Source organism: Acinetobacter sp. GSS19, assembly GCF_028621895.1.
Lineage (GTDB): Bacteria > Pseudomonadota > Gammaproteobacteria > Pseudomonadales > Moraxellaceae > Acinetobacter.
On the sequence record NZ_CP117520.1, the window covers coordinates 2,363,590 to 2,421,260 of the forward strand.

Below are 57,671 nucleotides of genomic sequence, written 5' to 3' on the forward strand. Positions count from 1 at the left end.
ATTGCCAGTACAGAAAACTCTTTTACCAATCGACTGCTCCACGGCAATGATGACCGTACCGATTACCAGCCAGAATATGTGCGCTTTGAAGAAGGTTCGAGAAAATTTGATATCCGTCAGTTTGAGGTCCCAGCAGCCTATATTAACCAGAATCTGTTGCTCAAGATCAAAGACCATCAATTTACCTTGCTCCATCCTGTAACTGAGCAAGTCCTGCTGCAAGGTGCACTCAACCAGACCGTAAATAGCTCAACAGCACAAGGTCAGTGGAAAATTGCCATCTTTAGCCCAGACCCGTTAAATGGCAGCTACCAGATTCAAAAATTGTCGTTACCAGCAGCCGTCAATCTCATCGCCAGCAATTTTTCAGTCGAAGAAAAAGGGAAAATGACCGGTATCTTGGGATTGAACTATCAAGGTGAGGATAAGGCACATATTACCCAGGTATTGAATGCCATTCTGCTGTCATATAGCCAGCAGAATATCGAACGCCGATCTGCGGAAACGGCGCAAACCCTGAAATTCCTGGATTCTCAATTACCGGATCTGAAAAAACAGCTGGATGATGCTGAACGCGCCTTTAACCAGTTCCGTCAGCAATACAATACCGTTGATGTCGCCAAAGAGTCGGAACTGTATTTGGGGCAAAGTATCGAATGGGAAATGAAACGGGCTGAACTGCAACAGAAACAGGCTGAAATGGCAGCCAAATATACCGGCAGCCATCCGGTAATGCGTGAAATTAATGCACAGCTCGGTACCATCAACAAGAAAATTAACGACCTGAATGGCACCTTAAAACGCTTGCCAGAAGTTCAGCGCCAATACCTGCAGCTATACCGTGAAGTTGAAGTGAAACAGCAACTGTATACGGCTTTACTCAATTCCTACCAGCAATTACGTGTTGCCAAAGCCGGTGAAATTGGCAATGTGCGTATTGTAGATACTGCGGTTGAACCTCTTGCTCCCATCAAACCGAAAAAACTCCAGATTCTGGCACTAGCACTCCTTGCAGGCCTTTTCCTTGGCAGTTTGCTGGCTGCATTACGCAACCTGTTGCGCTCAGGCATCAAGGATGTCAACCAAATTGAAGAGCAACTTGATCTGCCGGTTTACGCAACAATTCCGCATTCCCCGGTGCAACATACCGGGATGACACTAAAAAATAAAAAGACACTGCCTTTACTGGCACTAAAACATAATGACGATATTGCGATTGAGAGCCTGCGCAGTATGCGTACCGCGATTCATTTTGCCCTGACCCAGGCACGTAATAATATCATCATGATTTCCGGTCCAGCGCCTGAAGTCGGTAAGTCCTTCATTTCCTGTAACCTTGCCGCCATCATGGCGCAAAACAACAAGCGTGTACTGATTATCGATGCTGACCTACGTCGCGGCTATCTGCACAAATATTTCAACCGTCAGCCTCAACCTGGTTTGGTCGAGTATCTGAACAAACAAAATACTCTGGATCAGATTATTCAACCGACGGATGTGCCGAACCTGAAGGTGATTACCCGTGGCAAGAGCCCAGCCAATCCATCCGAATTGCTGAACTCGGCAGAATTTGCAGAATTTTTAGAACTGCTGATCCCTCAGTACGACCATATCCTGATTGATACACCACCTGTCTTAGCAGTAACTGATGGGATTATTGTGTCGCAATATGCCGGCGTTAACCTGATTGTGGCACGTTATGTGAAAACCTCCATGAAAGAACTCGCCTTAACGGTGAACCGCTTTGAACAGGCAGGTGCCCAAGTCAATGGCTTTATCCTGAATGATATTCAGCGTGCACCTGGTCGATATGGTTATGGCTATGGTTACAACTATGCCTACAACTATAAGACCCGAGAAAAAGAATAAACTCAGAATTGTTCATGAGCCAGCGCAAGCGCTGGCTTTTTACTTAAGAGTAGAAAAATAAATATCCAATTTTTATTTTTCTATCAATAAAGAACGATATATGTTTGAATATTGCTCAACCATCTGTTCAGCTGTAAATAATTTTTGATAACGCTTTTGTGCATTTTCTCCATAACTTGCAGCCAACTCAGAATTTTGCCATAAAATAAGCATGGCGTTACGTAAAGTTATAGGATCTGAAGGAGGAACAACCAGTCCTGTTTCTTGATGGATATTAATGTATGTTGTACCGGTCCCTATTTCACTTGAGATGAGCGGTTTTCCATACATAGCTCCTTCTAATAAAGAAATACCAAATGCTTCTGAACGTAAATGTGAAGGGAAAACAACTGCGTAAGACAATTCCAGCAATGCAAATTTGTCTTCATTGGACAATGCACCAACAAAATGAATGTTATGCAAATTTAACTGATTAGCCTGTTGCCGCAACTCTTTTTCTATAGGGCCAGCACCCAAAATAACTATTGGCAAATCCACCCCACGCATTGCTTCTAATAAAATATGCAGTCCTTTATAGTAACGTAATGCACCAATAAATAAGAAGAACTTCCCACCTAAACGCTGTCGCCAATAATCTTGTCGTTGTAAATTATTAAAAGAATAATGTGCAGAATCTAAACCTATAGGAATAACACTAGTTTTATATTTATACTTCGAAAGCACAGAACTGGTTTTTAAATAATTAGGTGAAGTTGCAACAATATGATCAATATTACTTAAAAACCTATACATTAGGGGTTTATAAATCTGCAATAAGTTTTTCTGCTTTACAATATCAGAATGATAGGTCACAACTGTAGGTTTTTTTATATCACTAAAAAAATGCACGATATCCATGAATGGCCATGGAAAATGGTAATGGATCACATCAGCTTGCGCAGCTAGCTCGCGAAAATCTTTAAATACAGATAATGAAATACCTGTTGATGCTAGATATAAATCCAATTTTGCTGCATGAGTAATGTGATGCGCATATGGCTGGTTACGGAATGGCCCTCGCTTACTTAATGATAATACTTCGGATGTCACACCATGAGCTCGACCACCTTCCGCTAACTGGCAAATGACCTGCTCTACACCTCCCACTGAATCGGGATAATAGCATTTGAAAAAATGCAGAACTTTCATGTCCTAGTCATCCATACACTACGATAAACTTCAGCCGTCTGTTCCGCACAACGCGCCCAAGAAAAACTTTTCGCTCGCTCTAATCCTCGCTCTCGAGCCTGAGTTCTCCATATATCGTCTTGCAAACCCTGCTCTAAAAGTTGTGATAAACGATCAACATTCTGCGCCTCAATCATCAATGCAACATCCCCAACCACCTCTGGCAGTGATGAACTATCCGAACATACAACGGGTATGCCCGATGCCATAGCCTCTAGTACTGGCAAGCCAAAACCTTCGTACAATGAAGGAAAGGCAAATAGCCGAGCTCCAGAAAAAAGTAGTGGTAATTGTTCAGCAGGCAAGAAGCCTAAATATTTCGCCCAACCTTCATCTTCTGCTTTTCGGATTCGTCCATGAATCTCTTCACTACGCCAACCTTGATAACCTGTCAGCACCAAAGGCCAACGCTGACGGATGGCGAATGGCAATTTGCTATAGGCATCAAGCAACGCTAAAATATTCTTACGCGGTTCAATGGTGCCAACAAACAATGTATAAGCACCCATCTTCAGCCCGTATTGCTGCAAAAGCGGCCCCAATTCCTCTGCTGATCGAGGATGAAACTCCTCGCTGCAAGCCAATGGCACAGCATGAATCTTCTCGATAGGCAAAGAAAAGTAGTTTGCTAATTCTTCACGCGTATATTCAGAGTCTGTAATCAGTGCATCTGCTGTATGAATTGTTTTTTGCAGCTCTTTTTGCATATAGCGAATGCGCTGTGGTGTATTACACTGTGTCCAAGTAAATGGTGATAAATCGTGAAATGTCGCTACCTTCGGACCAGCAAAAGGTGGAAGAAAGAAATTAGGCCCATGATAAATATAATTCTCATGACCACGCAATGCCTGAGCCTTGAGTTGAGGCATCAGCAATCTGTAGGCTTCACTAGCTAGATAACTGCCTTGGACTAACCGTTTAAGTTTATGCTGTCTTCCCGCCTGTTCTTCTACTTGAGGCAATGCAGGTAAAAACTTTCTTCCAGCAAAAAGACGGAGATCACTGATCTCCGCAGATTGTTGTAAATGTCTCGCTAGTTCGTATGTATAACGGCCAATTCCTGTGAGAGGAAACCGTACTGGTTCTACAGACAATATAACCTTCATTTAGCTTCCAACATCCAGCATAGAGTTTCTTTTAATGGCGGAGTCTGCCAATTTCCAATCAGACTATGTAATAAACTAGCATCACCACAAAGTGTTTTGACTTCTCCAGCCCTTACAAATGCAGGGTTAACCCGAATGTCTATATGATGCCCGCTCATTTCTTCAATCATTGCCACGATTTCACGTAACGAATAGACATTGCCAGAACAAACATTGACAGTGTGACCGAAAGCTTTCGCTTCAATCAAGCGGCGATAGGCATTCACAACTGATCTTACATCACTAAAGTCTCGCCACACATCAAGATTACCTAGCTCGATTTTGCTTTCCTGACGATGGAAATGAGCGACAATTTTCGGCAAAAGGAAATTTTCTGTTTGCCCTACCCCTGTGTAATTAAAAGGTCGGGTGATGATAATGGGCAACCGATCTTGCCACAGTCGCGCCATATACTCCATGGCTAACTTACTAACAGCATATTCGTTGGCAGGAGCTGGCAGCGTGGATTCAGACAGCACCCCTTCCGAGGTATTACCGTAAACATTGGCACTGCTTGCTAATAATACAGCCTCTGGAGTTTTATCTAATGCAGCCAATGCAGCCAACAAATTGCGCGTGCCTTGTAGATTCACCTGGTAAAATGCGTTCGCATCACCATGCCCAACAAATGCAATTGCAGCCAAATGTATAACAATATCTGGTTGTACTTGATTAAGTACTGCAGTAATTTCTGCAATACTTAATAAGTCAGCCTGATAATAATCAACAGCTGTAGAAGATTTAGTCCCTAAACCAACCACATGATATCCGGCAGATCGCATTTCTGCTGCCATATATTTCCCAGTGAAACCTTCACTACCTGTAATCAATACTGTTTTGGCTGCATTTGTCATCAGAATGAAAAACCTTGTGTATTACGGCGTAAGTCTTCGTCGACCATCATCTGACAAAGTTCTTCTAGTGTCGTTTTTGGTTCCCAGCCCAATTTTTCTTTTGCTTTTAATGGATTACCAATAAGTAATTCGACTTCAGCAGGACGATAGAATTTAGGATTGACGCGAACCAGCACTTTACCGCTCGCAGTATCAAGTCCAACTTCGTTCTCGTCTTTACCTTCAAAACGTAGGGTATAGCCAGCAGCTTTAAATGCCATAGAGACAAAATCACGCACTGTTTCAGTACGATTAGTTGCTAACACATATGTATCTGGCTCATCTGCTTGTAGCATACGCCACATGCCTTCAACATACTCTTTAGCAAAGCCCCAATCACGTTTGGCATCCAGATTACCCAATTCCAAGACATCTAACTTGCCAAGTTTGATCTTTGCAACTGAATCAGTAATTTTACGGGTTACAAACTCGCGACCACGGAGTGGAGACTCATGGTTGAATAAAATACCGCTGCAACCAAAAATGTTGTAACTTTCACGATAGTTAATTGTCATCCAGTGTGCATATAACTTTGCAACACCATATGGACTACGTGGATAGAATGGGGTGTCTTCTACCTGAGGAATAGCCTGCACCTTGCCAAACATTTCAGAAGTGGAAGCTTGATAGAAGCGAATTTTAGGATTCACAATTCGGATTGCTTCTAGCAAATTAAGCGGGCCGATCCCGGTAATTTCTGCAGTCGTCACTGGTTGATCAAATGACACCCCTACAAAACTTTGTGCTGCCAGATTATATACTTCAGTCGCACCCGTGGTTTGTAAAAGACGAATACTGGAAGACAAATCTGTCAGATCATATTCAACAAGATGAAGCTGCGGATGTTTATCGATGCCTAATTCTTCAATACGCCAGAAATTCACTGAACTCGTACGACGGTATGTACCATAAACTGTATAGCCTTTTTCAAGTAATAGCTGTGCTAAATAAGCACCATCTTGACCCGTAATTCCGGTAATAATTGCAATTTTCATGTTAGAACGTCCGAATTATCTAGATTAACAATTTAACTTTTTATTAATTGATCGATTTGACTTTTTACAGACAAAGCAGCATGAGACCAAGTTCTAGGTCGATATCCCAACTTAACTTTTTGTTCCCATTGTTCGCGCCATGCTTCGTCTGTTGCCATGCGATAAATTTCCTCAGCCCATGTTTTAGAATCCCATGGATCCACATAAAGTACTAGATCATCTCCAACTTCGGGCAATGATCCACGATCTGAGCAAATTACTACCTTGCCCATCGATAAAGCTTCCCCGACAGGTAAACCCCATCCTTCATACAAGGAAGGGAATACACAAAAAGATGCTGCGTCATACAGTACTCTTAATTCTGCATCACTAACGTGATTCAAACGAACAATTAAATCTTGTGTTAGGGGATCTAAATCTATATCTTTCAAAAAATCGTTAACGCCCCATCCAGGCATTCCGACAAAAACAAGTTTAGGTAATCCTGCACGCTTACCTTCTGAACATAACTTATGATAAGCTCTATAAAGAACTTCATGATTCTTACGACGTTCTATTGTTGATACAAACAAAATAAAAGGTTCTTGTATTATTGTTTTGATGGAAGAGGAAATGCCATTATTACTGCCAAATACAACATTATCTCCTAAGTAAAATACATGAGTAGCTGGTTTGGCTCCTCCCGTACGTTCTAGCATCTCATTCAAATCTCTTTCGCTTTGTCTAGAGATACACAAAATCAAATCAGATCCATCTGCAATATCAAGAAAATAAGAAGTAAATATAGAAGCAACTCTATCGATACAGTATTGAGGATAAAGAATTGGTATTAAATCATAACAACAAGTAATTACTTTCACTCCTTTATATTTACGTAAAAAATAATACTGATTATAATAAGAATAATTCCAATCTGCCCCAAATGAGATTAAAACGTCTCCAGGCGAAAATAATGTATCTTGATCATTCAGTAATTGTTCTGAATTTTCTTTAATCTTAGATATACTTTGGGCTCTTAACCTAGCTGAGAAATTTTTAAACCAATTTCCAGCTAATAAACGTATAATACGTGGTCGCAAGGAATACAATAATCGATTAAAATATACCTGCAACTTACTTGGCATTAAAGACAATATTCCCTGCGCTAACGCAATTAAGGCATTTCGTTTTGACAGTATTGGAAACATAGGCTGTAATATCAGCTGATTCTTCTGTTCCGGAAACAATCTTTCTCGTTTTTGTACTGAATTGTCATCTTGCGTCCACTCAACAAAACGACCTTCCTGCCAAATACAATATCTGAAGCATGTACTATCATATAGTTTAGCTAACTCTTCAGAAAGAGATTGTTCCACACGGATAATTCCAACCGGAGGACGCTGCCAATTTACACTAGTTGTAAGGTTTATCCAAATACTAGGAGAACACCTTTTCATATCACACCATTATCCAAATCTAGGTTATCCATTAATTTCACCAAGGGTGCAAGACAACTTTCCCAAAGCACAGTTCTTCGTTCATCAATTTGTTCATTAGTTAATATTAAAGGTTCTAAACTCATTGAATTACGCAATGCCCGTTTGAAAGTAATTGGATCATCTGCTAGAGATAAACCACTAGAATTAATGTATTGTTCAAAACCTCTCATCGCAGTATTAGTTGCAACAATACGCTTACCAGCCCATAATGCTTCTGCTGTTTTAAGATTAGTACCCCCGCCTTGTGTAAGTGGCAATACTATACATTTTGCCCCTTCCAATAGACCTTCAAGACAGCTTTGGGAAACCACCCCAGCTACTAAAACCTTTTCAGCAAGTTTAGGAGATTGATGCACCCTTACATCACTAGAAATCGCCCAACCAGCTCCTCCTGCAATAACTAATTTTTCATCGGGCTTCAAACAGCCGAACCCCCCACCAAACATATCGAAAAAGCCTTTCATATTCGGTGGGTGTGCACTAGCGCAATAGAGTGCATAATCGTAACCTCGTGTAATTTTGACTGCTTGTTTACGCCCCTCCTCTGTTACCAACCAAGACTTGACACCGTTTGGGGCCACTACAACCGGTCTTTTTGTCCTTGGGCGGATCCATTCTGCATCACTCTCCGAAACACAGATAATCGCATCGGCATACGTTATTGCTTCTAACTCTAGGTTTTTAATTGATTCAATATTTTTAGATACAGTTTCGAGATCATTAGAAGATGAAAGAATTTGTTGTTTTAATTGCCATTCAATATTTTGTGAACCATAAATAATTTTAATATTTTTTTTACTATCACTTATATAACGACGTGCAAAACCATATAACCAAGGTTGCTCCACATGTATTACATCAGGTTCTTTCTTTATTAATGCCACAAGTTTTTTATAATATTTTAAATCCTCAGAAAAAAGCTGTCCTAAAGCATAATCTTCCATATATAAAATATTAGGAATAATTAAATTTAAAGCCTGAACACCCGGAAATGGTAAAAAATCTTTTTCTTTCTCATAGCCATCACTACCCAAAACACCTATAACTTCAACATTATAACCAGCTGAGCGATAGGTATCCACAATATTACGCGCACGCAACTGACCACCATGTCTCGGTCTTTCTATTGGATAGGTACATAAGAAGAGAATATTCATAAAAGATACCAAAATATCAGATGTTCGAATATATGTCAGCTATTCGCTTACATATGGAAGTATAAGGATAATATTTTTAACAACATACTAAATGTTTTATACTAGAAAAAATTTTGCATAATGTAATAATAAAAATATTTAGGATTTAAAAAATCTCCTCATCCTAAATATTTTACTTAACTCCTACTCATAATACTATTAATCACAAAAATAATTTTATAGTTGATGAATGCTAACATCTGGATCAAGCCAAGCCAAACCTGCAAAATAAGGTTTATCTATATTTAATACATTGAAAACCAAAGCCAGATCACGCCACTCATAATTATGAGCCAAATGCGTATCGGTACTAGTAAGAGCAGTTTGTATAGAATAAGCACCTACCCCTAAATTAACATCAAACTCACACTCAAATCTGATTTTTTGACCAGCTGTAAGATTTTCTAACACTTGCTTTTTTAAATCGGTATTGGTGCCATAAATCACTTGACCTAAGCGATCTTTGATTCCGTAGCCTAATACAAAACGAGGGATATCTGCATATATCTCGACTTCAATCTGCAACGATACTCGCTGTCCAACATTAACGTATTCTATAGGTCGGTTATTTTCATCAATCAAAGCTATGCCAGTAACAGCCGCTTCACCAGTACCAGAAATAGTTTGAACCCTACCGTTATCCAATTCAATCTGCTTAATTTGTTGATTTTGGTGATCAGCCAACAAAGCATTGTAATAATCCATCACAACTTCTGGTTCACCTTCCATAGCTAATTTACCAGCATTTAAAAGAATGGCACGATCACAGATGCTCTGAATTGCCTGTTTATCATGACTAACCAAAAGCAAGGTAGTACCTTCTTTACGGAACGTACGGATACGTTCAAAACTTTTGTGCTGAAAATAGGTATCCCCGACAGAAAGTGCTTCATCGACAATCAAAATATCAGGACGAATAGCAGTAGCAACACTAAATGCCAGACGCACCTGCATTCCACTAGAATAAACTCTTACCGGATGATCGATATAATCACCAATTTCCGCAAAAGCTTCAATTTCTGGCATAAGACGAGAAATTTCATCAACACTATAACCAAGCAACTGACCAGCCATATATGCATTTTGACGACCAGTAAAATCAGGATGAAACCCCATACCCAACTCAAGTAAAGCTGCAACTCGACCATTCATTTGAACAGTTCCAGTTGTTGGTTGTGTAGTACCGGTGATCATTTTTAATAATGTGCTTTTACCCGCACCGTTTATACCAATGATACCCACAGCCTCACCAGGCTGAATAGTAAAGTTAATATCTTGCAACACCCATTTTAAAGTATGTCGTAAGCGGCTTCCCGGTATGATCCACTCTAATAAGCGAGACCATCGTGTAGGATATTGTTTATACGCTTTACCCAAATTATGAACAATAATACTTCCCATTAGAGTTCATCCACCATCTCGCCAGCATGACGGCGGTAAAGAGTCATTGCCGTACAACAAAAAGTTATTGATAACAGTGAGGTTAACCATAATGACTTCCATTCAGGCCACTGATGATGAACAAAAATATCCTGAAAAGCCACTACAAGTGGAGCCATAGGATTGAGCATTATAATTTCTCTAAAACTTTCGGGTAGAATACCGATTGGATAAACTATTGGGGTGAGCCAAAACCAAAATGTCAAAAAAATGCCAAAAAAATGCCCAACATCCCTGAAGAACACATTAAGAATACCAAGCGTTGTACCCAACCCTATAGCAAAAGCGATCAGCAAGACAACTAATGGGAAAATTGAAAAAAAAGTCAACCCAGGAAAATTCCCTGAGATGATCAGAAATAAAGTGAATAGCCCAAATATAATCAGAAAATTTGACAATGCACTTCCGACGACCACAGCTGGTAAACACAACCTAGGAAAATTAATTTTTTTTAATAAATTAGCATTATCTATAAACATATTTAATGTGCGATTTATCAGCTCTGACAACAAGCCCCAAACTAAAATTCCAGCACAAAGATATATACTATAGGAAAACCCCCCCTCGACTCCAGGAAGTTTAGCTTTCATTACTTGTGAGAAAATTACAGTATATACCAAAATCATTGCAAGAGGATTTAATATATTCCAAACCACCCCCAATAATGAATTTCTATATTTAGTTTGAAACTCACGTTTAATTGAACCAAAAATAAAACTTTTATAATTCAAGATATCTTTTAAAAAAGATGATATTAAACCTAGCACCATCTACAAACCTTACTCTATTCTACATAAATGATTTATACTGGAAATAACATCAACTAAAGATTAAAGTTACTTCATCTTTAAATTTAAAATAATCTATTTTAAATAGTTAGTGTGTATTACCTAACAACGGCCATATACATCCTCAAATCGGACAATATCATCCTCACCTAAATATTCGCCACTTTGCACTTCGATAAGCACTAAATCAATTACACCTGGATTAATTAAACGGTGTTTATGACCAGCGGGAATATAAGTAGACTCATTAGTCGATACAAATACTTCTTTTTCGCCATTAACAATTTGTGCAGCACCTTGAACAACAATCCAATGTTCACTACGATGATGATGCATTTGCAGACTTAGACTAGCACCTGGTTTCACTACGATTCGTTTTATTTTAAATCGCTCACCCTCCTCTAACACAGTATAGGTACCCCATGGACGAACAACTGAACGATGCAGCTTAAAAGCGTCATGATCTTTCTTCTTAAGAGAATTAAAGATTATTTTCACATCTTGAACACAAGACTTATCTGCAACTAATAAAGCATCAGGAGTATCTACAATTACCAAGTTATCCACTCCAACAGCACCAACCAATTTATTACTATCAGAATGAATATAAGTATTGTGAACATTATGCAAAACTGCTTCACCTATTACAGTATTACCAGCTTCATCTAGCTCTCCTAATGCACCTATAGATGACCAAGAACCAACATCATCCCAACCAATATCACATGGAACTACGGCAACATTATTTGAATGTTCCATTACTGCATAATCAATTGAAAGATCAGGTACATTTTCAAATGCTTTTCGATCCAGATCAGTATATTCGACACCTGCAACTTGGGAATAGTTAGAAACTCGCAAGCATTCACTTACCATCTGAATAATTTCAGGACAGTATTTCATCATTTCTTGCACAAGCACTCCCGCTTTAAAACAGAATATCCCGGAATTCCAATAGAATCTTCCAGAGGCGATATATTCCTTAGCGACTTCCAAGGATGGTTTTTCAACAAACTTCTTAACCTCATAACCATTTGCTTCAATATAACCATAACCAGTTTCAGGTTTATCAGGAGTAATACCAAATGTAACTAGTTTATTCTGCTTCGCTAAATTAATAGCCTTATTCACTGCATCTTCAAACGCAGCCGGCTTAGAGATTAAATGGTCTGCAGCAAGAATTAAAAGAAGGGTATCTTCACTATACCGCTCTATAGCATAAAGTGCAGCTGCAGCTGTAGCTGCAGCTGTATTTCGAGCAAAAGGCTCTAAAATAAAATGAGTCATAACTCCAAGGTTATTAACTTCTTTATAGTCATCCTCTGTTTTAAATTTCAAACTGGAGTTTGTGACCGTTAATATCTCAGATACCCCGGGCAAGCCCACCCCTCTCAAAAATGCTTTTTGCAGCAAGCTCTCATTATCAGCTAAACGAATAAATGGCTTTGGATGCTGTTCACGAGATACAGGCCAAAGGCGAGAACCAGCGCCCCCACATAGAATTGTTGGTATCAGTTTCATAACGAATAAATTATGCTAATTTTTAAAAATGCGACAATAATACACTCAAATATATAAATAAAAAACCTAAATCTTATAGTTTATAGCAAGTGGATAATTATTAAAGTGACTTCTTATAAACCATTATTATCACCAATATCGATTTTATTTCCCTTAAATAAAGATGGCCCCACATGGCCTGGTGCATTTATACCTTCACGCTTTGCCATAACAATTATCGTTTTAAACATAATTCTAAAATCAAGCAAAATATTATGGTGATCCACATACCAAACATCGCACTTAAAACGCTCCTCATAATTAAGTTCATTACGTCCACTTACTTGAGCTAAACCAGTCATACCTGGACGCAATTCTAAACGACGAGCCTGTTCTGGAGAATACAATTCCACAAACTCTTTAAGCATAGGCCGTGGACCAACTATGCTCATATCTCCCTTTAAAACATTGATCAGTTGAGGCATCTCATCAAGACTGGTAGCACGTAATTTTTGTCCAAAAGGAGTAATACGCTGCTCATCTGGTAAAAGATTACCATTTTCATCAACAGCATCCTTCATAGAACGGAATTTAATCATTTTAAATAACTTTCCATTTTTACCCGGACGTTCTTGGTAAAAGAAAACTGGAGCACCTAAATTTTTACGCACTTTATAGATAATAAGGCAGAAAAGTGGGCAAAGTAATAATAATGCTATAGAAGCAATTACAATATCAGTTAACCTTTTCATCTAACCTCTCATAAATTCAAAAAAATGTTGTTAAGTATTTCCTGACAATTTAAGAATTTTTTAATAACATTTCGTTACTAGTATATCTGAGAGAAAGTAAAATTGGTATTTTTGAAAATACAGAATTCTTATCATACCTTCATGCACTCCCCATACAAAGCCTTAAAAGGCTACAATTTTTTCATCTAACTTAAATCACCCCATTAAAACAAGAACACCAATAAGAACAATCCAATCAAAATCTTAAATAATAAAATTCAAAAATAAATTGTACTAAAAGACTCTTAATTTTTTAGCCTTCCCCCCTTTCATACATTTTTTTGATCCTTAAAAATTACCAACAGAAAAATCCTATGTTTTCTGTTATAGAAGGATATGCTTGAGGGCAGTTTCTGCTAAGATCAAAAGCAAATTTTTACCATAATACGAATTTGGGAAAACCTATGAGTAAAGCTTTACCCGTTGCAGTTGCAGTGATTTTGGGCGGTGTGGCCCTAATCCCGGTGTATTATGCAACGCAACACCCTGCTACTCCAACCAGCAGCAAAATGAGCAAAGATGCTGCTCCAGTGGCGAAAATCAGTTATGCACTTGGCTATGAAGTGGCACAGCAAACCCCACCAGAACTGGATATCAACAGCTTTGTGACAGGTGTCCGTGAAGGCCATGCCAAACAAAAACCGGCCTATACTGAAGAAGAACTCCAAGCAGCGTACGCCCAGTTCCAGAAAGACATGCAGCAAAAACAAGTACAGCAAGCACAGCAGGCCAAATCAAGCAGCGCAACCTTCCTGACTGAAAATGCCAAACAACCCGGAGTTAAAACGACCGCTTCTGGCTTACAGTACAAAATCATTCGAGAAGGGACGGGTAAACAGCCAAGCGCGACCTCTACAGTCAAAGTGCATTACAAAGGTCAGCTCACTGACGGTAAGGTTTTCGACAGCTCGTATGACCGTGGCCAACCAATCGAATTCCCGTTAAATCAGGTGATTCCGGGTTGGACTGAAGGTTTGCAGTTAATGAAAGAAGGCAGTAAGGCGACACTTTATATTCCAGCCAAACTCGGTTATGGTGAACAAGGGGTTCCGGGAATGATCCCGCCAAACAGTACCTTGATCTTTGATGTCGAATTGATTCAAGTCAAATAACAACGAAATTCAAGGAGAGCGCAAGCTCTCCTTTTTTGAGAATGCTTATGAAAAAAAGCCTGATTTTTCTTGCTGTTCTGGGGACTATGCCAAGTGCTTTTGCAGCAAATGTAACCAATAAAAGCTCTCAAGCCGAACAAGCTGGCTACAGCTATGGCTATGTGATGGGGCGCAATAATGCCGACACCTTAAAAAACCTGAATCTGGATGCCTTTTTAGAAGGCTTAAAAGATGGGGTACAAGGCAAAGCTTCGCGTTTAAGCGATGAGGAAATGGGCAAGGCGCTGAGTGAATACAAACGCCAGACTGAAGCCAAACAACTGGTCGAATTCCAGCAGCGTGCCGATGAAAATGCCAAACAAGGCACTGCTTTTTTGGCAGAAAATGCGAAAAAATCAGGTGTCATCACCACAAAATCTGGTCTGCAGTATCAGGTGTTACAGGCAGGACAAGGTAAGTCACCACGTGCCAAATCCACGGTCAAAGTTCATTATGAAGGCCGTTTGCTCAATGGCACCGTGTTTGACAGCTCGATTGCGCGCCAACAACCGGTGGAATTCCAGTTGAGTCAAGTCATTGAGGGCTGGACTGAAGGTCTGCAAACCATGAAAGAAGGTGGCAAATCCCGCTTCTTTATCCCGGCCCGTCTCGCCTACGGCGAAATCGGATCAGGGGATGCCATTGAACCGAATAGCACACTGATTTTTGATGTGGAACTGCTTAAAATCGTACAACAGTAAAACCGGATCAGAACACCTAAAGCAAAAACACCGCAATGCGGTGTTTTTTTTTACATCTTGAATTGCTTAGTGTTTTAAATGGCGAGGTCTGAACCCTGTGGCCAACAAACCAACCAGATAAGCCACAACACCTAAGACACAAAGCCCGGTCACTTCAGCCACACGCAGCCATTCCGATACTTCACCATTATACCAGCTCAAGCCATACCACAAGGCAACGATCATCGTCACATTGGCTACACCATATTGCAGCATCAGCTTTTTCCAGTGGCCGCCAAAACGGAAAATATGCCGTTTATGCAGATAGTAATAGAGTAATCCGGCATTCACTAAGGCTGAACCAGAAGAAGCCAACGCCAATGCCATGTGCTCGGCATGCCAGTCGATCAGTTTAAAGAAACCGAGAAACACCACGTTTAAAATCGCATTCGCCGCAACCGACATCAAACCAACGCGTACCGGTGTTTTGGTATCCTGCTGGGCATAGAAGCCTGGAGCAAACACCTTGATCAGCATGAAAGAAATCACCCCGGCACTCATACATTGCAGTGCCAGTGCAGTCATTTCAGTATCCTGAAGGGTAAACTGGCCACGCTGGAACAAGGCCTGAATAATCGGGGTCGACAGCATAAACAGTGCGATACTGGCCGGGATGCCGACCAAAATAATCACCCGCGCAGCCCAATCCAGCATGGCTCTGAACTTGACCTGATCGTGCTCGGCATGACGTGCAGACAGCGACGGTAAAATCACGGTACCAATCGCCACACCAATCAAACCAAGTGGCAACTCCGTCATCCGCTCGGCACTGTATAACCAGGATACGGAACCATCCTGCATGAAAGATGCCCAAATGGTATTCAGCAACAAATTGATTTGGGTCACTGATACGCCGAATAGAGCAGGCAACATCAGTTTTAAAATGCGCTCGACCCCTTCATGTTTAAAATCAATTTTTGGTGGAATCAGCAGATTTTTGCGCCATAACTCCGGAATCTGTAATGCCAGTTGCAGCACACCCGCCGCGACCACTGACCAGCCCAATGCCATAATAGGTTCAGCCATATACGGCGTCAGCCACCAAGCACCGGCAATCATCGCAATATTCAGCAACACTGGGGAAAATGCCGGTGTGGTAAAGGAACCATAGCTATTCAGAATACTGCTGGCAAATGCCGTCAGCGACATAAACATCAGATAAGGAATGGTCAGGCGGAACATCTCCACCGCCTGATCAAACTTCTCGGCATCGCCATGGAAACCGGGGGCATAAATATAGACAATCGCCGGTGCAATAATCATCGCCACCAACGTCAGCGTTGACATGACCATAAGCAGGCAACCAAATACTCGGCTAATCAGGATCTGGACTTCAGCATGCGCACGGCTGGTCTTATATTCGGTGAGTACAGGAATAAAAGCCTGGGAAAAGGCGCCTTCAGCAAACAGACGCCGAAAAAAGTTGGGAATGCGGAAAGCGACCACGAAAATATCGAACTCTTTGCCTGCACCAAATACATTCAGCAAGACCACATCGCGGACCAGCCCCATAATTCGGGACAGCATGGTCATTGCACTGACTACCATAGTCGATCGCCACAGCGCCATCGCACCCACCTAAGTTTAAAAATAAGCGCTTATTGTAAAGAAAACTCAGGCGGAATTTCGTTGCTAATTCATTTATGCGTGCTTTTTTTTTGCTGCAACAGCTCACGGAAATAATGCCAGTCGAAATACGGTCCTGGATCGGTTTTGCGTCCCGGGGCGATGTCGGAATGTCCAGCCAGATGCTGCTGAATTTTAGGATAAGCCTGTTGCAAACTCGCCACCACCTGAGCCAGAACCGCGTACTGCACCGATTGAAATGGCTGGTCGTCACTGCCTTCGAGTTCAATGCCAATCGAATAGTCATTACATTCTTTTTTGCCCAGATAACTGGAACGACCGGCATGCCAGGCACGGTCATTGAAATTGACAAACTGCAGCACTTCCCCGCTACGTAAAATCAACAGGTGAGCCGAAACCTGCATGCCTTCAATAGTCTGAAAATACGGATGCGCCTGCCAGTCCAGCTGATTCTGAAAAAATTGCTCAATATAGCCGCCGCCAAATTGCGACGGCGGCAAGCTGATATTATGAATGACCACCAGCTGGATCTCGGTGTGTGCAGGGCGGTCATTAAAATTGGGCGAAGGCACAAAGCGGGCACCCAGCAGTTGTCCATTCTTCACCTGAAAATGTGCTGCGCTGTGTTGCATGCGTTCCCCTATTGTGCGATAGCCTGACCGCTGAGATCGGTAAAAGCCGTGTTTGATATGCCGCCAAGTGTAACGCGACAAAAAGCAAATTGAAAATCATCCCTTTTTGGCAGCACAGTGCTAATATATTGCACACTTTTTATAGGCTAGAAACAACACGGAAATCCTATGAGCATACCTCAATCTTTGCTTGAGCAATCCATTCAGATCAACATTCAACAAGCATTACAAGAAGATATCGGGGATGGGGATATTACCGCGTTGCTCACGCCTGAAGATGAACAGGCCACCGCCACCATCATTACCCGTGAAGACATGGTGTTAGCCGGTCAGCCTTGGGTCAATGCACTCATTCAAGCCTATGATCCAAACGTGAAAATCGAATGGTTAAAACAGGAAGGTGAGCCGGTTCAGGCCAACGAAGCCTTTTTGAAACTGGCCGGTTCAGCACGCAGCCTATTAACCGTAGAACGTCCAGCACTGAATTTTGTGCAAACCTTGTCTGCCGTGGCGACCAAAGTCGCACACTATGTGAAAGAGCTAGAAGGCTTACAGACCAAACTGCTCGATACCCGCAAAACCATTCCAGGTCTGCGCATTGCGCAAAAATATGCAGTAACGGTCGGTGGCGGACAAAATCACCGTTTGGGTCTGTTTGATGCCTTCCTGATCAAAGAAAACCATATCATGGCAGCAGGCGGCATCCCACAAGCGATCGCCAAAGCCCATGAAATTGCACCGGGTAAACCTGTCGAAGTCGAAGTAGAAACCTGGGATGAACTCAATCAGGCGCTTGAAGCGGGTGCCGACATTGTCATGCTGGATAATTTCAGCCAGCAGCAAATGATCGATGCCGTGAAACATGTTGCGGGCCGTTGTAAGCTTGAAGCTTCGGGTAACATCACCCTGGCCAGTCTACGCGAAGTGGCTTCGACCGGTGTGGATTATATTTCCATGGGTGCATTGACCAAAGATGTCAAAGCGGTGGATTTATCCATGCGTTTTAATGCATAAAATACCCAAAATAAAAAAACCCGCGATTGCGGGTTTTTTTATGGGCGATTAAATGCTCGTGATTACCAACCCAAAGCTTCTTGCTGTTTTTGCACCAGGGTTTGAATGCCCTGTTCAGCCAAAGCTAGCATCTGGTCGGCCTGTTGACGCGTGAATGGCTTGTCTTCTGCAGTACCCTGAATTTCAATAAACTCGCCAGACTGGGTCATCACCACATTCAAGTCGGTTTCACAGTTAGAATCTTCTTCATAACAGAGGTCAAGCAAGACATCGCCCTGATACATCCCTACCGACACTGCAGCAACCAGACCAGTTAATGGGTCATGCTTGATTTTTTTCTGGCTCAGCAACACATTCATGGCATCCACCAAAGCCACGGCGCCACCGGTAATCGCGGCAGTACGGGTGCCACCATCGGCCTGAATCACGTCACAGTCAATGGTAATGGTATTTTCACCGAGTTTTTTCAAATCCACCATGGCACGCAGGCTACGGCCAATCAAACGCTGGATTTCTTGAGTACGGCCACTTTGTTTGCCACGTGCCGCTTCGCGGTCACTGCGGGTATGGGTTGAACGTGGCAACATGCCGTATTCAGCAGTCACCCAACCTTGTCCCTTCCCTTTCAAGAAACGCGGTACGGAGTTATCAATACTGGCGGTACACAACACTTTGGTATGACCGAATTCAACCAGCACGGAACCTTCAGCATAACGGGTATAACTACGCGTGATCTTAATCTCACGAAGTTGGTCTAGTGCTCGTTGGTCAATACGCATAAGGTTTCCTTTATCGCTACAGTTGATTGGAAGGCGCTCTAGTATAACAGATGCATCACTGAATCAGGAGCAAGCCATCATTTTAAAAAATGTGAAATATTTCACATTATTAACTCTGGAATTACGCTCTTTTTTTTACTTTTTGCTACACTGTGAACATTTCTGATTCAGGGTGTCCTTATGTCGATTCGTGACGCACGCAAGCAACAGAGTCATCAGGCCTTGCTCGATACTGTCCTGCAATTGTGTACCCAGGGACGCTCGTTCAGCAGCCTGAGTTTACGTGAAGTCGCACGTGAAGTTGGTCTGGCACCCACGGCATTTTATCGTCATTTTCAGGATATGGATCACCTTGGGCTAGAGCTAGTTGATCAAGCCTCCTTACAGCTCAAGAAAGTACTGTATCAGCTCAGCCTGGCTGCCCTGCAGCAACCGCAACATCCTCCTGAACATACCCTCGAGCTATTTTTTCAGGCCGTGGAAGCCTATCCTCAACCGTGGATTTTTATGATTGCGGAACGTTGGGGGGGCTGTACGCCGGTGCGTGAAGCCATCGAACGGGAAATCAATTTTCTGATTGACGATTGTAGCTATAATCTTGCTCAACATGCCTCGATTCAGGCGCTACAACCTGCCGAACAGCAGGCTTTGGGCCATCTGCTGATCAATCTGGCGCAAAGCTGGGCCATGTCCTGGATCAAATTATTACAGCAGAATGATGCGGCAAACTTGCCAGCGCAACGTGAGGTTTTATTACAACGTAGCCAGACCCAGCTGCATTTGCTGTTCTGTGGCATTTTGCACTGTGCTGATTCAGCTGCTGAACCAGCCTGATCACATGAGCATAAAAAAACCCGCCGTAGCGGGTTTGATACACCAACCATAGATTATTTGGCTTTACGTTCTTTCTCGATCAGGTAATTCACCACTTGGGTGACTTTGGCGTCTTCACCTTGCACCACATATTTACCATTCACCACCACTGCAGGCACACCAGTTAACTGATATTGCTGGGCAAGACGGTTGGACTGAGCCACTTTGGCTGTAATCGCGAAGGAGTTAAATAAGCTGTTAAATTTCGCTTCTGGTACGCCATAACGGGTAAAGAATTTTGCCTGTGATGCTTGGTCAAAAATTTGCTGCTTATTGACATGAATCGCATGGAATAATGGCAAGTGACTGCGCTTGCGTACACCCAAAGCTTCTGACACGTAATAACCACGAGCACCCTGCTCCCACACTGGATTCATCGCAGCGGGAGTACGCACAAAACGCACATCTTTTGGCAGTTTTTTCAACCAGGTCTGCATATGCGGTTCAAGCACGAAACAGTGCGGACAGCCATACCAGAAAAACTCACGGACTTCGATTTTACCCGGTACTTCCACTTTGACCGGATTCGCGACCACGCGATAGTCCGTGCCCGCCACAAAATTTGCCGCCATGGTTGTCCCCGAAAAGGCCATCACCGCAGCAGACACTGCACCCAAAATAAACTTTTTCATTTGCTTTATTTTTCCTCATCAATTGTTATGCGTAGCATATGCCGCCAATATAAAACAAATATGCGGAAATGGTTTTGCTTGTGTGAACTTTTTTACGCGATTTATCGCTTTTTCCAGAATTGACGCTACACTAGCAGCACAGAAGATTTCTCAAATAACCAGGTAAATTGAGGTGCCTCCATGTCGCAACCGAATGTTGATCCACAAGAAATTGCTAAATTCGAAGCACTTGCTGCCAAATGGTGGGACCAGCATTCTGAATTCCGTCCACTGCATCAGATCAACCCTTTACGTCTGAATTGGATTGACGAACATGCAGGAGGTCTGACCGGTAAAAAAGTCTTGGACGTGGGTTGTGGCGGTGGCATTCTCGCGGAAAGCATGGCGCGTCGCGGTGCCAATGTCCTCGGCATTGATATGGGCGAAGCCCCTTTGGCTGTAGGTCGTTTACATGCCGAACAGGAAGGGATTCAAAATATTGAATATCGCCAGATTCCAGTCGAAGAACTCGCCAAAGAACAGGCCGGCCAATATGATGTTGTGACCTGTATGGAAATGCTGGAACATGTCCCTAACCCGGCCTCGATTATCCAAGCCTGCCAGACTTTGGTCAAACCGGGCGGCCAAGTCTTCTTCTCGACCATTAACCGTAATCCAAAATCCTACCTGTTTGCGATTATCGGTGCGGAATATGTGCTGCGTATGTTGCCAAAAGGTACGCATGACTATCACAAATTTATCCGTCCATCCGAATTGGCACACGATATCCGTAATGCGGGCCTGCAACTGAAAGAAATGACCGGTTTACATTACAATCCGATCAGCAAACGTTACTGGCTAGCGCCGAATGTAGATGTCAATTACATGGTTTACACGGTCAATGCAGAGGGTTAAATGAAAGCGGTTTTATTTGATCTCGACGGCACGTTAATTGATACAGCAGCCGACTTTGTGCGCATTATTCAGGACATGTGTCGCCATGAAGGTCGCGAGATTGTGGCGGCTGACCTGATCCGCACCCAAGTATCCGAAGGCGCACGTGCCATGGTAAAACTGGTCTATCCGGAACTGGACGTGACCGATCCAGTTTTCTTGGGCCACCGCCAACGCTTCCTGGATCTCTACGGTGAAGATATTGCCGTCGAGACCGACCTGTTTGACGGCATGTATCCCTTACTTGAACAGCTGGAAAACCAGCAGATTCCGTGGGGAATTGTCACCAACAAACCTCGTGGCTTGAGCGAAGCGCTGCTCGAGGCGCTGAATCTCACCCAACGCTGTGCCGTACTGGTTTGCCCGGAAGATGTCACGAAAACCAAGCCGGATCCTGAACCGATGTATCTGGCGGCACAACAGCTGGCGATTGACCCGGAACAGATCATTTATGTGGGTGACCATCCCCGTGATATTGATGCCGGACGCAATGCCAACATGTATACCATTCTGGCCGCCTATGGCTATTTGCCTTTACAACACAAAGATGACTTAACAGCCTGGCAAGCCGACTGTATAGTGGAGAATGTCACTCAACTGCATCAGACCCTACAGCAATTATTGACTTTACAACAAACGGGATCTGACAAGCTGGCCATAACATAACAATAGATAGGAGGTCTCTCATGAAATATTCCGAATACCAGCCCCGTCCGGACTTGCTGAAAGACCGCATTATTCTGATCACTGGCGCGGGAGACGGTATTGGTCGTGCCGCCGCGATCAGTTATGCCCTGCACGGTGCAACCGTGGTGTTGCATGGTCGTACGCTGAACAAGCTCGAAGTCATTTATGACGAGATTGAAAGCCTGGGTGCGCCACAACCGGCGATTTTGCCTTTGCAGCTGTCCAGCGCTTCGACACGCGATTATGAACTGCTGGTTGACACCCTTTCACAGCAGTTTGGTCGTCTCGATGGTATCCTGCATAACGCCGGCATTCTGGGAGAACGGACTGAACTGGCTCATTATCCAGTCGATGTCTGGGATGATGTCATGGCCGTGAACTTGCGTGCACCATTTGTCATGACCCAGGCCTTATTGCCGTTATTGCAGCAGTCTGAGCATGCCTCTGTGGTCTTTGCCAGTTCGGGCGTAGGCCGTGAAGCACGTGCCCTCTGGGGCGCCTATTCGGTTTCGAAAATTGCCATCGAAGCGGTCAGCAAAATTTTTGCAGCAGAAAACACCTATCCGAATGTGCGTTTTAACTGTATCAATCCCGGTGCCACCCGTACCGCAATGCGTGCCAAGGCCTATCCGGATGAGGATCCAAAGACCCTCCCTTTACCGGAAGCCATTATGCCGGCCTATCTGTATCTCATGGGTGAAGATAGCCTGCATCTGAATGGAAGCAGTATTGATGCACAGGGTTAAACGACTAGGCGATTCAGTAAGCACCCGATCAGGGTGCTTTTTTATAATAGCCAGAAATTAAAATCGGATTATTAAATTAATTTTATAAAATTATTCGGTTTTTAAGATTTAAAAATTCCCGATATAGTCCTCCCTAAGTAATCCATTACACAGAGGAAACCTCATGGCTGACCCAATCCGTAAGGCAGCAATTTTGCGTTCGATTGAAACCTGGCAATTACCTGAAAATTTCATTTCGGCTCTGGAAAATGCCGAACAAGCACATGGGATCGCGGAAACCATTCAACAGCTTGAAGCCTTATACCAACAGTGGAATTAAGAATCGCATCGACAGCAAAATGGGCAAAACCGATTTTCTTGTTACAGCCCATCGAACTACGAAATGGAAGTTAAACACCCGCAACGAGAGCTCAGGCTGCTGCAGAGATTGCTCATTTGTGCAATACGAGCGGATGATCTGACATGCTATGCTTGCCGCGCAATATTTTTAAAAAAACTCTGCGTTGATCTTCATAGTTTCTCTGCATTTGATGCGTAAATTAGCTATAAGGAATCCATGCAGTTGTGAATGAGGGTGCAACATGAAAAAGATTTTGACAGTTCTGGCATTATCTTGTGTCACTGTGCTGGCGAGCACAACATCATTCGCAGCACCACCTTTTGCCAAACAGCAACATTTTGAAGCACGGGGTGAGTATTCCGATGCACGTGACTGGCGTGAAGAGCGTGATGATCTGTTTGAACAGCGTCGTTTACGTGAAGAACGTGGGGTTAAGCGCCTGAAACAGCACAAATGGCAAACCGGTTATGTAATGCCCCAGCATTATCGCGGTGAGGGTTATAAGGTGGAATATAAAGACCACAATTTGCCCAAGCCTAGCCGTCATCAGCAATGGTATAAGATCAACAACGACTATATTTTAGTAGATTCAGATAGCAACGGGATCCTGCGTATTGTCAGCGATTAAACCTTTTGATCTAACTAAAGCCCAAGACCTATCCGTTTTGGGCTTTTTTTTCGTGCACATTAAAAGCTCAAATTTAGCGTTACACCGTCTGCCGGATTCCTCCATAACTTTCACAATACACTTAGAAATCTTCACGATTTCTCGCCAATTGTTGATTAATTTATTTCTTATACAACGAAGGAAATAAAGAGGTCTACATGAAAACTTTAGCAACCGTACTCGGCTTATCTTTGTCAGCCTTGCTGACAAGCACTGCAATGGCGGGCACCTATGAACAGCACCGCGATCATGCAACACGCTATCAATACGATGAACGCCACTGGCAGGATCGCGATCATGATCGATATCAGGATCACCGCCATTATGATGAACAGCGCCGCTTACATCGTGTTGACCCAAGCCGTGACTGGCGTGTAGGTCAGGTACTGCCCCGTTACTGGGATCAGTCACGCAATGAAGTGAATTATCGTCATTATAAAGGCTTGAACAAACCTGGTCGTTATCAGCAGTGGTATAAGATCAATGGCGACTTTGTGCTGGTCAATGAGCGTAATAACCGCATTGTGCGCATTATTAATTAATCCCGTACAGCCTTGGGAGTTCCTCCTCCACACCCAAACCCCGGTTTGGGTGTTTTTTTGCCTGTTATATGCCAGCGCTATTTTTTTGTTTAGAATCAGCAGAGATGAATACGCATTCACATTGAGACCGCTATGCCAGCAGAATTTTTCGACCATCACAGCCGTAACACACAACAATATGTGCATTGGTTTCGTCATTCTGCACCGTATATCAACGCCCACCGTAATAAAACCTTTGTGCTGATGTTTGATGGCGAAGCCGTACAGCATCCTAACTTTCAGCACATCATCCATGATATTGCCCTGCTGCACTCGCTCGGCATCCGGCTGGTACTGGTGCATGGTGCCCGTCCTCAAATCAATGAGAACCTGCAACAGCGCCAGATTGTCACGCCTTTTCATGGCGACCGCCGCGTCACCACACGTGAATCACTCAGTTGTGTGATGCATGCAGTGGGTTCGATCCGTCTGGAAATTGAAGCACTGCTGTCGATGGGACTGGCCAACTCCCCCATGTATGGGGCACGCATTGAAGTAATCTCCGGCAATTTTGTCACGGCCAAACCCTATGGCATCCGTGAGGGTGTAGATTTTCAACTCACCGGTGAGGTGCGCTCGATTGATAGCGCAGCAATTCACCGGCATTTGGATAACCACAATATTGTGGTGCTTGGCCCAACTGGTTACTCCACCACGGGCGAAGTGTTCAATTTACTAGCCGAAGAAGTGGGTACCAAAACCGCGATTGCCCTGAAAGCAGAGAAATTGATCTTTCTCGGGGAGCGACAAGGTCTCGAAGATGATCAGGGTAAATTGCTACGGGAAATCACGCCAAATCAGTTGGATCAGCACATTGAGCATTATCAGCAGAAGCAACCGGAAATTGCCCTACATCTGCAAGGGGCGAAATATGCCTCACAACACGGCGTACGTCGCGTACACCTGCTGTCCTATAGCTATGATGGTGCCTTGATCGAAGAGCTGTTCACCCGCGATGGGATCGGCACTATGGTCACCGAGGCACATTATGAAGAAGTGCGTATGGCCAATATTGGTGATGTAGGCGGTCTGATTAATTTACTACGTCCGTTGGAAGAAGAAGGGATTTTGGTCTATCGCTCACGGGAACGTCTGGAAAATGAAATTGGCCAGTTTGCGGTGATTGAGCGCGATGGTACGGTTCTGGCCTGTGCAGCGCTTTATCCAATACCAACCAGCGCAGATGAAATCCGCTCGGCAGAAATTGCCTGCGTCGCGGTACATCCAGCCTATCGTAAGTCGAATCGGGGCAGCCAGATTCTGCATTTTCTGGAAGACAAAGCCAAAGCGAACGGAATTCAGCAACTCTTTGTACTCACTACCCGAACTGCGCACTGGTTTCTCGAACATGGTTTCGCCCCTGCCAGCGTCGACGATCTCCCCAATACCCGTCAGGCGCTATATAACTATCAGCGCAACTCCATGGTGTTTAAAAAATTGATTTGATGCTGTTTTTACGACAGCTGATATAGCTGTATTTTCGATATCGTTATCAATGCGGATGACGATATCTCATGGCTATGTTGAGCTAAAAAATAATGACCCATATGGCTCCATCTGCTATTTAAAATAAAAAACAATAAAATCAATTGATTAAGAAAAATCAAAAACCTCTTATGGGAACTCGTTACAGCATCTTTTCCCATAAGCTTTGCAGCATTTTGGTTATCTCAATTTCGTATGAGTAATGCCTTAATTTTTATTTTTTCCTGCTCACTAATCGCTTTAGTTTGTGTGCATTCACTGAACTGAACCATGATTCGGAGCACACATCATCATGAACAACCCTTATAAAACCTCCTGGACCAAGTACGCTGTTCTTGCTGCAAGTATTGCGGGCGTCATGATGCTGTCTGCTTGCAGTAAACCGGCTGCAACGCAAAATACCACCTTACAGATCGGCTACCAGAAATATGGTGTACTACCGATCTTGAAAGCGCGCGGGACGTTGGAAAGTGCACTGAAAGATCAGGGTATGCAGGTGAAATGGGTGGAGTTCCCGGCTGGTCCTCAGTTACTGGAAGGCCTAAATGTCGGCAGCGTGGTGTTTGGTGAAGTAGGCGAAGCCCCACCTATTTTCGCTCAGGCCAGCAATCCTAACTTGGTCTATGTGGCCAATCAGCCCGGCGCGCCCACTGCAGAAGCGTTGCTGGTTCCAAAAGATTCCAGCATCCAGCGCATCGAGCAACTCAAAGGCAAACGCGTGGTCTTGAATAAAGGCTCGAATGTGCATTATCTGCTGTTAAAACTACTCGAAGCGCATCAACTCACCTTAAAAGATATTGAAGTGGTGTACCTGCCACCGGCCGATGCACGGGCTGCCTTTGAACGCGGTGCGGTGGATGCCTGGGTCATCTGGGATCCATTCTTTGCAGCAGCAGAACAACAGATCGGTGCGCGAGTCTTGGCAACCGGCCAGAATCTGGTGAGCAACTATCAGTTTTATCTCGCCGACCGCAAGTTCGCGCAGCAAAACCCGCAGGTTTTGAAAACCGTGGTGAATGAACTGAACAGCACCACGCAATGGGTGTCACAACATCAAGATGAAGCCGCCAAACTACTAGAAAAGCCAACCGGACTGGACGCCAACATCCTGAAAAGCTCGATTTCCCGCATGAGTTTTGGCGTGCAGCCCATCTCGGCACAGGTCGTCCAGCAGCAGCAAGCTGTGGCCGATGCGTTCTATCAGCAAAAGCTGATTCCAAAACAAATCAAGATTCAAGATGCCATCTTAAACAACGACATTAAATAAGAGCATACCCATGGCCACCTTAAAACTATTCTCTCTCAGTGCTTTGCTCGGACTGGCATTCAGCCTGAGTGGCTGCCAGAAAAGTGAAACGGCGACCACCGCTGCAGAGCATCCACCTGCCCAATCGGAAGTCAAAACCCTGACCGTTGGCTTTCAGAAAAGTGCCCTGAATTTACTGGTCGCCAATCAACAGGGTTATTTGGCACAACAGTTTCCACAGAGCAAAATTGCCTGGAAAGAGTTTCCAGCCGGCCCGCAAATGCTGGAAGCCATTGCGATTGGCGCAGTCGATTTTGGCTATGTCGGCAATACTCCACCTATTTTTGCGCAGGCAGCCAATAAGGAGATTCGTTATCTTGGCTTTGAACCGGTGTCCACCACCGGTAACGCGCTGGTCGTGCCAAACAAATCCAAGATTCAGCAATTGAGTGAACTGAAAGGCAAACGTATCGCGGTACAAAAAGGTTCCAGTGCGCATGAACTGTTGGCCAAAGTGCTACAAAAAGCCGGGCTGTCCTGGTCAGACATCCAGCCGATCTGGTTGCCGCCTGCCGATGCCCGTGCGGCATTTAGCAAAGGCTCAGTCGATGCCTGGGTGGTTTGGGATCCCTATCTGAGCGCAGCTGAACTGGATGGCAGCGCCAAAGTACTGGTCGATGGTCAGGCGTTCCCGGCAACCTATTCTTTTTATGTCGCGAGCCCTGCTTTCTTAAAACAGCATCCGCAAAGTGCAGCAAAGTTTCTGCACAGTGTCAATCAGGCGGATCAATGGGTGGTCCAGCATCCTCAGCAGGCAGTTGACGTCTTGGCACAAAGTACCGGCATTGACCCAAAAATTGCTGCAGTAGTGGTGCAGAAGCGACCTAAACCCGCTCCCGTACAGCCGCTCAATCCAGCCGTAATTGCCGAACAGCAACGTATTGCCGACATGTTTGTACAGGTCGGACTGATTCCGCAAAAAATCCAGGTTCAGCATAACGTCTGGACTGGCCAATAACTCAATTTTTCTGAATTTACCTAAATCAATTTTAAAGGAACACATAATGAAAATTTTCTGGTTCATTCCTACCCATGGTGACAGCCGTTATGTCGGTACCAGCAAAGGTGCGCGTCAGGTCGATCATGCCTACATGAAGCAGATTGCGGTTGCTGCAGACAACCTCGGTTATGAAGGTGTCCTCATCCCGACAGGCCGTTCCTGTGAAGATCCATGGATTACTGCAGCTAGCCTGATCGACGCAACGAAACATTTAAAATTTTTGGTGGCACTACGCCCGGGCGTCACCACACCAGCGCTGGCTGCACGCATGGCAGCGACCTTTGACCGGTTATCTGGCGGGCGTGTTTTGCTGAATCTGGTGACTGGAGGCGACGAGCAGGAATTGAAAGGTGATGGACTGTATGAAGACCATGCGACACGCTATCAGACCGCAGCAGAATACACCAAAATCTGGCGTGAAATCCTTACCCGTTCACATACAGGAGAATCCTTTACCTTCCACGGCGATCACTTAAAAGTTGATGACGCCAAACTGCTGTATCCACCTGTGCAGCATCCTCACCCACCTTTATGGTTTGGTGGTTCATCGGAAGCAGCACATGAGCTGGCAGCGGAACAGGTCGATACCTATTTGACTTGGGGGGAACCACCGGCAGCGGTCAAAGAAAAAATCGAAAATATGCGTGCCCGTGCAGCGGCCAAAGGCCGTCGTTTAAATTATGGCATCCGTCTGCATGTGATTGTCCGTGAAACCAATGAAGAAGCCTGGGCGGCTGCAAATGACCTGATCCAGTATCTGGATGATGACACCATTGCAGCAGCACAGAAAAAATTTGCCCAGATGGATTCTGTGGGCCAGCAACGCATGGCTGCCCTGCATAATGGCGACCGCAATAAGCTGGAAGTAGCTCCTAACCTCTGGGCCGGTGTTGGCTTGGTACGTGGTGGCTGTGGCACAGCTCTAGTGGGTGATCCGGAAACTGTGGCGGCACGCATTCAGGAATATGCAGATCTGGGCATTGGCACATTTATCTTCTCTGGCTATCCACATCTGGAAGAAGCTTACCGTTTTGCCGAACTGGTCTTTCCATTATTGCCGATCGAAACCCGTAAAAAACTGGCACAGCCCAACCTGACAGGGCCGTTTGGCGAAATCATTGCCAATAACTATATCCCTGAACAGGCGAAGCACAAATCCATCGCCAAGGAGCTGGCCTGATGCGCAACCCTGTTTCTGGGAAAATTGTTTCACGTGGAACAAAACAACTCGGGCAGCGTTTGCTGCCCTGGCTGTTCCCGATTCTACTTCTTCTCATCTGGCAACTCGCCTCAAGTGGCGGATTGCTGGAAAGCCGGATTCTACCGGCACCGAGTGCCGTAGTCAGCGCCTTCTGGCGTCTATCTCTCAGTGGTGAGCTTTGGCAGCATGTCCAGGTCAGTGCTGGACGTGCTCTGCTCGGCCTGCTGGTTGGTGGTGGCTTGGGATTGCTGCTCGGCCTGCTAAATGGCTCGTCTAAAGCCGCTTCAACATTGCTGGATACCACCTTGCAAATGATCCGCAACATTCCGGCTCTGGCACTGATTCCCCTGGTGATTTTATGGTTTGGCATCGATGAAACCGCCAAGCTGTTTTTGGTGGCCGTCGGCGTATTTTTCCCGGTGTATATCAATACTTACCATGGCATCCGTTCTGTTGATGCACAACTGATCGAGATGGGAAAAAGCTATGGTCTCAAAGGTTGGCAGCTGTATAAAGAGATTATTTTACCGGGTGCCATGCCTTCCATTCTGGTCGGTCTACGCTTTTCGCTGGGTCTGGTCTGGGTGTTGCTGATTGTGGCTGAAACCATTTCCGCCCAATCCGGTATCGGCTATATGACCATGAATGCCCGTGAGTTCTTGCAAACTGATGTGGTACTGGTGGGTATTCTGCTCTACGCCCTGCTCGGCAAGCTGGCGGATGTTTTGTCACAAGGCCTGGAACGTTACCTGTTACGTTGGCATGCCGGCTATCAAAAATAAGAAGAGGAGCATTCCAATGAACGATTTATCAATTCGCTTTTATGCCGATGAGCCAGCACAACCTGAACAGCTGCCGGCCACAACTTCTCAAGTACCATTAGGCGGTGAAATCCTGATTGAGCAGCTGCACAAATTTTATGGCGAGGTCAAAGTCCTGCAAGACCTCGACCTCAACATCCAGCCGGGTGAATTTGTCGCGATTGTCGGTCGTAGTGGCTGTGGCAAAAGCACCCTGCTGCGTCTGATTGCCGGACTGGAACAGGCCAGTTATGGTGAAATCAAGTTCAAATCTGCACGCCATATCCGCGAAGGCATCACCAGCGACGATATTCGCGTGATGTTCCAAGACCCACGATTATTGCCGTGGAAAACCATTCAGCAGAATGTTCAACTCGGGCTGGACAAAGACCAGCATACACAGGCCTCTGATTTACTGCAAAAAGTGGGACTAAAAGAAAAAGCCGGACTATGGCCGGCACAACTCTCGGGTGGACAGCGTCAGCGTACGGCATTAGCGCGTGCCCTTTCACATACTCCACGGATTTTATTGCTGGATGAACCTTTAGGGGCACTGGATGCCCTGACGCGCCTGGAAATGCAGAAACTGATCGAACAACTCTGGCAAGAGCAAGGCTTTACTGCGGTACTGGTCACCCATGATGTGGCTGAAGCCGTACAGCTCGCCGACCGGATTATTCTGCTGGACAGAGGCCATATCGCCCGGACGTTTAATGTTGAACTGCCTCGCCCACGCAAAAAAAGTATCGCTTTTGCCGAACTCGAACAGCAGGTGCTCGATGCGGTCTTAGCCACCTAAAACAGCTTTGAGTCACGTCACGGCGTGGCTCAAATCAGTGTTCTCCTGCAATCTCATCAGCTTTTAATAATCACTAAAAATATATAATGATTTCATCTTCATCACTGATAAAAATACACCACCTGTTTTGCGCTATATTAGTGCAAAAATCATGTAAATATTGATTAAGATTAAAATTCTAAGATCTTTAACCGAATAAAATAAAGCAAAAAAAAGTTTAGATTCTGCACAAAACAGCCTAATTGGCTTACAATTTGCGATTCCCCTTTATTCATTCTTTTTCAAACAAAATGGAACAAAAGAAGAGTACCCAAAAACGACATCAGTTGTTGAATGCAGCGTTGGATGTGTTTTCTCATTATGGATTCAATGGAGCGAGTCTAGATGAAATTGCCCAATTGGCCGATATGCACAAGTCGAATATTTTTTATTATTATGAAAATAAAGAGGCATTGTATGTAGAGGTGTTGACCAACGTCCTGCAGAAATGGCTTGCACCTTTGCAAACCCTTGAAGTTGAACTCGAACCGACGGAAGCTTTAACCAATTATCTGATGGATAAAATCGAAGTTTCACGCACGCAGCCTAAAGCTTCAAAATTGTTTGCTCTGGAAATCATTCAAGGTGCACCGCATATTTCACCGATCCTGAAAGGGCCACTGAAAAAGCTGTTCAAGCGTAAAGCCAAAGTCATTAGCACCTGGCAAGAACAAGGCAAAATTTCTGCTGCCATTGATCCAGAATTACTGATTTTAAATATCTGGGCGGTGACGCAAAACTATGCCGACTTCAGCAGCCAAATGGAAATGGTGACTGGCAAAACCCTCCGCAACCGCAGCATGAACCAACGTGCCATCGAACATACCGTGCACATGATGCTCTACGGCGTACTACCACGTTAATTCAACCTTCCCATTTTCGCCGGACACGGGGAAAATCTTGGCAATACGACCATAGAGTTCTATGGTCGCCAAAAGCTTCAAGTCAATTTATCGTCACACCCTTTATCACTGTCATACCCTGCATCGCCACACGCCATCAAGGTGAACGGCCCGCTTAGAAACTTTGATACAGCGACAATAGTTTTTTAGCCCCAACCAGCAGATTCTCCTCCCAATCCATATGTGCCGTATCATCCGCGCCATCGGTAATGTATTTGACCGACAGTAAACGTACTCCAAGCCGATTGCAGACTTTAGCCAGTGCATAACCTTCCATATCCACCAGATCACAATGTACTTTAGGCAACGCGGTTTCAAAATTATCCCCGGTTCCACAAATGCCCTGCGGTAAATGCTGAAAAAAAGGCTGTAGGTGAATATCCGCAGGTAAATACTCATCCATTGGGGTGACGCCGACAGGAAAACCCAGCGGCGATACATCCATATCCCGCTGCACAAAAGTTTTGACTTCTACCAGACTGTGACGTTCAAATTGGGAACTTCCCGCCGTTCCCAAATTCAGCAAGGTTTTACAACCGGTTTTCTGGATCACCTCAAAGGCTTTAAAGGCTGCATTGACTTTGCCAATGCCACTGTAATGCACATCAATCCCGGCCTGTTCAAACAGACCTTTAGATTCACTCGGCAAAGCCATAATCAAGGCCAAATCAGATTTCATGAAAGTAAATTCCCGGACGTAGGAGGACGAAAAAAATATGGTTGCAAACATGTATGCTGTACTATTTTAGCATGCGGCCCGGTAGCCGCGTTGCAAAGTGGCATGATCAAAAATATAAACTGGAAAACCTCAAGGGTTAGACTGCATTCACTTCAAAAGAGCAGCTTTTGCGTCCCGAGGCTTAGTGCTGTTTCAGCAGGATCTGTTAAAAAAATCTGAGTAAAAACACAACAACAAGACGAATGCGCGAGAATATGGCAATATATATCACTTTAAAATTTTAAGCTCATTTTAACGCCATGAAGCTGCTCCGTCTGAATGCTTTAGCACCCCATACACAGTTGCCAAAAACCGCAGTGACGATTGGCAATTTTGATGGTGTCCACGTCGGACATCAGGCGATGATTGCCCAGTTAAAAGCCCGGGCGGAAGCCCAGAATTTAAAAACTCTGGTGATGATTTTTGAGCCGCAACCGCTCGAGTTCTTCAAAGGTTATGAGGCTCCGCCCCGCATTACCTCATTACGCGAAAAAGTCGAATATCTCACTGAACTGGGTGTGGACTATATTGCAGTGGCACGCTTTGATCGCGCCTTTCGCCATCTCAGTGCGGAAGAATTTGCCGACATGCTGAAACTGCAGCTGAATGCGCAAAGCCTGGTTTTGGGCGATGACTTCCATTTTGGTAAAAACCGTCAGGGGAATAGCGAATTTTTACGTCGCTATGGCTTTGAAGTGACCAATTTAAATACCGTTGAATTTGGTGGGGAACGTGTCAGTTCCACCCGGATCCGCCAGGTACTACAACAAGGTGATCTGGCTCTCGCAGCGCAATTATTGGGTCGTCCCTATAGCATTACTGGACGCGTCCAATATGGTGATCAGCTTGGCCGTACCCTGGATTTCCCGACCATCAATGTCCGGGTCGGACGGCACAAACCCTGCCTGCAAGGGATTTATGGCGTACAGGTCGAATGGCAACAGGGTGATCTGGCCAAAAATGTACAAAGTCAGCATCCGCAAAAACCCGGCATTCCGGGTTATCTCCCGGGCAGCCTGTTTGGCGCAGGCCATGTTGGTACTCGACCAGCCATCGCGCAAGAACAGCCGGAATGGCGATTAGAAGTTCATTTCCCGGAGGTTTCAGCCCATCTGTATGGCTTGCTAATGAAAGTGACGTTCCTCAACTATTTGCATGGTGAGCTGAACTATCCTTCACTTGAAGCCTTAAAAGCCGGAATCGATGATGATGTGGTAAAATTGCGCGCGTTCCGTGAAAACACGCCGAATTTTCCACTTTAACCTAGAATTTTGATTGTAAAACACGTCAGCGCTCCGCTGATTGAACTGGAAGACAACTTGCATGAGCGATAAGCAAACTCCTGAAAATGCAGTGGACTATAAAGCCACGCTGAACCTGCCGGGCACCGATTTTGCCATGAAAGCAAATCTGGCCGTGCGTGAAGTGAAATGGTTAGAAGAGTGGTACGCCGACGACATTTATCAGCAGATTCGTGCATCGCGCATCGGCAAGAAAAAATACGTCCTGCACGATGGTCCTCCGTATGCCAATGGTCAAATCCACTTGGGCCATGCAGTCAATAAAGTCCTGAAAGACATCATCATCAAAAGCCGTGTGATGGATGGCTATGATGCACCGTATGTACCAGGTTGGGACTGTCACGGTTTGCCAATCGAACTGAAAGTGGAAGAAAAAGTCGGTAAAGTGGGCGTAAAAGTGGATGCCGCAACTTTCCGTAAAGCCTGTCGTGAATACGCGATGAGCCAGGTGGAACTGCAGAAAAAAGACTTCATCCGTATGGGTGTATTCGGCTCATGGGATAATCCTTACCTGACCATGAACTTCAAGCAGGAAGCGGATATCGTTCGTGCACTGGGCGCGATCCAGAAACAGGGCCATATCCAGCCGGGTCTAAAACCGGTGAACTGGTGCCTGGACTGTGGTTCAGCACTGGCTGAAGCCGAAGTTGAATATGAAGATAAAAAGTCTGACGCGATTGATGTTGGCTTTAGCGTGGTCGATTTGGCTGATCTTTCTGCACGTTTGGGTGTACAAGTTCAGGATGCAACGGACATCGTAATCTGGACCACCACACCTTGGACATTGCCAGCGAACCAGGCTGTTGCCCTGCATGCTGAGATCGAATACCAGTTGGTGAAAGCCCGTGGTGAAGAAAAACAGCCACAAAACTTCATTTTGGCCAAAGATCTGGTGGAATCTGCCACTGAACGCTATGGCTTTAACAGCATTGAAGTGATTGCCGAATTTGCCGGTGCAAAACTAGAACATCTGGTCCTACAACATCCATTAATTGCGGAACGCCAAGTTCCGGTGATTCTGGGTGAGCACGTCATCGCGACCAGTGGTACTGGTGCAGTACATACCGCCCCTGGCCACGGTGTAGACGACTATAAAGTCGGTCTGATTTATAACCTAAAAGTGGATAATCCAGTCGGTGGCAACGGTGTGTATTTACCAACCGCACCGATTTTTGCCGGTGAACACATCTATAAAGCCAACCCGCAAATCATTGCTGCCTTGGCCGAATCTGGCAAACTTTGGGCGCATGTCGCGATCAAGCACAGCTATCCGCACTGCTGGCGCCACAAAACCCCGATTATCTTCCGTGCGACGCCGCAATGGTTCATCAGCATGGATCAAAAAGACCTGCGTGACAGCGCACTGAAAGCCATCCGTGAAGACATCGAGTTTATCCCGGACTGGGGTCAAAACCGTATGGAATCCATGGTGGAAGGCCGTCCGGACTGGTGTATTTCGCGTCAGCGTACCTGGGGTGTGCCAATTCCGTTCTTTGTACACAAAGACACCAACGAACTGCACCCACGCACTGAAGAACTGATCGAAGAAGTGGCGAAGCTGATCGAACAGGAAGGCATTGATGCCTGGTTCAGCCGCGAAGCCAAAGATTTCATCGGTGATGAAGCGGAACAGTACAACTGTGTACGTGATACCCTGGACGTCTGGTTCGACTCAGGTACGACCCATTATGCCGTATTGCGTGAGCGTGAAGAGCTGACCGATCCTGCGGATCTTTATCTGGAAGGTTCAGACCAGCACCGTGGCTGGTTCCAGACTTCGTTATTGGCTTCAATTGCCATCAATGACCGTGCACCGTACAAAGGCCTGCTGACTCATGGTTTCGTGGTGGATGAGAAAGGCCGCAAGATGTCAAAATCGCTGGGCAATATCATTACCCCGCAAGACATCATCAAGGACATGGGCGCGGATGGCTTACGTTTCTGGATCGCATCCTCGGATTACCGTTATGAAATGACTGCCGGTAAGGAAATCTTCAGCCGTGCATCAGATGGTTACCGTCGTATCCGTAATACCCTGCGTTTCTTGCTGGCTAACCTGAATGGCTTCAAACCATCAACCGATGCCCTGCCTGTAGATCAATTAATTGCATTAGATCAATACATTCTGCAACGTGCGGCTGAAGTTCAGGACACCATCAAGAAAGCCTATGATGATATGAACTTCCATATCGTCTGCAGTTCATTGACCAATTTCTGTATCAATGACCTCGGTGGTTTCTACCTCGACATCATTAAAGACCGTCAGTACACCACCAAGACGGATTCACAGGCACGTCATTCAGCACAAACTGCGCTGTATCATCTGGTACAGGCCTTTGTGCGCTGGATGAGCCCGATTCTGAGCTTTACCGCACAGGAAGCTTGGCCATTGATTCCTGAGCAAACAGAAAAATATGTCTTCACCGCAGAATGGTATGACATTCCGGTCTCCACAACGGCCAACCTGTTGTCTGAAGCCGACTGGCAAACCCTGATCAGCGTGAAATCTGCGGTGAACAAGCAGATTGAAGCGGCTCGTAATGCCAAGCTGGTCGGTTCAAACCTGTCTGCCAAAGTTGAGCTCTGGGCCAATGCTGAATTGAAAACCGTGCTGAACCAGTTAGGTGATGAATTACGTTTCGTCTTGATCACTTCACAGGTTGCAGTCCATGACTTTGCTGAACAAGGTGAAGCAACGGATCTAGAAGGACTACGCGTTCAGGTGTCTGCAGCAGAGGGTGAGAAATGTGTACGCTGCTGGCATGTACTGCCGGATGTCAATACACATCATGAACATCCTGGCTTGTGTGGTCGTTGTATTATCAATCTTCCATCAGGCCAAGGCGAAGAGAGAAAGTATGCCTAACACCGAGCAGAAAAAGGGCTTATTTCGGTTCTATCCGCATAATCTGTTATGGCTGGGACTTGCTGTCCTGGCCATCGTGCTGGATCAGTGGACCAAATGGATTGCTAGTACTTATCTGAATTATGCAGATCCAGTACCCGTCCTGCCCTTTTTAAATTGGACATTGCTGCATAACTATGGCGCTGCCTTTAGTTTCTTGTCCGACGCAGGAGGATGGCAACGTTATTTCTTTACGTCGCTGGCAGGGATCGTGTCACTGGTTTTTGCATTCTGGCTGTTACGTATGCCAAAAAAATTGGTGATTCTGCCAATGGCGATTGCCCTGATCCTAGGCGGCGCCATCGGCAACCTGATCGACCGGGTAACTCTAGGTTATGTGGTGGATTTTATCCATGTCTATTATCAAAATAGCCATTTCCCTGCTTTTAACATTGCAGATAGTGCCATTACCCTTGGTACGATTCTCCTTTTGATAGATACCTTTTTCCTTGAGAAAAACCGTATCCAAAATGCGGAAGCGCAAAAATGACTGAAATTATTAATCCTAACGAAGAAATTCGTATCGAAGCCGGTTCTAAAGTAGATTTGCATTTTTCGGTTGCCATCGAAAATGGTGTAGAGATCGACAACACCCGCAACCGTGAAGAACCGGTAAGCTTGGTGATTGGTGATGGCAACTTATTACCCGGTTTTGAAAAATCACTGTTTGGTTTGCGTGCTGGTGACCGTCGTACTGTGCATTTACCACCTGAAGATGCTTTCGGTCCATGGAATCCGGAAAATGTACAGAAATTTGATACTGTCAAATTTGCACAAACCCCGATTGTAGGCCATATGATCGAATTTGAAGACAAAGCGAAAGCAAGTCTGTTCGGTGTAGTGAAATCAGTTAATGAGGATATTACCGAAGTGGATTTTAACCATCCACTGGCCGGTAAAAACATTACCTTTGAAGTGGAAATCTTCAAAGTCACCCCTGCTGGTCAGCAAGGTATTAAATTGATGTGAGTTCAAGCTTCATCATCGGAAAGCCTCCTCTCTAGGAGGCTTTTTTATAAAAGAAAAAAGTCAAGATTTGACGATTTGAATCATAAATTGGATGACATGGCTTTTGCCATGATGCAATTTTCCTTCATATCGCTCAACATCCCCCACAAAAAAATGCACTAGATGATCATTCTGGAAAACCTGTAAAATTTCTTGAGGATCATACAGGAAATCAAATTTACCTGGCCCACCCGTCTGATAGTTCAGCTGTGTTTTAGAATAGACTTCCCCGATAAAATATCCGCCATTTTTCAACGCCTGACGAATTCCGTGTAAGGTCTTCAATCGGGTATCAGAGCCAAAATGACCAAATACACATAGGATATTGTCATATTCATTTTCAGGCCAGCTAGCATGTGCCAAATCCACACAGTAAGTTTTCGACTCAATTCCCTGAGTTTGTGCATAGGATTGGGCATTGTCGATTGCAACTTTCGAATAGTCCCACATCTCAACATCAATCGGTAAATGCTTTTCTTGTGCACTACGGGCAATATAAAGAATATTACGGCCTTCACCTTCGGCGATAGCTAGAGTATGGCCAGAAATAGGATAGCGCCGATTAATTTCCTGAATAAAGACATTAGATTCAGCCCCATACAAATGTCCAGTTTCTTGATAACGTTTATCCCATATATCTTGCATATGAACCGCCTTTGGAATTTTACAAATAAAGTCAAATTTAAAATCGTCTTGATTCTAGATAATTCAAACAGATTATAAAAATATATTTTGTTTAAAGAAGTCTAATTATTCACTTTGCCGAAACGTGAAATTTGTACGCCATAACGTACAGCACAAGAGGCCATTCACGACTATTCACCTTCTCTCGAATCTTTTATCTTTAACTCAACAAAAGACAGGATGTTTCTTTCATAATAAGAATAAAAAATAAAGACGACAAGGTGGTCAAAGCCGTAACAGGCAAGTTACATGGCATCATAGTGATACGAAAAAGCCCTATCAGGAAGATAGGGCTTTTTCATATGTACATTAATTAATACCATCTAACTTTTAAAAATTTCCCCTCACGTTCTATTTTGATCTAGTCGTGATGCTCAGGAGGCTAAGGTGTGGGTAAAATCTTTTGCATTTTTTACTAGGCAAAGAAAAAACCCCCACCATATTTAATGGTGGGGGTTTTTAGGAATAATGAGCTGGCGATGACTTACTCTCACATGGGTAACCCCACACTACCATCAGCGCGAAGAGGTTTCACTTCTGAGTTCGGGAAGGGATCAGGTGGTTCACTCTTGCTATTGTCGCCAGCACAACTGTTATGGTTTTCAGTGGTCTTACTTGATGCCACTTAGTTACCAAATCTTGAACAGATTGGGCTGTATTGAATCTTACTTTAAGGTGTTCATTTTAGCTTTAGTTTTAACTAAATCAAGTATTTATGATGAATCTAGCTTGATACAACAACTGTTTGGGTGTTGTATAGTCAAGCCTCACGATCAATTAGTATTGGTCAGCTTCACATATCACTATGCTTCCACATCCAACCTATCAACGTCCTAGTCTTGAACGGATCTTTAGAGGACATAAAGTCCTAGGGAAATCTTATCTTGAGGTAGGCTTCCCGCTTAGATGCTTTCAGCGGTTATCCCTTCCGAACATAGCTACCCGGCGATGCGACTGGCGTCACAACCGGTACACCAGAGGTTCGTCCACTCTGGTCCTCTCGTACTAGGAGCAGATCCTCTCAAATTTCCAGCGCCCACGGTAGATAGGGACCGAACTGTCTCACGACGTTCTAAACCCAGCTCGCGTACCTCTTTAAATGGCGAACAGCCATACCCTTGGGACCTGCTTCAGCCCCAGGATGAGATGAGCCGACATCGAGGTGCCAAACACCGCCGTCGATATGAACTCTTGGGCGGTATCAGCCTGTTATCCCCAGAGTACCTTTTATCCGTTGAGCGATGGCCCTTCCATACAGAACCACCGGATCACTAAGACCTACTTTCGTACCTGCTCGACTTGTGGGTCTCGCAGTTAAGCGCGCTTTTGCCTTTATACTCTACGCGTGATTTCCGACCACGCTGAGCGCACCTTCGTACTCCTCCGTTACTCTTTAGGAGGAGACCGCCCCAGTCAAACTACCCACCAGACATGGTCCTCGACCCAGATTATGGGTCAGAGTTAGAACCTCAACATTACCAGGGTGGTATTTCAAGGACGGCTCCATTGGAACTGGCGTTCCAACTTCAAAGCCTCCCACCTATCCTACACAAGTAAGGTCAAAGTTCAATGTCAAGCTGCAGTAAAGGTTCACGGGGTCTTTCCGTCTAGCCGCGGGTACACTGCATCTTCACAGCGATTTCGATTTCACTGAGCCTCTGCTGGAGACAGCGCCGCCATCATTATGCCATTCGTGCAGGTCGGAACTTACCCGACAAGGAATTTCGCTACCTTAGGACCGTTATAGTTACGGCCGCCGTTTACTGGGGCTTCGATCAAGAGCTTCGCTTACGCTAACCCCATCAATTAACCTTCCAGCACCGGGCAGGCATCACACCCTATACGTCCACTTTCGTGTTTGCAGAGTGCTATGTTTTTAATAAACAGTTGCAGCGGCCTGGTTTCTGTGGCTGCCAGCAGCTCAAGGAGCAAGTCCTATCACCGCCGGCAGCGTACCTTCTCCCGAAGTTACGGTACCATTTTGCCTAGTTCCTTCAGCAGAGTTCTCTCAAGCGCCTTGGTCTACTCGACCTGACCACCTGTGTCGGTTTCGGGTACGATTCCTGTGTAACTGAAGCTTAGAGACTTTTCCTGGAAGCATGGTATCAGCCACTTCACTGTACAAGTACAGCTTGCTATCAGATCTCAGCATAGAGTACCCCGGATTTGCCTAAGATACATGCCTACATCCTTTCACCTGGACAACCAACGCCAGGCTGACTTAACCTTCTCCGTCCTCTCATCGCATTACACAGAAGTATTGGAATATTAACCAATTTCCCATCGACTACGCCTTTCGGCCTCGCCTTAGGGGTCGACTCACCCAGCCCCGATTAACGTTGGACTGGAACCCTTGGTCTTTCGGCGAACGGGTTTTTCACCCGTTTTGTCGTTACTCACGTCAGCATTCGCACTTCTGATACCTCCAGCAGACTTCTCAATCCACCTTCATCGGCTTACAGAACGCTCCCCTACCACGTATACAAAGTATACATCCGCAGCTTCGGCACATAGTTTTAGCCCCGTTACATCTTCCGCGCAGGCCGACTCGACTAGTGAGCTATTACGCTTTCTTTAAAGGGTGGCTGCTTCTAAGCCAACCTCCTAGCTGTCTATGCCTTCCCACATCGTTTCCCACTTAACTATGATTTTGGGGCCTTAGCTGGCGGTCTGGATTGTTTTCCTCTTGACTACGGACGTTAGCACCCGCAGTCTGTCTCCCGGATAGTACTCATAGGTATTCGGAGTTTGCATCGGTTTGGTAAGTCGGGATGACCCCCTAGCCGAAACAGTGCTCTACCCCCTATGGTATTCGTCCGAGGCGCTACCTAAATAGCTTTCGGGAGAACCAGCTATCACCGAGTTTGATTAGCCTTTCACCCCTATCCACAAGTCATCCCCCGGCTTTTCAACGACGGTGGGTTCGGTCCTCCAGTTAGTGTTACCCAACCTTCAACCTGCTCATGGATAGATCACCCGGTTTCGGGTCTATACCCAGCAACTAGACGCCCTATTAAGACTCGATTTCTCTACGGCTCCCTATACGGTTAACCTCGCTACTGAATATAAGTCGCTGACCCATTATACAAAAGGTACGCAGTCACACCACGAAGGTGCTCCCACTGCTTGTATGCATGCGGTTTCAGGATCTATTTCACTCCCTCACAGGGGTTCTTTTCGCCTTTCCCTCACGGTACTGGTTCACTATCGGTCAGTCAGGAGTATTTAGCCTTGGAGGATGGTCCCCCCATATTCAGACAAGGTTTCACGTGCCTCGCCCTACTCGACATCATTATCTAAGCCCTTTCGTGTACAGGACTATCACCCACTATGGTTGCACTTCCCAGAGCATTCCACTAAAACTTAGATAACTTAATGGGCTAGTCCCCGTTCGCTCGCCGCTACTAAGGGAATCTCAATTGATTTCTTTTCCTAAGGGTACTGAGATGTTTCACTTCCCCTCGTTCGCCTTGCATGACTATGTATTCATCATGCAATACCTATCTTATGATAGGTGGGTTCCCCCATTCAGATATCTCCGGATCACAGGATATTTGCCGCCTCCCCGAAGCTTTTCGCAGGCTATCACGTCTTTCTTCGCCTCTGACTGCCAAGGCATCCACCACATGCACTTAATTACTTGACTATACAACCCCAAACAGTCGTTAATCCCTACAAGTAGGATCAAGACAGATTAACTAATTACTTAGTCAATCCACAGTTTGTTGCCCGTGCATTTAAGCACTGTACAGCTTCAATCTAAATTCATATACCAAAACGCTTGATTCAGTTAATTTGCTAGTTCTCAATTTCATTCAACATTCACAATTGCTTGCTACTGTCTTCTGAATTGAGTGAACAATTTATTTTAGACTCAATTTTGCCAATCTGTTAATGAATAAACACGCCTTCGTCAGGTCATGCTTAATACCGTGATACTTAAATCACAGAAATTAATAAACATCATCGTATTCATTAAGTTCTGCAATCTTTAGCTTTAGCCTCGTACCGAAATACGTGGTGGAGACTAGGAGAGTCGAACTCCTGACCTCCTGCGTGCAAAGCAGGCGCTCTACCAACTAAGCTAAGTCCCCAGCTATATCATTAGTCAATGTATCGTATGAGTATGTCATGGTGGGTCTGACAAGACTTGAACTTGTGACCCCACGCTTATCAAGCGTGTGCTCTAACCAACTGAGCTACAGACCCTCAGATACATCGTCATGAAGAACAACTTGTTGTGGATTCTTACTAATCGTCAATCTTTCGTTAAGGAGGTGATCCAGCCGCAGGTTCCCCTACGGCTACCTTGTTACGACTTCACCCCAGTCATCGGCCACACCGTGGTAACCGCCCTCTTTGCAGTTAGGCTAGCTACTTCTGGTGCAACAAACTCCCATGGTGTGACGGGCGGTGTGTACAAGGCCCGGGAACGTATTCACCGCGGCATTCTGATCCGCGATTACTAGCGATTCCGACTTCATGGAGTCGAGTTGCAGACTCCAATCCGGACTACGATCGGCTTTTTGAGATTAGCATCACATCGCTGTGTAGCAACCCTTTGTACCGACCATTGTAGCACGTGTGTAGCCCTGGCCGTAAGGGCCATGATGACTTGACGTCGTCCCCGCCTTCCTCCAGTTTGTCACTGGCAGTATCCTTAAAGTTCCCACCCGAAGTGCTGGCAAATAAGGAAAAGGGTTGCGCTCGTTGCGGGACTTAACCCAACATCTCACGACACGAGCTGACGACAGCCATGCAGCACCTGTATGTAAGTTCCCGAAGGCACCAATCCATCTCTGGAAAGTTCTTACTATGTCAAGGCCAGGTAAGGTTCTTCGCGTTGCATCGAATTAAACCACATGCTCCACCGCTTGTGCGGGCCCCGTCAATTCATTTGAGTTTTAGTCTTGCGACCGTACTCCCCAGGCGGTCTACTTATCGCGTTAGCTGCGCCACTAAAGCCTCAAAGGCCCCAACGGCTAGTAGACATCGTTTACGGCATGGACTACCAGGGTATCTAATCCTGTTTGCTCCCCATGCTTTCGTACCTCAGCGTCAGTATTAGGCCAGATGGCTGCCTTCGCCATCGGTATTCCTCCAGATCTCTACGCATTTCACCGCTACACCTGGAATTCTACCATCCTCTCCCATACTCTAGCTTCCCAGTATCGAATGCAATTCCCAAGTTAAGCTCGGGGATTTCACATCCGACTTAAAAAGCCGCCTACGCACGCTTTACGCCCAGTAAATCCGATTAACGCTCGCACCCTCTGTATTACCGCGGCTGCTGGCACAGAGTTAGCCGGTGCTTATTCTGCGAGTAACGTCCACTTATCCCAGGTATTAACTAGGTAAGCCTCCTCCTCGCTTAAAGTGCTTTACAACCAAAAGGCCTTCTTCACACACGCGGCATGGCTGGATCAGGGTTCCCCCCATTGTCCAATATTCCCCACTGCTGCCTCCCGTAGGAGTCTGGGCCGTGTCTCAGTCCCAGTGTGGCGGATCATCCTCTCAGACCCGCTACAGATCGTCGCCTTGGTAGGCCTTTACCCCACCAACTAGCTAATCCGACTTAGGCTCATCTATTAGCGCAAGGTCCGAAGATCCCCTGCTTTCTCCCGTAGGACGTATGCGGTATTAGCGTTCCTTTCGAAACGTTGTCCCCCACTAATAGGCAGATTCCTAAGCATTACTCACCCGTTCGCCGCTAAGCTAAGGTGCAAGCACCCTCGCTCCGCTCGACTTGCATGTGTTAAGCCTGCCGCCAGCGTTCAATCTGAGCCATGATCAAACTCTTCAGTTTAAAATCATTTGCCACTTTTTCGAAGTAGCCAAATCTGGCTCATTAATCTTACTGACTAAAAATTCGCTCAAATAAACTTCGAGTAATTTCTACCAATTCAATCAATGATAATTTATCGATCAATCAACCAGTAAAAATCCACACAAGTTGTTCTTCATAATCTCTTAATGATCTCTTCCCTACCTCGTCAGTAGAAAATAACGAAAAAGATACTTAACAACCTCACCCTTGGTGAAGCTTCGTATCAATCGCGTCGGGATGTGCGTATTCTAGGGGATTTACTGTCGTTTGCAACCCCTATTTTGATTAATTTGCTATGGATGTCGTTTTTTTCAGCTATTTTGCTAAAAAATCTATTTTTTCGCTGTATTTTTCGTCATTTTTTCCTTTTTTATGCAATTTTTTTCTTTTTAATTGGAATTAGTTGAGTTGCCGCTGCTGCATTACTTCAATCAGGGTCTGCCGTTTACCTTGATAATCCTCTCCAGCAAACACCATTTTGGCACGATAGGGTAAATGCTCACAGACTAGTGAAAATAATAGATAGGTTGCTGCGATATCCAGCTCATTTAGATAACTCAACGCGCGTTTAATGGTAATCGCCGGGAAAGAGCGCGAAGTGGTATTGAACAGTACGTTCAAAATAAAATTGATTTTATCGTCATACCAATCTGTGGTGTTGTAGTACATAGCACTCCCGAATGATTGTTATATGGGTTGCCTTTTATGCTTTTGAGTGTATCGCTTCTTATAATTCTCAACCAGTTGCAATCTGTAAAAAAATCTTATTACTCTTTTATAAACTCACCCCCAACAAAAAAACCTCATAGCAAGCTATGAGGTTCTTCAATTATTTCTCAGCTTTTCAGCCACGCTTTAGTCGGTAAATGTAACCCGTGCAATGGCTTTTTTACCCGCCTGGATAATATAGGTCTGGTTTTCTTTCACCGAGAAATTCCCATCTACGACTTCCCAATCAACTTTTACCGCACCACGTGCCACAGCATCTTTTGCTTGCGCGGCATTCTTGGTTAAGCCAGCTACACGTAAAATCGAGGCAATGAAAATTTCACCGCCAAACTCAGCACGTGAAATGGTGACTTCTGGTGTACCTTCCGGCACTTCCCCTTCAGTAATCACATTACCCGCACTCTTATGCGCATTTTCAGCTGCTTCTTTATCATGGAAGCGCTCAATCAATTCCAATGCAAGAATACGTTTGATTTCCTGTGGATTACGCCCATCTGCCATCTCTTTCAGCAAAGCCTGAATTTCTTCTACAGACTTAAAGCTGAGCAAGTCAAAATAACGTTCAATCAAGCTATCTGGCATCGACAGGATTTTTTGGTACATCGTTCCCGGTGTATCAAACACGGCGATATAGTTGCCTAAAGATTTAGACATCTTATTGACGCCATCTAAACCTTCAAGAATTGGTACGGTAATACAGACTTGAGCTTCTTGCTCGTAACGACCCTGTAAAGTACGACCCATCAACAGGTTAAAGGTCTGGTCGGTACCACCGAGTTCAACATCTGCATGTAAGGCCACAGAGTCATAACCTTGTACCAGTGGGTACAAGAATTCATGAATTGCGATCGGTTGCTGGTTGTTATAACGCTTGGTGAAGTCATCACGCTCGAGCATACGTGCAACGGTTTGCTGTGAAGCCAGCTGGATAAGATCCGCTGCAGTTTTTTGTGCAAACCACTCGGAGTTAAACACCACCTTGGTTTTATTCGGATCGAGGATTTTAAACACCTGCTCCTGATAAGTTTTGGCATTTTCCAGCACTTTTTCTTTCGACAACGGCGGACGAGTAGCACTTTTTCCCGTTGGATCGCCGATCATGGCGGTATAGTCACCAATCAAGAAATAGACTTCATGGCCCAAATCCTGAAAGACTTTTAATTTATTGATCAGCACCGTATGTCCCAAGTGCAAATCTGGTGCAGTCGGATCAAAACCTGCTTTAATTTTCAGAGGTCGGTTCTCTTTGAGCTTTTTGAGTAAATCCTCTTCAGAGATAATTTCATGAGTGCCTCGTTGAATGAGAGCAAGTTGTTCTTCAGCCGGCAGGAAATTTGACATCACAAAACCCAAACACATCAGTTATTCAATTTGTGCGATATACTAACACTTTTTCAGCACATTGCAGGCGAAGATCATCATGACAACGATATACATTGGGGTAATGACCGGCACCAGCATGGATGGCGTCGATCTTGTGGCGGCTTCTTTTGATCCCCTGCACGTGCATGCGACCCTCACTGTACCGTTTGCTCCTGAACTGCGTGATGAACTGATGGCGCTCACGCTGCCCGACATCAACGAGATTGACCGCATGGGCAAAGCCGACATTGCATTGGCCAAGATGATCGGACATGGCATCAATACGCTGATTGAAAAAAACAACCTGGATCGCAGCCAGATTCGCGCAATTGGCTCGCACGGCCAAACCATCCGTCACCGTCCTGAACATGGTTTCACCCTGCAAATTGGTGATCCGCACCTTATTACAGAAATCACTCAGATTCCGGTTATCTCTGATTTCCGTCGCCGCGATATGGCTGCCGGTGGTCAGGGTGCACCATTAGTCCCAGCTTTTCATCAGGCCTTATTTCAACACCCCGATATTCATCGCGTGATTCTAAACCTCGGCGGCATCGCCAATGTGAGTATGCTGCCCGCTGGACAACCGGAAAAAGTTTACGGCTTTGATACCGGTCCGGCCAATATTTTAATGGATGCCTGGTGCCACCGTTACACTGGCCAGCCTTATGATGAAAATGGCGATTGGGCCGCTTATGGACAGCCAATCCGTTCATTGCTGGAACGTTTAGGCGCACACGAATACTTTTCCAAAGAACCACCGAAAAGTACCGGCCGTGAAGATTTCAATCTTGAATGGCTGGATGAACAGCTCAGCGACTGGCGCAATGATCTGGATTATGAGGAGTTAGAAGACACCCCTGAAAATATTCAGGCCACCTTGATGAAACTCACCACACGTGCGATTAAAAAAGCTATTTATCGTTGTGACCTGATGGATACGGGCGAAGTTTATGTCTGTGGTGGTGGTGCCTATAATTCGCATTTACTGGAACAACTGCGCTGGCGTCTGCGTAAACACCATTGGACGGTACAAACCACCGAAGTATTAGGTTTATCTCCGACTTGGGTGGAAGCCACCGCGTTTGCCTGGTTGGCGATGCGTTTTGTACAAGGTCAAGCCGGCAACTTACCTGCAGTCACCGGTGCCAAAGGTGACCGTATTTTGGGTAGCATCACAGCCGTTTAAGCACAAAAATCATCAATAAAAAAGCCCTCATATGCAGAGGGCTTTTTTGAGTCGATCTTTAAATCGAGAAAGAAGAACCACAACCACAAGTAGTGGTCGCATTCGGGTTCTGCACGATAAAACGTGAACCTTCCAAACCCTCAATATAATCAACCACGGAACCCACTAAATATTGATAGCTTAATGAATCAACCAGCATGGTCACATCGCCATTTTCAAACTTGGCGTCATCTTCATTTACACTGTCTGCAAAATTAAAACCATAAGAAAAGCCTGAACAGCCACCACCCGTCACATAAACACGCAACATTAACTCTTGGTTGCCTTCACTTTCACGCAGTTGGCGCACTTTGTTGGCAGCATTGTCTGTGATTACAAGCGCTTGGGCATTCATCTTGAGCCTTCCTCAAATTCATTCAACGATCTTTCAAAGTAAAAGATCACATAACTCAGTATAGCATACCCAATATGAGGGTCATTTTTGAAGATTAAAGACCAAATCTGAGCAAATTTATCAGGATTATTTTCCATTCAATTTAGGGATTGTACTGCATCCTTTTACTTTCGCTCTGACTTACCCCTGATTCTCAAGCAGCAGTTTTGTTTTCGTCCGCATTAGGCCGTAGAATAGCGCACTCATAATTTATGATATGTGCGCCTCCCATGATTCAACTTGATCAACTTTCCCTGCGTCGCGGTGGACGTGTTCTTTTTCAAAAAGCCTCTATGCAGTTACATCCCGGCTGGAAAATTGGTCTGACTGGAGTCAATGGCGCCGGGAAATCCACGCTATTTTCAGCTCTGCTCGGCGGCATGGAATCGGACAGTGGCTCGCTCACCCGTCCGAGTGTCTGGACCGTGGCACACATGGCACAGGAAATTGAAGCACTGGATATGAAAGCCATCGATTTTGTGCTGTCAGGTGATGAAGAATACTGGGAGATCCAGCACAAACTCGAGCATCCAGAAACACTCAGTAATGACGAACTGGCACACTTATATGGCCGTTTTGATGAGATTAATGGCTATTCTGCTCCCTCTAAAGCCTCGCAACTGATGGCGGGGCTGGGCTTTTTTGAACATCAATCCGAACTCAGTGTGGCGAGCTTTTCCGGTGGCTGGCGTATGCGTCTGAATCTGGCACGCACATTGATGAGCCGCTCTGATTTACTACTGCTGGATGAACCGACCAACCACTTGGATTTGGATGCCATTTTGTGGCTAGAGGACTGGCTCAAGGCTTATGAGGGTACCTTGGTGCTGATTTCGCATGACCGCGATTTCCTTGATGCTATTACCGATCATATTTTGCATATCGAAAACCAAGAACTAACCCTGTATACCGGCAACTATTCTACCTTTGAACGTACACGAAGCGAACGTCTGGCGCAGCAACAACAGGCCTATGAAAAACAACTAGAAACCCGTGCGCATTTGCAAAAATATATTGACCGTTTCAAAGCACAAGCCACCAAAGCCCGTCAGGCTCAAAGCCGAATCAAACAGCTAGAACGCATGCAGGAACTGTCGGCAGCGCATGTCGATACACCATTTACCTTCTCGTTCCGTGAGCCCACCAAAATGAGTTCACCTTTACTGGAACTGGAACATGCCGATATTGGCTATGGTGACAAACTGATTGTGACCAACGTCAATTTGCAGATCACCCCAACTAGCCGTATTGGTCTGCTCGGGATGAACGGTGCAGGTAAATCCACCCTAATTAAATCACTGGTCGGTGATTTGCCACTGCTACGCGGCAAACGCAAAGCTTCTGAACTGCTGAATATTGGTTATTTTGCCCAGCATCAGATGGATGCTCTAGATGGCAATGCCAGTCCGATGCTGCAACTGGCCCGCATTGCAGATCCAAAAATCAGTGAAGCCACATTACGCGCATTTCTAGGCAGTTTCGGCTTTAGTGGCGAACGCATGGATACGCCTTCAGAAAGCTTCTCGGGTGGCGAGCGCGCACGTTTAGCCTTAGCCCTGATTGTCTGGAAACGTCCGAATGTGCTGATTCTGGATGAGCCGACCAACCACTTAGACTTGGATATGCGCCATGCGCTGACCATGGCCTTACAGGACTTTGAAGGTGCGGTAGTACTGGTTTCGCATGAACGCCAATTGATTGCGAGTGTCTGTGATGAATTGATTTTGGTACATGGCGGTCGCAGTAAAGAATTTGAGGGAGATTTGGCTGCATATGCAGACTGGTTACGTCAGGCACGTTTGGACATCATGAAAAATGGTCAGCAACCTGCAGCACCGGTGCAATCTCTGGTCGAAGATAAACCGACGATTTCCAAAACCGACAAAGAAGCACAACGTAAAGAGGCTGCACGTCGTCGTGAGCAGACCCGGCCAATTCGCAAGAACATTGAAAAATGTGAAGCTCAGATGGAAAAACTACAGCCACGTCTGACCGAAATCGAACAACTGCTGGCAGATACTACCCTCTATGAAGCCAACCGCAAAAATGACCTGATGCAATTGATGAATGAGCAAACCGATCTCAAAACTCAATTGGAACAGTATGAAGAGCAAATGCTGGAATTGATGATGGAACTGGAAGAGCTGGAAAGTTCTTTTGAATAACCGCCACACAACAAAAAAGCCGAATCCCTGATTCGGCTTTTTTATTTTCACTCCTGCAAGACAATCTCGCAATTAGCGGAATTTCTTATGATATTCATTGCGAATTTTAACCAGGCTCATCCCTTGAGATTGAGCCTGTTCCAATTTCCCCTGATCAACCAAAACGATGAGTTTGTCAATTTCGGTAATTAACAGGTCAAGCCCCTGTTGGTAGCTTTTGACCTGCTCATGCTCTGCAGGTAAACGTTCTAGTTTATGTGGACGCGACTTTTTCGAAGCCACTGTCGCTTTTCGCATAATCAGCAGTTGCTTCTTGGCCTGTGCAGCATCTTTCGCTTCCGCAAAAGCCATCGTGCTTTTGGCCAGTCGTTTCATATCCATTTCAAGATCACCGGATGCCCAGACACCCTGACTGAGTGCCAATAATCCCGATAACACCAATGCTGATCCAAATGTACGACGCATCAACTTCTTTTCCCTATTAAGCATCAATATCTGCATTCAATGCATTTTCTTCAATAAATGCACGGCGTGGTTCTACATCATCTCCCATCAGGCAGGAGAACATACGGTCTGCTTCAATCGCATCATCAATGGTGACTTGCAGCATGTTGCGGTTCTCTGGATCCATGGTGGTTTCCCAAAGTTGCTCCGCATTCATCTCACCCAAACCTTTATAGCGCTGGATCATCATGCCACGACGTGAATCTTGCAAGATATGCTGCCAGACTTGATGGAAGTTGCTGACCAGAATACGGCGCTCGCCTTTTTGCAAATACGCCCCTTCTTCAATCAACTTGAACCAGCTCTTGGCATTTTTCAACAAACGGCCATATTCGCCTGAGTTAAACAGCGTCACATCCAGCAAATACTGATGTGGCAAGTTATGCACATACAACGTGACACGTGGCCAGTAATGCGTAGTCATCACACCATTCTGCTCACGGGCAAATGACTCGAGTGAAATTTCAGGACGCAAACTTGGCTGTAAACGTTCAATGGCAGCACGTAACTGCTCTGCCCACTGCTCAACATAGGCTTGATCCTGATTCTGTTCCGCTTTAAACGGTTCAAGCTCTAACAAAGCATCCAACAAGCTCGCAGGATAACGCTGGGTTAGACGCTGCAAGCTCTTCTGTGACAATTGATAATCGGCAATCACTTTCGACAAGGCTTCGCCGCTGATCGCAGGCGCATTGGCGCTGACATGCAGGCTGAGTTCATCAATCGCGTTGGAAATCAGGAAAGTTTCTAGCGCATCATTGTCTTTGATGTACTGTTCCTGTTTTCCTTTTTTCAGCTTATACAAGGGTGGCTGAGCAATATAAATATGACCACGCTCAACCAGTTCCGGCATTTGGCGGAAGAAGAAGGTCAACAATAAAGTCCGGATGTGTGAACCATCCACGTCCGCATCGGTCATGATGATGATTTTGTGATAACGCAATTTGTCCGGATTGTATTCTTCACGGCCAATACCACAACCCAATGCCGTAATCAGCGTGCCGACTTCTGCCGATGAAATCATCTTGTCAAAGCGTGCACGTTCCACGTTTAGAATTTTACCTTTGAGTGGCAGAATCGCCTGCATTTTACGGTTACGGCCCTGCTTGGCTGAACCACCCGCAGAGTCACCCTCGACCAGGTATAATTCAGACAATGCTGGGTCTTTTTCCTGACAGTCCGCTAACTTTCCTGGCAAACCGGCAATATCCAGCGCACTCTTACGGCGGGTCATTTCACGGGCTCTACGTGCCGCATCACGCGCACGTGCCGCATCAATAATCTTTCCAGCAATCGATTTCGCAGCTTGTGGGTTTTCCAGCAGGTATTCTGAGAATGCCTTGTTCATGGCCTGTTCAACCGCCGGTTTCACTTCACTCGACACCAATTTCTCTTTGGTTTGTGAAGAGAATTTTGGATCTGGCACTTTCACTGAAATAATGGCGGTCAAACCTTCACGGGCATCATCACCGCTCACCGCGACTTTTTCTTTTTTAAGAATATTTTCGCTTTCTAGGTAGTTATTTAAACCACGCGTCAGTGCGGCACGGAAACCGGCCAGATGCGTTCCACCATCTTTTTGTGGAATGTTGTTGGTAAAGCAACGTACATTTTCCTGATAGGTATCATTCCATTGCAACGCAACTTCTACTGCAATCCCATTTTCAGCCTGAGTGGTGAAGTGAAAGATGTCGTTCAGATGGTTTTTGCCTTCGTTAATGTATTTTACAAACTCGGACAAGCCACCTTCATAGGCATACACATGTTCTAGGTTAATGCGCTCATCACGCAAAACAATGCGCACACCGGCATTCAGGAAAGACAATTCACGCAGACGGCGGGCCAAGATATCAACATTAAAAATCGTTTGGCTAAACGTTTCAGGACTCGGGTAAAAACGAACCGTGGTCCCTGTTTCTTCAGTTGTGCCAATTTCACGTAATGGATACTGCGGATCGCCGTGATGATATTCCTGCTCATAAATATGGCCAGCACGACGGATGTTGAGCAACAACTTGCTCGACAGTGCATTCACAACCGAAACACCCACGCCGTGCAAACCACCGGAAACTTTATAGCTGTTATCATCAAATTTACCACCCGCATGTAGGATGGTCAGAATTACCTCAGCAGCCGAGACACCTTCTTCTGGGTGAATATCGGTTGGAATGCCACGTCCATTATCAGAAACACTCACAGATTCATCTTCATGGATCGTGACTAGAATTTCATCACAGTGGCCGGCCAAAGCTTCATCAATCGCATTATCCACGACCTCAAACACCATGTGGTGCAAGCCAGTACCGTCGTCAGTATCGCCAATATACATACCAGGACGTTTACGGACTGCATCTAGGCCACGTAATACCTTGATACTAGAGGAATCATAAGCCTTTTCATTGATTTGTTCTGTTGGAGATGCAGATTGCGACTCTGAACTCATGGTTGCTCCCTAGTGTAAAAATAGGTCTATCCAAAAAATGGGTAAATCACTGTGAAACAGCGTGGACTTGACCGTGTTCAACATTGAATAATTGATAGGAAATAGAAAGATCACTTAAATGGTGTTGTACCGATTGCTGATCCAAAGTAGTCAGAAAAACCTGGCTACCGAGCTGGCTTAATCGCTCAATTAAACGTTGTTGTGCGGTTAAATCTAATTCTGCCGTCAAATCATCTAATAATACCACAGTTTCCTTATTGCTCGCATGTAACATTGCAATCTGTGACAGTTTCAACGCCATAATTAATAACTTTTTTTGCCCCCGCGACAGCACGTCATCCGCATTACCTAAGGGGGTTTTCAACCTTAAATCTGCACGATGTGGGCCATACTCGGTATAACGCCGTTCCACATCTTTTTGATGATGGGTCGTGAGATCATGCACCAATCCCAACTCGGCATGAAAGCCAGGTGAGTAGTCCATTTCGACCACTAAATCCGGCAACAATTGCTGCAAATCCGCTAAAAAATACCGCTGCCATTGCTCAACAATGCTCAAACGCTGTGAATGTAACATTTCACCGTAGTCACCGAGCATTTTGTTCCACGGTTCAAGCTCTGCCAGCGTTAAATGACGCTGTGACTTTAACAGGGAATTACGCTGTTTTAAGGCCCGTGAGTAATATTGCCAGGCATGATAAAAATCCGGTTCCACGTGGAACATCAACCAATCCAACAGTTGGCGGCGAGGCTTGGCGCCATGATCGATAATATCGGTACTTTGCGGATCAATATGTTGTAGCGGCAAAAGTCGAGCAAGCTGTCCTTGTGTAGCGACTGTGTCCCCATTTACCTTGATCAGTTGTTCCCCACTCTGGAACTTTTGCATGCCCATTTTTTCAGTGGCTGACTGGGCAAAGACAATCGCATCACTCGCATGCTGCTGGATGTAGTTTTTCGGAATATGGGTGCGAAAAGAACGCCCGGTCGCTAGCAGGTGAATCGACTCAAGAATAGAGGTTTTACCCGAACCATTGGCGCCATAAAAGACATTAAACGGCTGCAATCCGTGGAGAGCAACCGCCGTCAGATTTCGAACACGCTCTATATTTAAACGCGTGATATGCATGAGAGTTATTAAGACTTAAACACGCATCGGCATAACCACATAGGTCTGATCCTGATGTGCCGGATCCTGAACCAGAACAGACTGGTTGGCTTCAGTCATACTCATCATAACGTCATCACCATCTAGCACACCCAGAACATCAAGCAAGTATTGCGCATTAAATGACATCTCTAACGGCGCATTACTGTACTGGATCGCCAAATCTTCAATCGCTTCATCCTGTTCAGGGTTATTGGCACGCAATTGCAATGAATCCTGATTAAAATTCAGGAAAACCCCGCGTAATTTTTCATTACTCAAGATCGCCACACGTTGCAAGGATTGCTTGAATACATCATGTGCAATCATCACATGCTTATCCCCACCCCGCGGAATGACACGGCGATAGTCTGGGAATTTCCCGTCAATGAGTTTAGTTGTGAAACGCACAGCAATGTCAGCTTGCTCTTTATCACGGCTTGCAATCCGGATATTGACGTTCAATAACTCGCGACCAATCAGCAACGCCAATTGCTCATCTTCAATACTCAGCAAGCGCTGCAACTCACCCACTGCTTTACGTGGAACAATCGCCTGTACGAGCTGTTCAGTGTTCGAAGTTGCGGCTGTTTCACACAACGCCAAACGGTGACCATCGGTGGTGACGGCACGTAATTGGTTTTGATCAATTTCGAGCAGCGTTCCGGTCAGGTAGAAACGCACATCCTGCACAGCCATGGCAAAAGAAGTTTTTTCAAATAAACGTTTCAGTTCACGCTGTGTGACCTGAACCTGAGTGCCTTGACTGTTTTCAGTCGATAACAACGGATAGTCTTCAGCAGGTAAAGTCCCCAACACAAAACGACTATTCCCTGATTTCAAGATACAACGTTGATCTTCGGTAATTTGCAGGTCAATCAAAGCTGCACTTGGCAAAGATTTACAGATATCCACCAGTTTACGGGCAGGCACCGTGGTTTCACCAGGTTGCAAACACGCCCCTTCGGCCAGCATAGTACTCGCCACCAACTCAACTTCCAGGTCAGAACCGGTAATGGTGAGGGCTTGTGCAGTCACTTGAATCTTGACGTTTGAAAGGATGTTTAAGGTATGACGACGCTCGACTGCCCCTACAACATGAGACAGTACATTCAGTAAGCTTTCTTTCGCGATTTTCAAACGCACGATTCATTCCTCTAAAACTGAAGACGGGTATTGATGGTGTTTTTAGCTGTGTACTATGCGATAACAAAAGCCGCTTTGCAAGGCGGCTTTTTTGAATCATCAGCGCATTAACTTTGCAATAATCTGAGCAGATTTTTGTAGTCTTCGTTAAAGATCGGATCTTCTTCACGCAGACTTTGAACTTTCTCACAGGCATGCATCACGGTACTGTGATCGCGACCACCAAATGCCATACCAATTTCAGGAAAACTATCGCCCGTTAATTCGCGCGCAAGACCCATTGCTAATTGGCGGGGACGTGCATAAATTCGGGTTCGTTTGGGACCGACCAGTTCTTTATGTGGAATTCGGAAATACTCACTAACGACTCGCTGGATATTTTCCACACTAATGGTTCGTGCACGAATCGCCAAAACATCTTTAAGAGATTCACGGACGACATCCAGGTCAATCGGTGTACCCTTAAAACGGGAAATCGCGACCACCTTATTGAGTGCCCCTTCCAGTTCGCGCACATTCGCAACAACTTGCTGAGCAATAAATAATGCACAGTTACGCGGCAAATCGATACCGTTGCTTTCAGCCTTTTTCAACAAGATTTCAATACGCGTTTCAATATCTGGGGGTTCAACACCCACGGATAAGCCCCAAGAGAAACGTGAAACCAAACGAGGATCGAGTTCCGTCAATTCTTTTGGATAACGATCTGAAGTTAAAATAATCTGCTTAGATTCATCCAGCAAGGCATTAAAGGTATAAAAGAATTCAACCAGACTCGCCTCTTTACCAGCCAAGAGATGAATATCATCAACGAGTAACAAATCTAGAGAACGGCAATTTTTCTTAAATTCTTCAACCTTGCCCTTTTGCAAAGAACTGACAAAATCCTGTACAAAGCTTTCAGCGGTCATATACATGACGCGTGCATTCGGTTTTGCCTGTAATAAAGCATTACCAACAGCCTGCATCAAGTGGGTTTTACCCAAACCGGTCGGACCATATAAAAACAAAGGATTATGTTGTGAAGCCCCCAGCTGGGTTAAAACTTTACGGCAGGTTTCCGCAGCCATCTGGTTAGAACGGCCTTCAACAAAGAGAGAAAAAGTAAAAAGTGGATTCAATAAACGTTTTTTATTGATTTTATTTCCTGCGATGTCCACTTCTTTGTCTTTTTTGACTTTAGGTACCACAACTGGAGCAGGTGCAGCGGTTTCCAAAGCTGCTGTAGTCGTGGCAGGTTGTTCTGAAGCCGACAAAATAGCACCCGGACGTGAATCAACCAAGATTTCTACATGGCGGATACGGCCTTCAGAAAGCTGTTCAGCCAAAATCGTAATCAGTTCCAGATGATGTTCTTGAATATAGCGCGTCCAATAAGGATTTGGCGCATAGAGTCTTAAAGTATCTTCAAGTTCTTCAGCAACCAGAGGACGAATCCACATCGCAAAGACATTATCAGAGAGCTCTTGTCGCAAGCGAGTTAAGCAGTCCGTCCAAAGCATGTGAAACCCCTGTTTATGTGATTATTTAAATTTAAAAAAGCGACCACCCCATAGAAGGGGTCGCCATTCTAACCAAGTTATCCACATCTGTCATGATGAATTAAAGTGATTTCGACTAAAAAACAAACCAATCACAAATAAATTTAAATTTAAACGCTGTGTGGATAAGTTTATCCGCAACCTGTGGATAAAATATAACATAAACTTATCCACAATCTATCAAAAAAATAAAAACACGGTTATCCACAATGTAGGTAGATGTTTTTTAAATTTAAAAATAGCTTTTCCACACAAAAAACGCATCCTAATAGTAATAAATTTAAATTTATAAATTTGAATTTATTTATAAGAGGCTATCTGTTTGTGGATAACTTAAATATGAAATGAATTTA

The 57,671-nt window shown here is 45.1% G+C and carries 48 protein-coding genes, 2 tRNA genes and 3 rRNA genes (1 of these 53 running past the window's edge); 24 read left to right on the forward strand and 29 right to left on the reverse strand.

Annotated features, from left to right (window positions below):
- A protein-coding gene (locus PGW99_RS11280) for a polysaccharide biosynthesis tyrosine autokinase (protein ID WP_273777801.1) crosses the window boundary here: on the forward strand, positions 1 to 1,869 show its 3' portion. It extends 318 nt beyond the left edge of the window; 1,869 of the gene's 2,187 nt are visible here — the last part of the coding sequence; its start codon lies beyond the left edge, outside the window; it ends in the stop codon at positions 1,867 to 1,869.
- A 72-nt stretch (positions 1,870 to 1,941) separates the two neighbouring features.
- Here PGW99_RS11280 and PGW99_RS11285 read toward each other — a convergent pair whose 3' ends face one another.
- From PGW99_RS11285 to PGW99_RS11330, 10 genes are all read right to left on the reverse strand, one after another.
- Positions 1,942 to 3,057: a glycosyltransferase family 4 protein gene (locus tag PGW99_RS11285; RefSeq protein WP_273777802.1), complete on the reverse strand. Its 1,116-nt coding sequence runs from the start codon at positions 3,055 to 3,057 to the stop codon at positions 1,942 to 1,944.
- A complete protein-coding gene (locus PGW99_RS11290) occupies positions 3,054 to 4,202 on the reverse strand; it encodes a glycosyltransferase family 4 protein (RefSeq protein WP_273777803.1) in 1,149 nt (382 codons plus the stop codon). The genes PGW99_RS11285 and PGW99_RS11290 overlap by 4 nt, the downstream gene beginning before the upstream one ends.
- A complete protein-coding gene (locus tag PGW99_RS11295; protein ID WP_273777804.1) occupies positions 4,199 to 5,095 on the reverse strand; it encodes a GDP-mannose 4,6-dehydratase in 897 nt (298 codons plus the stop codon). The genes PGW99_RS11290 and PGW99_RS11295 overlap by 4 nt, the downstream gene beginning before the upstream one ends.
- Complete coding sequence (gmd, locus tag PGW99_RS11300) at positions 5,095 to 6,129, reverse strand: GDP-mannose 4,6-dehydratase (RefSeq protein ID WP_273777805.1); 1,035 nt, start codon at positions 6,127 to 6,129, stop codon at positions 5,095 to 5,097. The genes PGW99_RS11295 and gmd overlap by 1 nt, the downstream gene beginning before the upstream one ends.
- 32 nt (positions 6,130 to 6,161) lie before the next feature.
- Positions 6,162 to 7,484 carry a glycosyltransferase family 4 protein gene (locus tag PGW99_RS11305; RefSeq protein WP_273777806.1) on the reverse strand — a complete coding sequence of 441 codons (1,323 nt, stop codon included), beginning with the start codon at positions 7,482 to 7,484 and terminating at the stop codon, positions 6,162 to 6,164.
- A 77-nt stretch (positions 7,485 to 7,561) separates the two neighbouring features.
- Positions 7,562 to 8,764 (reverse strand): glycosyltransferase, encoded by a 1,203-nt coding sequence (locus tag PGW99_RS11310; RefSeq protein ID WP_273777807.1) that lies wholly within the window; start codon positions 8,762 to 8,764, stop codon positions 7,562 to 7,564.
- Between the two features lie 216 nt (positions 8,765 to 8,980).
- Positions 8,981 to 10,204 carry an ABC transporter ATP-binding protein gene (locus PGW99_RS11315; RefSeq protein ID WP_273777808.1) on the reverse strand — a complete coding sequence of 408 codons (1,224 nt, stop codon included), beginning with the start codon at positions 10,202 to 10,204 and terminating at the stop codon, positions 8,981 to 8,983.
- Positions 10,204 to 11,013, reverse strand: a complete 810-nt coding sequence (locus PGW99_RS11320) for an ABC transporter permease (protein ID WP_273777809.1) — start codon at positions 11,011 to 11,013, stop codon at positions 10,204 to 10,206. The genes PGW99_RS11315 and PGW99_RS11320 overlap by 1 nt, the downstream gene beginning before the upstream one ends.
- Positions 11,014 to 11,133: 120 nt before the next feature.
- Positions 11,134 to 12,552 (reverse strand): mannose-1-phosphate guanylyltransferase/mannose-6-phosphate isomerase, encoded by a 1,419-nt coding sequence (locus tag PGW99_RS11325; RefSeq protein WP_273777810.1) that lies wholly within the window; start codon positions 12,550 to 12,552, stop codon positions 11,134 to 11,136.
- Positions 12,553 to 12,665: 113 nt separating this feature from the next.
- Positions 12,666 to 13,283: a sugar transferase gene (locus PGW99_RS11330; protein WP_273777811.1), complete on the reverse strand. Its 618-nt coding sequence runs from the start codon at positions 13,281 to 13,283 to the stop codon at positions 12,666 to 12,668.
- 443 nt (positions 13,284 to 13,726) lie between these two features.
- Between PGW99_RS11330 and PGW99_RS11335 the strand changes: the two genes are divergently transcribed.
- Positions 13,727 to 14,434, forward strand: a complete 708-nt coding sequence (locus PGW99_RS11335; RefSeq protein ID WP_273777812.1) for an FKBP-type peptidyl-prolyl cis-trans isomerase — start codon at positions 13,727 to 13,729, stop codon at positions 14,432 to 14,434.
- A gap of 47 nt (positions 14,435 to 14,481) precedes the next feature.
- The gene (locus PGW99_RS11340; protein ID WP_273777813.1) at positions 14,482 to 15,174 is read left to right on the forward strand and encodes an FKBP-type peptidyl-prolyl cis-trans isomerase; all 693 of its coding nucleotides are present in this window, start codon (positions 14,482 to 14,484) and stop codon (positions 15,172 to 15,174) included.
- 66 nt (positions 15,175 to 15,240) lie between these two features.
- Here the strand turns inward: PGW99_RS11340 and murJ are convergent, their stop codons facing one another.
- Together murJ and ampD are read right to left on the reverse strand one after the other, a co-directional pair.
- Positions 15,241 to 16,791 (reverse strand): murein biosynthesis integral membrane protein MurJ, encoded by a 1,551-nt coding sequence (gene murJ / locus PGW99_RS11345; protein WP_273777814.1) that lies wholly within the window; start codon positions 16,789 to 16,791, stop codon positions 15,241 to 15,243.
- A gap of 59 nt (positions 16,792 to 16,850) precedes the next feature.
- Complete coding sequence (gene ampD / locus PGW99_RS11350) at positions 16,851 to 17,432, reverse strand: 1,6-anhydro-N-acetylmuramyl-L-alanine amidase AmpD (protein ID WP_273777815.1); 582 nt, start codon at positions 17,430 to 17,432, stop codon at positions 16,851 to 16,853.
- Between the two features lie 168 nt (positions 17,433 to 17,600).
- Here ampD and nadC point away from each other — a divergent pair, with 168 nt between their 5' ends.
- Positions 17,601 to 18,446, forward strand: a complete 846-nt coding sequence (gene nadC / locus PGW99_RS11355) for a carboxylating nicotinate-nucleotide diphosphorylase (protein WP_273777816.1) — start codon at positions 17,601 to 17,603, stop codon at positions 18,444 to 18,446.
- A 62-nt stretch (positions 18,447 to 18,508) separates the two neighbouring features.
- On the opposite strand, the gene rph is transcribed toward nadC, so the two are convergent.
- Positions 18,509 to 19,225, reverse strand: coding sequence for a ribonuclease PH (gene rph / locus PGW99_RS11360; protein WP_273777817.1), 717 nt, complete (start codon positions 19,223 to 19,225; stop codon positions 18,509 to 18,511).
- A gap of 180 nt (positions 19,226 to 19,405) precedes the next feature.
- Here rph and PGW99_RS11365 point away from each other — a divergent pair, with 180 nt between their 5' ends.
- Positions 19,406 to 20,059 (forward strand): TetR family transcriptional regulator, encoded by a 654-nt coding sequence (locus tag PGW99_RS11365; RefSeq protein ID WP_273777818.1) that lies wholly within the window; start codon positions 19,406 to 19,408, stop codon positions 20,057 to 20,059.
- A gap of 53 nt (positions 20,060 to 20,112) precedes the next feature.
- Here PGW99_RS11365 and PGW99_RS11370 read toward each other — a convergent pair whose 3' ends face one another.
- On the reverse strand, positions 20,113 to 20,730 hold the full coding sequence (locus PGW99_RS11370; protein ID WP_273777819.1) for a thiol:disulfide interchange protein DsbA/DsbL: 618 nt from the start codon (positions 20,728 to 20,730) through the stop codon (positions 20,113 to 20,115).
- 180 nt (positions 20,731 to 20,910) lie between these two features.
- Between PGW99_RS11370 and ubiG the strand changes: the two genes are divergently transcribed.
- From ubiG to PGW99_RS11435, 13 genes are all read left to right on the forward strand, one after another.
- Positions 20,911 to 21,624, forward strand: a complete 714-nt coding sequence (gene ubiG / locus PGW99_RS11375) for a bifunctional 2-polyprenyl-6-hydroxyphenol methylase/3-demethylubiquinol 3-O-methyltransferase UbiG (protein ID WP_273777822.1) — start codon at positions 20,911 to 20,913, stop codon at positions 21,622 to 21,624.
- Positions 21,625 to 22,329 carry an HAD family hydrolase gene (locus tag PGW99_RS11380; RefSeq protein ID WP_273777823.1) on the forward strand — a complete coding sequence of 235 codons (705 nt, stop codon included), beginning with the start codon at positions 21,625 to 21,627 and terminating at the stop codon, positions 22,327 to 22,329.
- Positions 22,330 to 22,349: 20 nt separating this feature from the next.
- Positions 22,350 to 23,096 carry a YciK family oxidoreductase gene (locus tag PGW99_RS11385; protein WP_273777824.1) on the forward strand — a complete coding sequence of 249 codons (747 nt, stop codon included), beginning with the start codon at positions 22,350 to 22,352 and terminating at the stop codon, positions 23,094 to 23,096.
- Between the two features lie 163 nt (positions 23,097 to 23,259).
- Positions 23,260 to 23,415 (forward strand): hypothetical protein, encoded by a 156-nt coding sequence (locus PGW99_RS11390; protein ID WP_273777826.1) that lies wholly within the window; start codon positions 23,260 to 23,262, stop codon positions 23,413 to 23,415.
- Positions 23,416 to 23,677: 262 nt separating this feature from the next.
- Complete coding sequence (locus PGW99_RS11395; RefSeq protein ID WP_273777827.1) at positions 23,678 to 24,064, forward strand: RcnB family protein; 387 nt, start codon at positions 23,678 to 23,680, stop codon at positions 24,062 to 24,064.
- Positions 24,065 to 24,261: 197 nt separating this feature from the next.
- Positions 24,262 to 24,645, forward strand: a complete 384-nt coding sequence (locus PGW99_RS11400) for an RcnB family protein (RefSeq protein ID WP_273777829.1) — start codon at positions 24,262 to 24,264, stop codon at positions 24,643 to 24,645.
- A 132-nt stretch (positions 24,646 to 24,777) separates the two neighbouring features.
- Positions 24,778 to 26,130, forward strand: a complete 1,353-nt coding sequence (argA, locus tag PGW99_RS11405; protein WP_273777830.1) for an amino-acid N-acetyltransferase — start codon at positions 24,778 to 24,780, stop codon at positions 26,128 to 26,130.
- A 331-nt stretch (positions 26,131 to 26,461) separates the two neighbouring features.
- Positions 26,462 to 27,436, forward strand: coding sequence for a sulfonate ABC transporter substrate-binding protein (locus PGW99_RS11410; protein WP_273777831.1), 975 nt, complete (start codon positions 26,462 to 26,464; stop codon positions 27,434 to 27,436).
- A 10-nt stretch (positions 27,437 to 27,446) separates the two neighbouring features.
- Positions 27,447 to 28,433 carry an aliphatic sulfonate ABC transporter substrate-binding protein gene (locus PGW99_RS11415; protein ID WP_273777832.1) on the forward strand — a complete coding sequence of 329 codons (987 nt, stop codon included), beginning with the start codon at positions 27,447 to 27,449 and terminating at the stop codon, positions 28,431 to 28,433.
- Positions 28,434 to 28,479: 46 nt separating this feature from the next.
- Complete coding sequence (gene ssuD / locus PGW99_RS11420) at positions 28,480 to 29,655, forward strand: FMNH2-dependent alkanesulfonate monooxygenase (RefSeq protein WP_273777834.1); 1,176 nt, start codon at positions 28,480 to 28,482, stop codon at positions 29,653 to 29,655.
- Positions 29,655 to 30,458, forward strand: a complete 804-nt coding sequence (ssuC, locus tag PGW99_RS11425; protein ID WP_273777835.1) for an aliphatic sulfonate ABC transporter permease SsuC — start codon at positions 29,655 to 29,657, stop codon at positions 30,456 to 30,458. The genes ssuD and ssuC overlap by 1 nt, the downstream gene beginning before the upstream one ends.
- 16 nt (positions 30,459 to 30,474) lie before the next feature.
- Positions 30,475 to 31,275: an ABC transporter ATP-binding protein gene (locus PGW99_RS11430; protein ID WP_273777836.1), complete on the forward strand. Its 801-nt coding sequence runs from the start codon at positions 30,475 to 30,477 to the stop codon at positions 31,273 to 31,275.
- Positions 31,276 to 31,565: 290 nt separating this feature from the next.
- A complete protein-coding gene (locus tag PGW99_RS11435) occupies positions 31,566 to 32,177 on the forward strand; it encodes a TetR/AcrR family transcriptional regulator (protein ID WP_273777837.1) in 612 nt (203 codons plus the stop codon).
- A 154-nt stretch (positions 32,178 to 32,331) separates the two neighbouring features.
- Here PGW99_RS11435 and PGW99_RS11440 read toward each other — a convergent pair whose 3' ends face one another.
- Complete coding sequence (locus tag PGW99_RS11440) at positions 32,332 to 32,895, reverse strand: 5'-methylthioadenosine/S-adenosylhomocysteine nucleosidase family protein (RefSeq protein WP_273777838.1); 564 nt, start codon at positions 32,893 to 32,895, stop codon at positions 32,332 to 32,334.
- A gap of 299 nt (positions 32,896 to 33,194) precedes the next feature.
- On the opposite strand from PGW99_RS11440, the gene ribF reads away from it, so the two are divergent.
- The 4 genes from ribF (at position 33,195) to PGW99_RS11460 (ending at position 38,109) form a co-directional block, all read left to right on the forward strand.
- Complete coding sequence (gene ribF, locus PGW99_RS11445) at positions 33,195 to 34,196, forward strand: riboflavin biosynthesis protein RibF (protein WP_273777840.1); 1,002 nt, start codon at positions 33,195 to 33,197, stop codon at positions 34,194 to 34,196.
- 61 nt (positions 34,197 to 34,257) lie between these two features.
- Positions 34,258 to 37,101, forward strand: coding sequence for an isoleucine--tRNA ligase (gene ileS / locus PGW99_RS11450; protein ID WP_273777841.1), 2,844 nt, complete (start codon positions 34,258 to 34,260; stop codon positions 37,099 to 37,101).
- On the forward strand, positions 37,094 to 37,630 hold the full coding sequence (gene lspA, locus PGW99_RS11455; protein ID WP_273777842.1) for a signal peptidase II: 537 nt from the start codon (positions 37,094 to 37,096) through the stop codon (positions 37,628 to 37,630). Before ileS ends, lspA begins: the two co-directional genes overlap by 8 nt.
- Positions 37,627 to 38,109: an FKBP-type peptidyl-prolyl cis-trans isomerase gene (locus PGW99_RS11460; RefSeq protein WP_273777843.1), complete on the forward strand. Its 483-nt coding sequence runs from the start codon at positions 37,627 to 37,629 to the stop codon at positions 38,107 to 38,109. Before lspA ends, PGW99_RS11460 begins: the two co-directional genes overlap by 4 nt.
- Before the next feature lie 60 nt (positions 38,110 to 38,169).
- Here the strand turns inward: PGW99_RS11460 and PGW99_RS11465 are convergent, their stop codons facing one another.
- The 8 genes from PGW99_RS11465 to tyrS all read right to left on the reverse strand — a co-directional run bounded on the left by PGW99_RS11465 (position 38,170) and on the right by tyrS (position 46,747).
- Complete coding sequence (locus PGW99_RS11465) at positions 38,170 to 38,793, reverse strand: class I SAM-dependent methyltransferase (protein ID WP_273777845.1); 624 nt, start codon at positions 38,791 to 38,793, stop codon at positions 38,170 to 38,172.
- A 510-nt stretch (positions 38,794 to 39,303) separates the two neighbouring features.
- Positions 39,304 to 39,418: ribosomal RNA gene (gene rrf, locus PGW99_RS11470) — 5S ribosomal RNA — on the reverse strand.
- 170 nt (positions 39,419 to 39,588) lie between these two features.
- Positions 39,589 to 42,478, reverse strand: a 23S ribosomal RNA gene (locus PGW99_RS11475).
- Positions 42,479 to 42,850: 372 nt separating this feature from the next.
- Positions 42,851 to 42,926: transfer RNA gene (locus PGW99_RS11480), tRNA-Ala, on the reverse strand.
- Between the two features lie 38 nt (positions 42,927 to 42,964).
- Positions 42,965 to 43,041 (reverse strand) — tRNA-Ile (locus tag PGW99_RS11485).
- Positions 43,042 to 43,102: 61 nt separating this feature from the next.
- Positions 43,103 to 44,638: ribosomal RNA gene (locus PGW99_RS11490) — 16S ribosomal RNA — on the reverse strand.
- Together the 16S, 23S and 5S rRNA genes with 2 tRNA genes alongside form the textbook arrangement of a ribosomal RNA operon.
- A gap of 420 nt (positions 44,639 to 45,058) precedes the next feature.
- The gene (locus PGW99_RS11495) at positions 45,059 to 45,328 is read right to left on the reverse strand and encodes a hypothetical protein (RefSeq protein ID WP_273777847.1); all 270 of its coding nucleotides are present in this window, start codon (positions 45,326 to 45,328) and stop codon (positions 45,059 to 45,061) included.
- Between the two features lie 186 nt (positions 45,329 to 45,514).
- Positions 45,515 to 46,747, reverse strand: a complete 1,233-nt coding sequence (gene tyrS, locus PGW99_RS11500) for a tyrosine--tRNA ligase (RefSeq protein WP_273777848.1) — start codon at positions 46,745 to 46,747, stop codon at positions 45,515 to 45,517.
- Between the two features lie 61 nt (positions 46,748 to 46,808).
- Here tyrS and PGW99_RS11505 point away from each other — a divergent pair, with 61 nt between their 5' ends.
- Positions 46,809 to 47,939 carry an anhydro-N-acetylmuramic acid kinase gene (locus tag PGW99_RS11505; RefSeq protein ID WP_273777849.1) on the forward strand — a complete coding sequence of 377 codons (1,131 nt, stop codon included), beginning with the start codon at positions 46,809 to 46,811 and terminating at the stop codon, positions 47,937 to 47,939.
- A gap of 58 nt (positions 47,940 to 47,997) precedes the next feature.
- Here PGW99_RS11505 and erpA read toward each other — a convergent pair whose 3' ends face one another.
- On the reverse strand, positions 47,998 to 48,333 hold the full coding sequence (gene erpA / locus PGW99_RS11510) for an iron-sulfur cluster insertion protein ErpA (protein WP_273777851.1): 336 nt from the start codon (positions 48,331 to 48,333) through the stop codon (positions 47,998 to 48,000).
- A gap of 269 nt (positions 48,334 to 48,602) precedes the next feature.
- Between erpA and PGW99_RS11515 the strand changes: the two genes are divergently transcribed.
- Positions 48,603 to 50,537, forward strand: a complete 1,935-nt coding sequence (locus PGW99_RS11515; RefSeq protein ID WP_273777853.1) for an ATP-binding cassette domain-containing protein — start codon at positions 48,603 to 48,605, stop codon at positions 50,535 to 50,537.
- Positions 50,538 to 50,609: 72 nt separating this feature from the next.
- Here the strand turns inward: PGW99_RS11515 and PGW99_RS11520 are convergent, their stop codons facing one another.
- From PGW99_RS11520 to dnaA, 5 genes are all read right to left on the reverse strand, one after another.
- On the reverse strand, positions 50,610 to 51,002 hold the full coding sequence (locus PGW99_RS11520; protein ID WP_273777855.1) for a cytochrome b562: 393 nt from the start codon (positions 51,000 to 51,002) through the stop codon (positions 50,610 to 50,612).
- A gap of 16 nt (positions 51,003 to 51,018) precedes the next feature.
- Positions 51,019 to 53,484 (reverse strand): DNA topoisomerase (ATP-hydrolyzing) subunit B, encoded by a 2,466-nt coding sequence (gyrB, locus tag PGW99_RS11525; RefSeq protein ID WP_273777857.1) that lies wholly within the window; start codon positions 53,482 to 53,484, stop codon positions 51,019 to 51,021.
- Positions 53,485 to 53,530: 46 nt separating this feature from the next.
- Positions 53,531 to 54,613 (reverse strand): DNA replication/repair protein RecF, encoded by a 1,083-nt coding sequence (recF, locus tag PGW99_RS11530; RefSeq protein WP_273777858.1) that lies wholly within the window; start codon positions 54,611 to 54,613, stop codon positions 53,531 to 53,533.
- Positions 54,614 to 54,628: 15 nt separating this feature from the next.
- Positions 54,629 to 55,777, reverse strand: coding sequence for a DNA polymerase III subunit beta (dnaN, locus tag PGW99_RS11535; RefSeq protein ID WP_273777859.1), 1,149 nt, complete (start codon positions 55,775 to 55,777; stop codon positions 54,629 to 54,631).
- Between the two features lie 107 nt (positions 55,778 to 55,884).
- Positions 55,885 to 57,279 (reverse strand): chromosomal replication initiator protein DnaA, encoded by a 1,395-nt coding sequence (gene dnaA, locus PGW99_RS11540; protein WP_273777861.1) that lies wholly within the window; start codon positions 57,277 to 57,279, stop codon positions 55,885 to 55,887.
- Between the last annotated feature and the right edge of the window lie 392 nt (positions 57,280 to 57,671).

Bases quoted from the DNA above. Each gene is read 5' to 3' on its own strand.
- PGW99_RS11285 (WP_273777802.1), bottom strand. From the start codon at position 3,057: ATGAAAGTTCTGCATTTTTTCAAATGCTATTATCCCGATTCAGTGGGA.
- PGW99_RS11290 (WP_273777803.1), bottom strand. From the start codon at position 4,202: ATGAAGGTTATATTGTCTGTAGAACCAGTACGGTTTCCTCTCACAGGA.
- PGW99_RS11295 (WP_273777804.1), bottom strand. From the start codon at position 5,095: ATGACAAATGCAGCCAAAACAGTATTGATTACAGGTAGTGAAGGTTTC.
- gmd (WP_273777805.1), bottom strand. From the start codon at position 6,129: ATGAAAATTGCAATTATTACCGGAATTACGGGTCAAGATGGTGCTTAT.
- PGW99_RS11310 (WP_273777807.1), bottom strand. From the start codon at position 8,764: ATGAATATTCTCTTCTTATGTACCTATCCAATAGAAAGACCGAGACAT.
- PGW99_RS11315 (WP_273777808.1), bottom strand. From the start codon at position 10,204: ATGGGAAGTATTATTGTTCATAATTTGGGTAAAGCGTATAAACAATAT.
- PGW99_RS11320 (WP_273777809.1), bottom strand. From the start codon at position 11,013: ATGGTGCTAGGTTTAATATCATCTTTTTTAAAAGATATCTTGAATTAT.
- PGW99_RS11325 (WP_273777810.1), bottom strand. From the start codon at position 12,552: ATGAAACTGATACCAACAATTCTATGTGGGGGCGCTGGTTCTCGCCTT.
- PGW99_RS11330 (WP_273777811.1), bottom strand. From the start codon at position 13,283: ATGAAAAGGTTAACTGATATTGTAATTGCTTCTATAGCATTATTATTA.
- PGW99_RS11335 (WP_273777812.1), top strand. From the start codon at position 13,727: ATGAGTAAAGCTTTACCCGTTGCAGTTGCAGTGATTTTGGGCGGTGTG.
- PGW99_RS11340 (WP_273777813.1), top strand. From the start codon at position 14,482: ATGAAAAAAAGCCTGATTTTTCTTGCTGTTCTGGGGACTATGCCAAGT.
- ampD (WP_273777815.1), bottom strand. From the start codon at position 17,432: ATGCAACACAGCGCAGCACATTTTCAGGTGAAGAATGGACAACTGCTG.
- nadC (WP_273777816.1), top strand. From the start codon at position 17,601: ATGAGCATACCTCAATCTTTGCTTGAGCAATCCATTCAGATCAACATT.
- rph (WP_273777817.1), bottom strand. From the start codon at position 19,225: ATGCGTATTGACCAACGAGCACTAGACCAACTTCGTGAGATTAAGATC.
- PGW99_RS11365 (WP_273777818.1), top strand. From the start codon at position 19,406: ATGTCGATTCGTGACGCACGCAAGCAACAGAGTCATCAGGCCTTGCTC.
- PGW99_RS11370 (WP_273777819.1), bottom strand. From the start codon at position 20,730: ATGAAAAAGTTTATTTTGGGTGCAGTGTCTGCTGCGGTGATGGCCTTT.
- ubiG (WP_273777822.1), top strand. From the start codon at position 20,911: ATGTCGCAACCGAATGTTGATCCACAAGAAATTGCTAAATTCGAAGCA.
- PGW99_RS11380 (WP_273777823.1), top strand. From the start codon at position 21,625: ATGAAAGCGGTTTTATTTGATCTCGACGGCACGTTAATTGATACAGCA.
- PGW99_RS11385 (WP_273777824.1), top strand. From the start codon at position 22,350: ATGAAATATTCCGAATACCAGCCCCGTCCGGACTTGCTGAAAGACCGC.
- PGW99_RS11390 (WP_273777826.1), top strand. From the start codon at position 23,260: ATGGCTGACCCAATCCGTAAGGCAGCAATTTTGCGTTCGATTGAAACC.
- PGW99_RS11395 (WP_273777827.1), top strand. From the start codon at position 23,678: ATGAAAAAGATTTTGACAGTTCTGGCATTATCTTGTGTCACTGTGCTG.
- PGW99_RS11400 (WP_273777829.1), top strand. From the start codon at position 24,262: ATGAAAACTTTAGCAACCGTACTCGGCTTATCTTTGTCAGCCTTGCTG.
- argA (WP_273777830.1), top strand. From the start codon at position 24,778: ATGCCAGCAGAATTTTTCGACCATCACAGCCGTAACACACAACAATAT.
- PGW99_RS11410 (WP_273777831.1), top strand. From the start codon at position 26,462: ATGAACAACCCTTATAAAACCTCCTGGACCAAGTACGCTGTTCTTGCT.
- PGW99_RS11415 (WP_273777832.1), top strand. From the start codon at position 27,447: ATGGCCACCTTAAAACTATTCTCTCTCAGTGCTTTGCTCGGACTGGCA.
- ssuD (WP_273777834.1), top strand. From the start codon at position 28,480: ATGAAAATTTTCTGGTTCATTCCTACCCATGGTGACAGCCGTTATGTC.
- ssuC (WP_273777835.1), top strand. From the start codon at position 29,655: ATGCGCAACCCTGTTTCTGGGAAAATTGTTTCACGTGGAACAAAACAA.
- PGW99_RS11430 (WP_273777836.1), top strand. From the start codon at position 30,475: ATGAACGATTTATCAATTCGCTTTTATGCCGATGAGCCAGCACAACCT.
- PGW99_RS11435 (WP_273777837.1), top strand. From the start codon at position 31,566: ATGGAACAAAAGAAGAGTACCCAAAAACGACATCAGTTGTTGAATGCA.
- PGW99_RS11440 (WP_273777838.1), bottom strand. From the start codon at position 32,895: ATGAAATCTGATTTGGCCTTGATTATGGCTTTGCCGAGTGAATCTAAA.
- ribF (WP_273777840.1), top strand. From the start codon at position 33,195: ATGAAGCTGCTCCGTCTGAATGCTTTAGCACCCCATACACAGTTGCCA.
- ileS (WP_273777841.1), top strand. From the start codon at position 34,258: ATGAGCGATAAGCAAACTCCTGAAAATGCAGTGGACTATAAAGCCACG.
- lspA (WP_273777842.1), top strand. From the start codon at position 37,094: ATGCCTAACACCGAGCAGAAAAAGGGCTTATTTCGGTTCTATCCGCAT.
- PGW99_RS11460 (WP_273777843.1), top strand. From the start codon at position 37,627: ATGACTGAAATTATTAATCCTAACGAAGAAATTCGTATCGAAGCCGGT.
- PGW99_RS11465 (WP_273777845.1), bottom strand. From the start codon at position 38,793: ATGCAAGATATATGGGATAAACGTTATCAAGAAACTGGACATTTGTAT.
- PGW99_RS11495 (WP_273777847.1), bottom strand. From the start codon at position 45,328: ATGTACTACAACACCACAGATTGGTATGACGATAAAATCAATTTTATT.
- tyrS (WP_273777848.1), bottom strand. From the start codon at position 46,747: ATGTGTTTGGGTTTTGTGATGTCAAATTTCCTGCCGGCTGAAGAACAA.
- PGW99_RS11505 (WP_273777849.1), top strand. From the start codon at position 46,809: ATGACAACGATATACATTGGGGTAATGACCGGCACCAGCATGGATGGC.
- erpA (WP_273777851.1), bottom strand. From the start codon at position 48,333: ATGAATGCCCAAGCGCTTGTAATCACAGACAATGCTGCCAACAAAGTG.
- PGW99_RS11515 (WP_273777853.1), top strand. From the start codon at position 48,603: ATGATTCAACTTGATCAACTTTCCCTGCGTCGCGGTGGACGTGTTCTT.
- PGW99_RS11520 (WP_273777855.1), bottom strand. From the start codon at position 51,002: ATGCGTCGTACATTTGGATCAGCATTGGTGTTATCGGGATTATTGGCA.
- gyrB (WP_273777857.1), bottom strand. From the start codon at position 53,484: ATGAGTTCAGAGTCGCAATCTGCATCTCCAACAGAACAAATCAATGAA.
- recF (WP_273777858.1), bottom strand. From the start codon at position 54,613: ATGCATATCACGCGTTTAAATATAGAGCGTGTTCGAAATCTGACGGCG.
- dnaA (WP_273777861.1), bottom strand. From the start codon at position 57,279: ATGCTTTGGACGGACTGCTTAACTCGCTTGCGACAAGAGCTCTCTGAT.